Annotated in this window: 48 protein-coding genes and 1 tRNA gene (1 of these 49 cut by a window edge); 22 read left to right on the forward strand and 27 right to left on the reverse strand. The window is 70.5% G+C overall.

The features are described from left to right. Both ACIHIX_RS28515 and ACIHIX_RS28520 read left to right on the forward strand, forming a co-directional pair. A partial coding sequence (locus tag ACIHIX_RS28515) for a D-alanyl-D-alanine carboxypeptidase (RefSeq protein WP_399960994.1) occupies positions 1-2195 on the forward strand: 2195 nt, incomplete at its 5' end. A 182-nt stretch (positions 2196-2377) separates the two neighbouring features. Next, positions 2378-4306, forward strand: coding sequence for an MFS transporter (locus ACIHIX_RS28520; protein WP_399960996.1), 1929 nt, complete (start codon positions 2378-2380; stop codon positions 4304-4306). Positions 4307-4312: 6 nt separating this feature from the next. Here ACIHIX_RS28520 and ACIHIX_RS28525 read toward each other — a convergent pair whose 3' ends face one another. The 3 genes from ACIHIX_RS28525 to ACIHIX_RS28535 form a co-directional block, all read right to left on the reverse strand. After that, on the reverse strand, positions 4313-5179 hold the full coding sequence (locus ACIHIX_RS28525; protein WP_399960998.1) for a MerR family transcriptional regulator: 867 nt from the start codon (positions 5177-5179) through the stop codon (positions 4313-4315). Between the two features lie 80 nt (positions 5180-5259). Continuing rightward, entirely contained in the window at positions 5260-5775 is a 516-nt protein-coding gene (locus ACIHIX_RS28530; RefSeq protein WP_399961000.1) for a glutathione peroxidase, read from the reverse strand. A 9-nt stretch (positions 5776-5784) separates the two neighbouring features. Further along, positions 5785-6768, reverse strand: a complete 984-nt coding sequence (locus tag ACIHIX_RS28535) for a winged helix-turn-helix domain-containing protein (RefSeq protein WP_399961002.1) — start codon at positions 6766-6768, stop codon at positions 5785-5787. A gap of 93 nt (positions 6769-6861) precedes the next feature. Here ACIHIX_RS28535 and ACIHIX_RS28540 point away from each other — a divergent pair, with 93 nt between their 5' ends. Beyond that, entirely contained in the window at positions 6862-8058 is a 1197-nt protein-coding gene (locus tag ACIHIX_RS28540) for an MFS transporter (protein ID WP_399961004.1), read from the forward strand. On the opposite strand, the gene ACIHIX_RS28545 is transcribed toward ACIHIX_RS28540, so the two are convergent. Then, positions 8033-8509 (reverse strand): MarR family winged helix-turn-helix transcriptional regulator, encoded by a 477-nt coding sequence (locus ACIHIX_RS28545; protein WP_399961006.1) that lies wholly within the window; start codon positions 8507-8509, stop codon positions 8033-8035. The two genes, ACIHIX_RS28540 and ACIHIX_RS28545, sit on opposite strands and share 26 nt — an antisense overlap. 9 nt (positions 8510-8518) lie before the next feature. Next, entirely contained in the window at positions 8519-8944 is a 426-nt protein-coding gene (locus ACIHIX_RS28550) for a hypothetical protein (RefSeq protein WP_399961008.1), read from the reverse strand. A 379-nt stretch (positions 8945-9323) separates the two neighbouring features. Between ACIHIX_RS28550 and ACIHIX_RS28555 the strand changes: the two genes are divergently transcribed. Continuing rightward, the gene (locus ACIHIX_RS28555; protein WP_399961009.1) at positions 9324-10346 is read left to right on the forward strand and encodes a GNAT family N-acetyltransferase; all 1023 of its coding nucleotides are present in this window, start codon (positions 9324-9326) and stop codon (positions 10344-10346) included. A 43-nt stretch (positions 10347-10389) separates the two neighbouring features. Beyond that, positions 10390-11622: a DegT/DnrJ/EryC1/StrS family aminotransferase gene (locus tag ACIHIX_RS28560; protein WP_399961011.1), complete on the forward strand. Its 1233-nt coding sequence runs from the start codon at positions 10390-10392 to the stop codon at positions 11620-11622. On the opposite strand, the gene ACIHIX_RS28565 is transcribed toward ACIHIX_RS28560, so the two are convergent. Beyond that, on the reverse strand, positions 11576-11797 hold the full coding sequence (locus ACIHIX_RS28565) for a cold shock domain-containing protein (protein ID WP_399961012.1): 222 nt from the start codon (positions 11795-11797) through the stop codon (positions 11576-11578). The two genes, ACIHIX_RS28560 and ACIHIX_RS28565, sit on opposite strands and share 47 nt — an antisense overlap. A 139-nt stretch (positions 11798-11936) precedes the next feature. On the opposite strand from ACIHIX_RS28565, the gene ACIHIX_RS28570 reads away from it, so the two are divergent. From ACIHIX_RS28570 to ACIHIX_RS28580, 3 genes are all read left to right on the forward strand, one after another. Further along, on the forward strand, positions 11937-12308 hold the full coding sequence (locus tag ACIHIX_RS28570; RefSeq protein WP_399961014.1) for a hypothetical protein: 372 nt from the start codon (positions 11937-11939) through the stop codon (positions 12306-12308). An 80-nt stretch (positions 12309-12388) separates the two neighbouring features. After that, positions 12389-12775: a hypothetical protein gene (locus ACIHIX_RS28575; protein WP_399961016.1), complete on the forward strand. Its 387-nt coding sequence runs from the start codon at positions 12389-12391 to the stop codon at positions 12773-12775. Between the two features lie 22 nt (positions 12776-12797). Further along, positions 12798-13181, forward strand: coding sequence for a peptidase inhibitor family I36 protein (locus ACIHIX_RS28580; protein ID WP_329338037.1), 384 nt, complete (start codon positions 12798-12800; stop codon positions 13179-13181). Positions 13182-13234: 53 nt separating this feature from the next. On the opposite strand, the gene ACIHIX_RS28585 is transcribed toward ACIHIX_RS28580, so the two are convergent. Next, entirely contained in the window at positions 13235-14221 is a 987-nt protein-coding gene (locus ACIHIX_RS28585) for a polysaccharide deacetylase family protein (RefSeq protein ID WP_399961018.1), read from the reverse strand. Between the two features lie 4 nt (positions 14222-14225). Next, positions 14226-14939, reverse strand: a complete 714-nt coding sequence (locus ACIHIX_RS28590; protein WP_399961020.1) for a glycoside hydrolase family 11 protein — start codon at positions 14937-14939, stop codon at positions 14226-14228. A 663-nt stretch (positions 14940-15602) separates the two neighbouring features. Between ACIHIX_RS28590 and chvE the strand changes: the two genes are divergently transcribed. Next, a complete protein-coding gene (gene chvE, locus ACIHIX_RS28595; RefSeq protein ID WP_399961021.1) occupies positions 15603-16691 on the forward strand; it encodes a multiple monosaccharide ABC transporter substrate-binding protein in 1089 nt (362 codons plus the stop codon). Positions 16692-16740: 49 nt separating this feature from the next. On the opposite strand, the gene ACIHIX_RS28600 is transcribed toward chvE, so the two are convergent. The 6 genes from ACIHIX_RS28600 to ACIHIX_RS28625 form a co-directional block, all read right to left on the reverse strand. After that, complete coding sequence (locus tag ACIHIX_RS28600) at positions 16741-19821, reverse strand: type I restriction endonuclease subunit R (protein ID WP_399961023.1); 3081 nt, start codon at positions 19819-19821, stop codon at positions 16741-16743. Then, positions 19818-21044 carry a restriction endonuclease subunit S gene (locus tag ACIHIX_RS28605; protein WP_399961025.1) on the reverse strand — a complete coding sequence of 409 codons (1227 nt, stop codon included), beginning with the start codon at positions 21042-21044 and terminating at the stop codon, positions 19818-19820. The genes ACIHIX_RS28600 and ACIHIX_RS28605 overlap by 4 nt, the downstream gene beginning before the upstream one ends. Further along, positions 21041-23485 (reverse strand): N-6 DNA methylase, encoded by a 2445-nt coding sequence (locus ACIHIX_RS28610; protein ID WP_399961026.1) that lies wholly within the window; start codon positions 23483-23485, stop codon positions 21041-21043. The genes ACIHIX_RS28605 and ACIHIX_RS28610 overlap by 4 nt, the downstream gene beginning before the upstream one ends. Before the next feature lie 177 nt (positions 23486-23662). Next, positions 23663-23735: transfer RNA gene (locus ACIHIX_RS28615), tRNA-Arg, on the reverse strand. Between the two features lie 106 nt (positions 23736-23841). Further along, the gene (locus ACIHIX_RS28620; RefSeq protein ID WP_399961028.1) at positions 23842-25533 is read right to left on the reverse strand and encodes an IclR family transcriptional regulator C-terminal domain-containing protein; all 1692 of its coding nucleotides are present in this window, start codon (positions 25531-25533) and stop codon (positions 23842-23844) included. Positions 25534-26101: 568 nt separating this feature from the next. Further along, positions 26102-27403, reverse strand: a complete 1302-nt coding sequence (locus ACIHIX_RS28625; RefSeq protein WP_399961030.1) for a M6 family metalloprotease domain-containing protein — start codon at positions 27401-27403, stop codon at positions 26102-26104. 257 nt (positions 27404-27660) lie between these two features. Here ACIHIX_RS28625 and ACIHIX_RS28630 point away from each other — a divergent pair, with 257 nt between their 5' ends. Both ACIHIX_RS28630 and ACIHIX_RS28635 read left to right on the forward strand, forming a co-directional pair. Beyond that, positions 27661-28302, forward strand: coding sequence for a TetR/AcrR family transcriptional regulator (locus ACIHIX_RS28630; RefSeq protein WP_399961032.1), 642 nt, complete (start codon positions 27661-27663; stop codon positions 28300-28302). Between the two features lie 146 nt (positions 28303-28448). Further along, a complete protein-coding gene (locus tag ACIHIX_RS28635) occupies positions 28449-29990 on the forward strand; it encodes an MFS transporter (protein WP_399961034.1) in 1542 nt (513 codons plus the stop codon). 106 nt (positions 29991-30096) lie between these two features. Here ACIHIX_RS28635 and ACIHIX_RS28640 read toward each other — a convergent pair whose 3' ends face one another. Next, positions 30097-30588, reverse strand: coding sequence for a MarR family winged helix-turn-helix transcriptional regulator (locus ACIHIX_RS28640; RefSeq protein ID WP_399961036.1), 492 nt, complete (start codon positions 30586-30588; stop codon positions 30097-30099). Positions 30589-30733: 145 nt separating this feature from the next. Here ACIHIX_RS28640 and ACIHIX_RS28645 point away from each other — a divergent pair, with 145 nt between their 5' ends. The 3 genes from ACIHIX_RS28645 to ACIHIX_RS28655 all read left to right on the forward strand — a co-directional run bounded on the left by ACIHIX_RS28645 (position 30734) and on the right by ACIHIX_RS28655 (position 34113). Continuing rightward, positions 30734-31537, forward strand: coding sequence for a dioxygenase (locus ACIHIX_RS28645; RefSeq protein WP_399961038.1), 804 nt, complete (start codon positions 30734-30736; stop codon positions 31535-31537). A 476-nt stretch (positions 31538-32013) separates the two neighbouring features. Continuing rightward, positions 32014-33012 (forward strand): RNA polymerase sigma factor RpoD/SigA, encoded by a 999-nt coding sequence (locus ACIHIX_RS28650; RefSeq protein ID WP_399961040.1) that lies wholly within the window; start codon positions 32014-32016, stop codon positions 33010-33012. 495 nt (positions 33013-33507) lie between these two features. Further along, a complete protein-coding gene (locus tag ACIHIX_RS28655) occupies positions 33508-34113 on the forward strand; it encodes a TetR/AcrR family transcriptional regulator (RefSeq protein ID WP_399961454.1) in 606 nt (201 codons plus the stop codon). 79 nt (positions 34114-34192) lie between these two features. On the opposite strand, the gene ACIHIX_RS28660 is transcribed toward ACIHIX_RS28655, so the two are convergent. Then, complete coding sequence (locus ACIHIX_RS28660) at positions 34193-35158, reverse strand: helix-turn-helix transcriptional regulator (protein ID WP_399961041.1); 966 nt, start codon at positions 35156-35158, stop codon at positions 34193-34195. A 62-nt stretch (positions 35159-35220) separates the two neighbouring features. On the opposite strand from ACIHIX_RS28660, the gene ACIHIX_RS28665 reads away from it, so the two are divergent. The 5 genes from ACIHIX_RS28665 (at position 35221) to ACIHIX_RS28685 (ending at position 41552) form a co-directional block, all read left to right on the forward strand. Further along, the gene (locus tag ACIHIX_RS28665) at positions 35221-36750 is read left to right on the forward strand and encodes an MFS transporter (protein ID WP_399961043.1); all 1530 of its coding nucleotides are present in this window, start codon (positions 35221-35223) and stop codon (positions 36748-36750) included. A 247-nt stretch (positions 36751-36997) separates the two neighbouring features. After that, positions 36998-37759, forward strand: a complete 762-nt coding sequence (locus ACIHIX_RS28670) for a DeoR/GlpR family DNA-binding transcription regulator (RefSeq protein ID WP_399961045.1) — start codon at positions 36998-37000, stop codon at positions 37757-37759. After that, positions 37756-38703, forward strand: coding sequence for a 1-phosphofructokinase (gene pfkB / locus ACIHIX_RS28675; RefSeq protein ID WP_399961047.1), 948 nt, complete (start codon positions 37756-37758; stop codon positions 38701-38703). The genes ACIHIX_RS28670 and pfkB overlap by 4 nt, the downstream gene beginning before the upstream one ends. Positions 38704-39049: 346 nt before the next feature. Beyond that, complete coding sequence (locus ACIHIX_RS28680; protein WP_399961049.1) at positions 39050-41179, forward strand: fructose-specific PTS transporter subunit EIIC; 2130 nt, start codon at positions 39050-39052, stop codon at positions 41177-41179. Between the two features lie 121 nt (positions 41180-41300). Further along, a complete protein-coding gene (locus ACIHIX_RS28685) occupies positions 41301-41552 on the forward strand; it encodes a hypothetical protein (protein WP_399961051.1) in 252 nt (83 codons plus the stop codon). A gap of 37 nt (positions 41553-41589) precedes the next feature. Here the strand turns inward: ACIHIX_RS28685 and ACIHIX_RS28690 are convergent, their stop codons facing one another. The 4 genes from ACIHIX_RS28690 to ACIHIX_RS28705 all read right to left on the reverse strand — a co-directional run bounded on the left by ACIHIX_RS28690 (position 41590) and on the right by ACIHIX_RS28705 (position 46247). After that, a complete protein-coding gene (locus ACIHIX_RS28690) occupies positions 41590-42336 on the reverse strand; it encodes a DUF6227 family protein (RefSeq protein WP_399961053.1) in 747 nt (248 codons plus the stop codon). Between the two features lie 193 nt (positions 42337-42529). Further along, positions 42530-43747, reverse strand: coding sequence for an Ig-like domain-containing protein (locus tag ACIHIX_RS28695; RefSeq protein WP_399961055.1), 1218 nt, complete (start codon positions 43745-43747; stop codon positions 42530-42532). 149 nt (positions 43748-43896) lie between these two features. Beyond that, the gene (locus ACIHIX_RS28700; RefSeq protein WP_399961057.1) at positions 43897-44925 is read right to left on the reverse strand and encodes a P1 family peptidase; all 1029 of its coding nucleotides are present in this window, start codon (positions 44923-44925) and stop codon (positions 43897-43899) included. 83 nt (positions 44926-45008) lie between these two features. Beyond that, complete coding sequence (locus tag ACIHIX_RS28705) at positions 45009-46247, reverse strand: low temperature requirement protein A (protein ID WP_399961059.1); 1239 nt, start codon at positions 46245-46247, stop codon at positions 45009-45011. A gap of 189 nt (positions 46248-46436) precedes the next feature. On the opposite strand from ACIHIX_RS28705, the gene ACIHIX_RS28710 reads away from it, so the two are divergent. Beyond that, positions 46437-46622 carry a hypothetical protein gene (locus ACIHIX_RS28710; RefSeq protein ID WP_399961061.1) on the forward strand — a complete coding sequence of 62 codons (186 nt, stop codon included), beginning with the start codon at positions 46437-46439 and terminating at the stop codon, positions 46620-46622. A 69-nt stretch (positions 46623-46691) separates the two neighbouring features. On the opposite strand, the gene mscL is transcribed toward ACIHIX_RS28710, so the two are convergent. The 6 genes from mscL to ACIHIX_RS28740 all read right to left on the reverse strand — a co-directional run bounded on the left by mscL (position 46692) and on the right by ACIHIX_RS28740 (position 52441). After that, a complete protein-coding gene (gene mscL / locus ACIHIX_RS28715) occupies positions 46692-47165 on the reverse strand; it encodes a large conductance mechanosensitive channel protein MscL (RefSeq protein WP_399961062.1) in 474 nt (157 codons plus the stop codon). Between the two features lie 147 nt (positions 47166-47312). Then, positions 47313-47849 (reverse strand): hypothetical protein, encoded by a 537-nt coding sequence (locus ACIHIX_RS28720; protein ID WP_399961064.1) that lies wholly within the window; start codon positions 47847-47849, stop codon positions 47313-47315. Between the two features lie 154 nt (positions 47850-48003). Further along, positions 48004-48837 (reverse strand): S-methyl-5'-thioadenosine phosphorylase, encoded by an 834-nt coding sequence (locus ACIHIX_RS28725; protein ID WP_399961066.1) that lies wholly within the window; start codon positions 48835-48837, stop codon positions 48004-48006. A gap of 100 nt (positions 48838-48937) precedes the next feature. Further along, a complete protein-coding gene (locus ACIHIX_RS28730) occupies positions 48938-49255 on the reverse strand; it encodes an FmdB family zinc ribbon protein (protein WP_399961068.1) in 318 nt (105 codons plus the stop codon). Between the two features lie 68 nt (positions 49256-49323). Beyond that, complete coding sequence (locus ACIHIX_RS28735) at positions 49324-50616, reverse strand: MFS transporter (RefSeq protein ID WP_399961070.1); 1293 nt, start codon at positions 50614-50616, stop codon at positions 49324-49326. Between the two features lie 286 nt (positions 50617-50902). Beyond that, entirely contained in the window at positions 50903-52441 is a 1539-nt protein-coding gene (locus ACIHIX_RS28740; RefSeq protein WP_399961072.1) for a potassium/proton antiporter, read from the reverse strand. A 239-nt stretch (positions 52442-52680) separates the two neighbouring features. Here ACIHIX_RS28740 and ACIHIX_RS28745 point away from each other — a divergent pair, with 239 nt between their 5' ends. Further along, the gene (locus ACIHIX_RS28745) at positions 52681-55437 is read left to right on the forward strand and encodes a penicillin acylase family protein (protein WP_399961074.1); all 2757 of its coding nucleotides are present in this window, start codon (positions 52681-52683) and stop codon (positions 55435-55437) included. An 82-nt stretch (positions 55438-55519) separates the two neighbouring features. Here the strand turns inward: ACIHIX_RS28745 and ACIHIX_RS28750 are convergent, their stop codons facing one another. Beyond that, on the reverse strand, positions 55520-56119 hold the full coding sequence (locus ACIHIX_RS28750; protein ID WP_399961075.1) for a 5-formyltetrahydrofolate cyclo-ligase: 600 nt from the start codon (positions 56117-56119) through the stop codon (positions 55520-55522). 132 nt (positions 56120-56251) lie between these two features. Between ACIHIX_RS28750 and galU the strand changes: the two genes are divergently transcribed. Beyond that, positions 56252-57000, forward strand: partial view of a UTP--glucose-1-phosphate uridylyltransferase GalU gene (gene galU / locus ACIHIX_RS28755; RefSeq protein ID WP_399961077.1) — the 5' portion only. Its footprint extends 154 nt past the window's final position; 749 of the gene's 903 nt are visible here — the first part of the coding sequence; its start codon is at positions 56252-56254; its stop codon lies off the right edge, out of view.

The following is a 57000-nucleotide window of genomic DNA, read 5'->3' on the forward strand; positions in this document are numbered from 1 at the left end:
CGGGCCCTGACGCAGAGCCCGCCGACAGCCCGGCCGGTAAGCCGGTGCTCACCGGCACGGACCCGTCCGACGAGCCCCGTGACGCGGGCCCTGACGCAGAGCCCGCCGACAGCCCGGCCGGTAAGCCGGTGCTCACCGGCACGGACCCGTCCGACGAGCCCCGTGACGCGGGCCCTGACACAGAGCCCGCCGACAGCCCGGCCCGTAAGCCGGTGGCCACCGGCACCGCCGCCGAGCCCACCGACGAGCCCCGTGACGCGCGTGGTGGCACCGAGCCCGCCGACGGCCCCGTCACCGCCGCCAAGGCCGATGAGCCGGCGGACAAGCCGGTCAGCCCTGCCTCCACCGGCGCTGCCGACAAGGCCCGCGAGCCCGCCGACAAGCCCACGAGCGCGGCCCCGAAGCCCGACCCGCGCGCGGCGTCCGGCACGGCAGCCCCGGCCCCCGCCGACGCCCCTCGGTCCGCCGAAGGCGACAAGGCCCCCCAGGACTCGCCCGCACCCGGAGCCGCGAGCCGCGCCCCGGCCCCCGCCGACGCCCCTCAGGCCGCCGGCGGTGACAAGTCCCCGCAGGACTCGCCCCCGCCCGGCACCGCGAGCCGCGCCGCAACCCCCGCCGACGCGCCTCCGGCCGCCCCAGGCGGCAAGGCCCCACGAAGCGACGTGCCCGCAGCCGCCGACGGCGGCAAGGCCCCGCAAGGGCCACCCGCAGGCGGCGACGAGAGTCGCACGGGTGGTGCGGGTGGGAAGAAAACCGAAGCCGAGGCCGGGCGGCAGGTGGATCAGCCGACCACCATGCTCAAGCTCCCGCCCTCCGCAGAGCGCACCAGCAAGTTCGTCGCGCTCAAGCCCGACGTCACCACCCCCGTCCCCCAGGTCGGCCCCGAGCGCACCACCCAACAGCCCCTCCCGCCGAAGCCCCCGCTGGACCTGCTGGCCGAGCTCACCAACACCCCGCCGCCCCCGGAGACCCCCCTCCGCACCACCGTCCGCCGCGTGAAGATCTGGACGCCCCTCGTCCTCCTCCTCGCGGTCATCTTTGCGGTCGTACAGTCCGTACGCGCGCTGCCCACCCCCACCCTCCAGCTCACCGCCGAGGACAGCTACTCCTTCGACGGCGGCAAGGTGGACATCCCCTGGCCGACCGACGGCCAGGGCGCCCTCGACGTCCAGGGCATCGGTTCCTTCGGCTCGTCCGGCGACCAGAAGCCCGTGCCGATCGCGAGCGTCGCCAAGGTCATGACGGCGTACCTCGTGCTGCGCGACCATCCGCTCAAGAGCGGCGCCAAGGGCCCGAACATCAAGATCGACCAGACCGCCCAGGACGAGGGCGCCGCCAAGAGCGACGAGTCCAAGGTCGCCGTCACCGCCGGTGACGCCATCTCCCAGCGTGAGGCGCTCGAAAGCATCCTCATCGCGTCCGCGAACAACATCGCCCGTCTCCTCGCCCGCTGGGACGCCGGTTCCGAGAAGGCCTTCGTCGAGAAGATGAACGACGCCGCCGACGACCTCGGGATGACGAACACGACGTACACCGACCCCTCCGGGCTGAACAACACCACCGTCTCCACCGCCGTGGACCAGGTGAAGCTCGCCAAGAAGGCGATGGAGTACCCGGCCTTCCGCGAGGTCGCCGCGATGATGTCGTACGACGACTACAAGGGCGAGAACCACCCCAACTGGAACCAGCTCGTCGGCAAGAACGACGTCGTCGGCATCAAGACCGGCACCACCACCTCCGCCCTCGGCAACCTCGTCTTCGCGGCGAAGAAGGAGGTCGACGGGGAGACCCGGACCATCGTCGGCGCCGTGCTGCGGCAGCCGGCCGGCGGCGTGGACAACACCATCCTCAGCGCCGCCCTCACCGCGGGCGACCAGCTGATCCGGGCCGCCCAGGGCGCCCTGGAGTCCGCGACGATCATCAAGAAGGGCGATGTCGTCGGGTACGTCGACGACGGGCTCGGCGGGCACACCCCCGTCGTCGCCACCAAGGACGTCACCGCCGTCGGCTGGTCCGGGCTGACCGTGAAGCTGACGTTCGCCGCCGATGACGTACCGCACACCGCGAAGGCCGGCACCAAGGTCGGCACGCTCACGGTCGGTGACTCCTCGGCCGGTGCCGTGGCGGTCCCGGTCGCGCTCCAGAAGGATCTCGTCGAACCGGGCTTCACGGACAAGCTGACCCGCCTGGGCTGATCGACGGCCGAAGAGCCGGTCCCTGCCCGCCGCCGACGCCCCCGCCCGGGGGCCCGGCGGCGGGCTGCGTGCTAGCGTCACGAATCGGGGCAGGTCGCCGGTCGCCCACAACGCGACCGTGAACGAGGCCGGAACATCACACGGCCGAGAAAAGAAGACGGGACACGGGGAGTTGCCTTCAGGTGGCCACTGCGGAGCCGACACGCGCAGACGACGCCGATCCGGGCTCGGACACGAGCCCGCGAATACGCGTGCCCGCACCGCGCACAGAGAGCACGGGCGACAGCACCGACGAGAGCAGCGGCGAGCGCGGCAGTGGCGGCGACAGCCGTCGTGCCGACACCTCACCCGGGCCTGAGCCCTCGCCTCCGGTGCCCTCCCGCTTCCTCACCGCGTTCCTCGCTCTGCGCGAGCGGATCCTGCGGCACCCCGTTCTCTCCTTCACCGTCCTGTCCGGCGGGCTCCACATCATGTGGTTCTTCGTGTTCGCGAACAGCGGCGGCGACCTCGCCGCCCAGGACGCCTGGGCGGAGTTCGTCGGGCGGCACCCGGACTCGGCGTACAACCTCGCCTGGTACGGCGGCATGCACCCGGTGTCGTACAGCGTGGTCTCGCCGTATCTGATGTCCGTCCTCGGTGTCCGTACGACGATGATGATCGCCGGCACCGTCTCGGCCGGGCTGCTCACGCTGATCCTGCTGCGCAGCCGGTCCGTGAAGAACCCGCTGTGGGCCTCGCTCGCGGGCGTCGTCGCCTTCTTCTGCAACGCCGTCTCGGGGCGGGTGACCTTCGGCCTCGGCACGATGTTCGCGCTCGGCGCGGTCGCGGTCGTGTTCTGCTGGCCGTACCGCTGGCGCTACAAGCGGTGGGCGAAGGCGCTGTGCGCCGCGCCGCTGGCCGCGCTCGCCACGATGGCCTCGCCGGTCGCGGGCCTGTTCGTGGGGCTGGTCGCGGCGGCGCTGTTCCTCCAGAAGCGGCGGCCCGGCGCCTGGGCGCTGGGCATCGCGCCGACCGTGGTGGTCGCGGTGTCGGCGTGGCTGTTCCCGTTCTCCGGCACCCAGCCGATGATCTTCGGTTCGGTGATCCTGCCGTTCACGTACGGCGCCCTGGTCTACTTCCTCGTCCCCAAGGAGTGGAAGACGGTCCGGCTGACGGCCGCGGTGTACGCGCTCGCCGTCGTCCTGGTCTGGCTGATCAGCTCCCAGATCGGCTCCAACATCTCCCGGCTGCCCATGCTGTTCGCCGGGACGGTGCTGTTGGCGGCGCTGCCCTTCACGGTGCCGCGCAGCCGCAAGTGGTACGCGATCGTGCTGGCCATCGCCGGGTTCGGCGGCTGGATCGGCTTCAAGTCGGTCGACGACGTCCTCAACACCACCCCGGCCGCCTCCTGGGCCCGCGAGCTCGCCCCGCTCGTCAACGAGCTCCAGGAGGTCGGCGCCGAGAAGGGCCGCGTCGAGGTCGTGCCGGCCCGTTCCCACCGGGAGGCGTCCGCGCTCGCCCCGTACGTCAACCTCGCCCGCGGCTGGAACCGCCAGGCCGACATGGAGCGCAACCCGCTCTTCTACGACGACACCCTGAACTCGGCGAACTACCACGAGTGGGTCAAGCGCTGGGCCGTGCACTTCGTGGTCGTCCCCAAGGACGAGCCGGACGGGGACGGGGCGAAGCGCGAGCGGGACCTCGTCCAGCGGGGCATGCCCTATCTGAAGCAGGTCTGGGGCGACGCCAACTGGCAGCTGTTCCAGGTCACCGACCCCACCCCGCTCGCCGAGCCCAACGCGGTCGTCGACCGCGCCGAGCAGGGCGAGATGACCCTCCAGGTGAAGAAGGCCGGCCGCATCCTCATCCGGATCCCGTACTCGCCGTGGCTGAGCGTCGTCGACGCCGACGGCAAGAGCCTGGATCCGCCCAAGGAGACCCAGGCGTCCAAGGACCGGGCCGACGGGGAGCCGAAGACGTACGACAACGTCAACGGCTGCCTGATGGAGACGGAGGAGGACGCCCAGGGCGACAAGTGGACGGAGCTCCTCGCGCCGAAGGCCGGGACGTATCGCTTGGCGGCGCCGTATCAGCTGCCGCGCGGGACGCCGTGCCCCGACGAGCTCAAGTAGGGCTGCCTACTTGACCGGGAAGGCGACGTCACAGACGGGGTCCTCGGGCCCCGCCGCCTCCCAGTCCGCGAAGTAGATCTCCCGGCAGGGCCCCGCCTGCTCCAGGCCCTGCCCGGCGATCCACTCCTCCACCGCCTCGAAGGCGGCCATGATCTGCGGATGGGCCACCTGGGCCTTGGTGACACGGGTGTACGCGAACCGCTGGGCGGGCTCCACCCGTACCGCCGTCTCCCAGGCCCGTCCGCGCTCCGCCGCCCACGCCCGGGCCGCGGCCTCGTCGGCGACGGGCACGCAGGACTCGGCGGGGCCGTCGCTCTCCATGGAGACCTCGGCGTGGTAGAGGACGAACGGCGCCGCCGTCCCGCCCCCGCACTCCCGCGAGGCCTCCTCCAGGCGTCCCAGCGACGCCCCGATCCACGCCGGCAGCTCATCGGCCAGCGTGTGGCGCTTCTCGGTGATCACCACCTGCTCCGGCAGCTCCACCGTCTCCACCGCGAACTTCCCGTACATCTCGGAGCTCCTCCCCGACAGTCGTCCACGGAGGTACTCGGCGAGCGTCCGCTGCCCGGCCAGCCGGGTCTCCACCTCGGCCCAGTAGCCGGCCAGCACGTCCGCGCCCGCGACCCCGCCCGTCTCGACCACCTCGGCGATCCGCGCCAGCGGCATGTCGAGCTGTCGCAGCATCGCCACCAGCCGGGCGCGTTCCACCTGACCGGCCCGGTAGTAGCGATAGCCGCTGGCCTCGTCGACATGCGCCGGGGTCAGCAGCCCGAGCCGGTCGTACAGCCGCAGGGCCTTGGCCGAGAGGCGGGCCCGCGCGGCGAACGCGCCGATGCTGAGCAGGTCGTCGTGGATCGGGTCGTGGTCGGTCACGGGATCATCCTCGTCCTCCGTCACCGGACGGGTCTTTCCGCCCGGTGACGAGGAGGCTCTTCCCTGCCCCAGGGGCAAGGTCAACCGGCGAGCTGCGCCTCGAGGGCGGCGACCAGCTCCGCCGCGTCCGGCTCGGTCTGCGGCGAGAAGCGGGCCACGACGGTGCCGTCGCGGCCGATGAGGAACTTCTCGAAGTTCCAGCGGATGTCGCCGGTGTGCCCCTCGCCGTCGGCGAAGTCGACGAGGCGGTCGTAGAGCTCGTGCCGGCCCTCGCCGTTCACCTCGACCTTCTCGGTCAGCGGGAACGTCACGCCGTACGTCGCCGAGCAGAACTCCGCGATCTCCTCGGCGCTGCCGGGCTCCTGGCCGAGGAACTGGTTGCAGGGGACGCCGAGGACGGTGAAGCCCTTGTCGGCGTACTGCTTCTGGAGGTTCTCCAGGCCCGTGTACTGCGGGGTCAGCCCGCACTTGGAGGCCACGTTCACGATCAGCACGGCCTGGCCGGCGTACTGGGAGAGGTCGGCGGCACCGCCCTGGAGGGTGCCGATCTCGACGGAGAGGGGAGAGGTGGGGGAGTTGCTGTCAACAGTGGTCATAAGCGGATGCTAACTCCGGTAAGTGTCGGGCCGACGTGAGGCCTCTACGAGGACGGTCCCGGCCGCCGTCCGCTCGTACAGCACCGACCGCCCCGCCCGCCGCCGCTCCACCAGCCCCGCGTCCAGCAGCACCCGCAGATGGCGGCCGACCGAGCCGAGGCTCTGCCCGGTGACGGCGACCAGCTGGGTCGTGCTCATGGGGGAGCCGAGCAGCATGAGCACGCCGGCGCGCGCGGCGCCGATCAGCGCCCCGAGCCCGGCCGGCACCGGACGGCGGTCGTGGTCCTCGGCGAGCACACCGGAGCACGGGTAGACCACGGCGTACCGCTCCCGCCCCTCCCACGACACCCAGCCGCCGCCCGTCGTCACCGGGACGAAGGCCAGCTCGGCGCCGGAGGCGATCTCCCGCGGCGGATACGCGTGCAGATTGACCTGGAACCGGCTCTCGCCCAGCCAGCGGGTCCAGGGCCGCAGCGAGTCCAGCACGGCCGCCCAGCCGCCATGGCTGACCTGCGCGGTCCGGGCGACCACGTCGGCCTCCAGAATGCGCCGCCGACGCTCCCAGTACGGCCGTACGGTCTCCGCCCACACATGGGTGAGGAGCGCGGTCGCCCGCTCGGGCAGGTCGTCCCGGTCCAGCAGCGCGGGAAGCGGGCCGGCGAGGGAGACACGGAGGTGGGCGCGGGCGGCATCGGGGCCGGCCGCCCGCACCCGGGCCACGGTCGCCTCGAAGCTCTCCCCGGCGACCGGGGTGGGGCAGACGAAGTCGGCGATCCAGGACCTGAGCGCGGCGTCGACGAGCGGTCCCGCCACCGGGTCGGCGGCGAGGAACGCGCGGTAACCCGGCAGATGCGCGCGCAGCCAGGCCTCCTCGCCGGGATGGGCGGCGCTCCCGGCGTGCAGCAGCTTCAGACACGCGAACGTCTCGGCGAAGGGGGAGACCAGGAACCGGCTGCGGGCGAGGGTGTCGGTGCCGATCAGCCACAGGCCCATGCGTCGTAGGCCCCCCTCTCCTGTGCCCGTACGACGTTTCGTGTGTCGGCGAAACAGTAAACACGGCTGCGGGAGGAACGGAGACTCCGACCCATGCGCAGCTACCGAACCCTGTTCCGCACCCCGGAGTTCACCCCCTTCTTCCTCTCCTACGCCGCCTTCAACGCGGCCCTGACGATCGGCGGGCTGTCGCTCGCCACGCTGGTCTACCGGGCCACCGAATCGCCGCTGCTGTCGGCGCTGAGCATGTTCGGGCCGCAGCTGGCGCAGGTACTGGGCGCGACCTTCCTGCTGTCGGGCGCCGACCGGTTGCGTCCGCGGTCGACGCTGGCCGGCACGGGCCTCGCCTACGCGGCCCTCACGGCGCTGCTGGCGCTGCCCGGACTCCCGGTGTGGGGAGTCTTCGCCGTCGTACTGGTCCAGGGTCTGATCGCGTCGCTGGGCGGCGGAGTGACCGGCGGACTGCTCAACGAGATCCTCCCCAAGTCCGGTTTCGTGCTGGGGCGTTCGGTGTTCAACATGGCCTCGGGCCTGATGCAGGTGCTCGGCTTCGCGCTGGGTGGCGGGCTGTTGGCCCTGCTGTCCCCGCGCACGTGCCTGCTCCTCGCCGCGACGCTGTACGCCGTCCAGGCCCTGGGCTACCGCCTGGGCCTGACCGACCGCCCCGCCCGCGCCAAGGGCCGCCTCTCGGTCCGGGCGACCTGGCACACGAACGCCGTCCTGTGGTCCTCCCGCCCGCGCCGCCTCACCTACCTGGGCCTGTGGATCCCCAACGGCCTGGTGGTCGGCTGCGATTCCTTGTACGTCTCCTACGCCCCGGACGCGGCGGGGGTGCTGTTCGCGAGCGGGGCGCTGGGCATGTTCGCCGGGGACGTGATCGTCGGCCGCCTCGTACGCCCCGCCTTGCGCCCCCGGCTGGCCACCCCGCTGCTCCTGCTGCTGGCGACGCCGTACCTGCTCTTCGCCCTCCACCCCGAGGTACCCCTGGCCGCGGTGGCCGTCTGCCTCTCCAACGTCGGGTTCGCCGCGAGCCTCGTCCAGCAGGAGCGGCTGATGTCCCTCACCCCCGACGACATGGCGGGCCATGCCCTGGGCCTGCGGTCCTCCGGGATGCTCACGATGCAGGGCGTGGCGGCGGCGCTCGCGGGCACGGTGGCCCAGGTGACGTCGCCGGCGGCGGCGATGTCGATGACGGCGGGGGTCTCGGTGCTGGTGACGCTGGCGCTGGCCGTGGCGGGTCTTCGTGCGTCGTCCGCCGAGGCGGCTATGGAGCCGAGTCGGGCTCGCTGAAGACCTCGGGGACCTTGTTGTCGAGGACGACACGGGAGAGGAGGGCGGCGAGGCGGTCGCGTTCGGCGGGGGTGAGGTGGGCGGGCAGGGCGTCGATGCGGCGGCAGGTCTCGGCGTAGAATTCCGCGGCGAGCCGCGCCCCCTCGTCGGTCAATCCGACCCGTACGGCACGCCGGTCACGGGGATCGGCTTCCCGCCGCACCAGCCCCCGCTGCACGGTCCGGTCGACCAGCCCGGTCAGACTCGACTTGGCCAGCCCCAACGTCTCACCGAGCTCGCTCATACCCTGCGGGTGCGCCATGAGCACACAGAGGAGCTGACCCTGTTGGGGCGTGAGACGGAAGACACGGCTGGAGTCGGCGTACACGGCGTTGACGAGAAACGCGGAGCGGACCAGGGCGGGGACTATGCCCAGGGGGTGGGGGGCGGGGGTGGTGGGTGGTTTGGGCATTGGGGCAGCTTAATTGCCGGGTTCTTGGCGCCCGTCACCGGTGATCGCCACACCGATGCTGCCCCCGGCGGCGATCGACCGCGTCCCGGACGCGACGACGACCACCGGACCGCCGCCGGCGCTGCTCGGCATCAGTGCTGCCAACTCCTCGGCCAATTCAGGGAACTTGGTCAGCGCCTTGCGGATCACCTGCCGCAGGGCGCCCAACGCATCCTCGCTGTCCGGGGCGGCGACCGCGTCCGCCACGGCCTCCGCCAGTGCCTCCCGCACCCGCTCGTCGGCCCGCTCGTGGGTGGTCCGTAGGAGGCCGCGGCCCACCTCCGCCGGTCCGCTCATGACCGGCACGCCGTCGCTGTCCAGTACCCGTTCCCCGTGCGCCCCCAGCGACTCCCGCAGATAGGGCGTCATCCCGTCCACGAACCCGGCGTCCGCCATCCCAAGGCCCCCGTTCCCTCCGTACATGGTGACTCACTCATACAGGCAGGGGTGCGTGACCGGACAGGAAGGCCCCGATCCGCACGTTTCCGTTACGACAGGCACCCTTGACAGCGTGCGTACTGTTTCGCGACGTTTGAGCCCCACCGCACAATGGGCACGGAGCGGACGGGCACATGGCGGAGGAAGTGGCGGGACGCGGCCGGCGCGTCATGGGGGGAACTGGGGGGAGCGATCGCCCATGCGATCCATGAGCAACTCCATGGACAACCAGAGAAACCAGCGAAACCAGCGAAACCAGAGAAGCCAGCGAAACCGGATAACTATCCACAGAACCGAGGAGCTGAGCAGCACGCTCCGCGCCGCCTGGCACCGGGTGATGGACGAGTCACCGGACTTCGGAAACCCTTTCCTGGCACCCGAGTTCGCGGTCGGGGTGGGCCGCCATCGGGGCGGGGCGCGGGTCGCGGTGTTGCACGAGGGTGCGGAGGCGGTCGGCTTCTTTCCGTACGAGCGGGGTCCGTTCGGGGTCGGGCGGGCGATCGGTCTCGGTCTCTCCGACTGCCAGGCCCTCGTCCACCGTTCCGGAGTCACCTGGGACACCGGGGAGTTGCTGAAGGCCTGCGGCCTCTCCGTGTTCGAGTTCGATCATCTCGTCGACGAGCAGAAGCCCTTCGGGCGGTATGTCACGGGGACGTTCGCCTCGCCGGTCGTCGATCTCAAGGCGGCCGAGGGCAGTTACCCGGAGTGGCTGCGGGCCACCTACCCCGGTCTGGCGAAGACGGTCCTGAAGAAGGAGCGCCGGCTGGCGCGCGACCACGGTGAGCTGCGGTTCGTCTTCGACGAGCGGGACCCGCAGGCGCTGCGGCAGCTGATGCGCTGGAAGTCCGCCCAGTACCGGCGCACGGGGCGCATGGACCGGTTCGCCCGCCCCTGGATCGTCGACCTCACCGAGCATCTCTTCCAGGTCCGCGAGGACCACTTCACCGGCGTCCTGTCCGTCGTCTACGCCGGTGACCGCCCGGTCGCCGCCCACTTCGGCCCGACCTCCCGCACCGTCTTCGCGGCCTGGTTCACGGCGTACGACCCCGAACTGCGCTACTACTCCCCGGGCCTGCTCATGCATCTGCGGATGGCCGAGGCCGCCGGGCGTGAAGGGGTGCGGGTGCTGGACCTGGGGCGGGGTGACAAGGAGTACAAGGACTGGCTCAAGACCCGTGAGCTGCGCGTCGGCGAGGGCTTCGCGGTCCGCCCGCACCCGGTGGCCGCGGCCCACCGCATGTGGCGCAGACCGGTCCGGGGCCTGCGCAACACGGTCCTGGCCCACCCCCGGCTCCGCGATCCGGCCGACCGCCTGCTGAAGACGATCGGCGGCCTGCGCACGTCTCCGCCGGCGAAGTAGCCGACGAGGCAGCCCCCTCCACTGATCTACAGACGAGGTGACGATGCCGTACGGATCGCGGCTCGCCGCGACGATGACGCGGCGGCTCGGCCGGGAGTGCGTCTACACGCCCTCGGCCCGACTGGCCCTGTACCTGGCCCTGCGCCGCTGGTGCCGCCCCGGCGGACGCGTGCTGATGTCCCCGGTGAACGACGACGTGATCCTCTTCGTCGTCCTCGCGGCCGGCCTGCGCCCCGTGACCGCCCCGGTCTCCCCCTGGGACGGCAACATCGACCCGGCGGCCGTACCGGAGTCCACCTGGCGCTCCCTGGACGCTGTGCTGACCACCAACCTCTACGGCATCCCCGACCGCGTCGGCGAACTCCGCAGGCGCTGCGACCAGTTGGGCATCCCGCTCATCGAGGACGCGGCCCACGCGATCGGCACGCACGTGGCCGGACAGCCCGTCGGTACCTTCGGTCAGGCCGCCGCCTTCAGCCTGTCCAAGCATGTGGCGGCCATGGCCGGCGGTTTCCTCGCCGTCGAGGACGCCCGCACCCGGCGGGAGCTGGAGCTGCTGCGGGACGACCTCCTCACCCCGGCCCGGCTCCGCGCCGACCTGGAGGTCACCCTGCGTCCGCTGGCCCGTTCGACGGTCAAGGCCCTGCACCTCGTACGCCCCACCTGGCGGGCCATGCAACGCCTCGGTCTGCTGGAGCGCGACGCCTACCGCATGCCGCTGCACGCGCCGCGGCTGTCGCTGGCCGCTCATGAGGCGCCCGGCCTGCCGCCGTACGATCCCTGGATCCGTGTCGACCTGCACGACTACCGCGTCCGCCACGGGGCGTTCGTGCGCGCCCAGTTGAAACTGCGGCTCGATCGTCTGGACGCCGACCTCGCCTGGCGCCGGGCCGGCGTGACGCTGCTCGCGGGCACCCCCTGGGCATCTCCGGCGGTGCGTGAGCGGGGCGGGGGTGAGGAGCCGCTGCCGCTGTTCCGGGTGCCGTTGCTGGTGGCCGATCGGGACGCTCTGGTGGAGCGCCTGGTGGGGCACGGCGTGGTCTCCGGGTATCTCTACGACCCGCCGCTGGACGACTACGCGGGCGCGGAGTTCGTCGACCCGGCGCCGGACCCGGAGCCCGCCCGCTGGTTCGCCTCGCATGTGCTGCCGGTGGACCCGTTGCTCGCCCGCCCGGTCACCAGGGCGCTGACGAAGGAGCGGGCCGGGACGGTCGAGCCGGGAGCGGCGGTCACGGCACGATGGACACCGCGCGGTAGTCGTATCCGTCCTGTTTGAAGCCCGGTGCCTCCCAGGCGAGTTGTACCCGCTGGCCGGGGGTGAGGTTGCGGAAGGAGCCCTGTCCGGCCTGGATGTCGGAGTAGTGGGCGAAGCAGCCGCCCGGGGTCTCGGGGGAGTCGAGGACGCCCCAGCCTTCCTCGTCGTACCAGTCGCGGACGATCGCAGTCACCATGCTCCGGACCCTACCGGAGCGACACCTGCTATATGACTACTCACTGTTACGGGTGACGTCCGTGCTCGCCGTGCTTGCGCAGGTCGGAGGGCGGGAAGGCAGCGCGTGCACCGTCCAACCGCCGCCCCCCGAGGTTTCCTTGCGACACTCCGTCACCTTCGCCCTGTCCGCCGCGCTCACCGCGCTCACGCTCGCCCCCGCCCCGGAGGCGGCAGCCGTCGCCGTCCAGCCGGGGCACGTCTGCTTCTGGCCCCAGCCCGGCGAGATGGGTGGCGGCTGGTGCTACGACGCCAACCGCGGCGGATACGCCGAACTCGACAACTCGGTGCGCAGAAACGCGAAGTCCTTCAGCTCCCAGGTCAACCGGACCACGTACGTCCTCCACTTCCCGCGCTCGGGCCCCTGTCTGCAACGCACGGTCTACGGGGGCGACTACTCCGAGAACTGGGAGTGGTCGGGCAAGGTCGACGCGATCGACACCACCCCGCACTCCGACTGCCAGCCGGGGTGAACCGCCGCGTCCTGCGCTGTCTCGGGGCGCTGTTTCTGGCCGTGTGCGCGACCGGTTGCGGCGGCCCGAGACAACCGGCCGTGTCCCTGACCCCGGCCGACACCCTCAAGGCGGCCCAGGTCCTGCTCACCGACCGCTGTCTGACCCGCCAGGGCCTCACTCCGCCCCGGCCGGGCGGTCCCGCCGCCTCCGGGGCCGTGGACCGCGCCCTGTTCGGCACCGGCCGGGCCGAACTGACCCTGGAACTGCCCGGCGGACAGGTCGTCGGCCACCACACCGACGGCTGCCTCGCCGCCGCGGAGCGCCGTCTCTACGGCGACCAGCGGCGCTGGTTCCGCGCCGTCACGCTCGTGAACAACCTCAAGTCCCGGGCCCCGCGCGAAGACCGCGCCGCCTACCGGACGCTGCGCGCCCACGGCCTCACCGAGGCACGGGAGTTGCTCAGCGCTTCGTACAACCACCGATAGAACCGAAGGAAAGGCATTACTCGTGAAGCAGTACGTCTCCCTGCTCGTCGCCGCCGTCCTCGCCACCGGCACGGGCCTGGCCACCGCCTCGCCGGCGTCGGCCGCGGAGTGTCCGAGCGGCAACTTCTGCGCCTGGACCGACGCCAACTTCGGCGGGCAGCGGATGAACGCCTCCGGTGACGACGAGTGGTGGGAGAGCTGGATCGCCGACGAGGACTCCTCGTGGGCGAACCACGGCATCTCCGGCCCCGGCGTCAAGGACCACGTCAAGGTCTACGAGTCCGCGATCCAGTTCCCGTCCACGGGCGGTGCCATGACGATCTGCCTCCGTCCGGGCGACGAGGTGGGCTACAACGCGACCGCCAACGACCGCGGCGACGCCCATGTGTGGGCGATGGGCTGCTGACAGCGTGAGGGAAGGCGCGGCGGCCATCGGCGGGGCCGCCGCGCCCTGGTGGGTCAGCCCGTGGTGCAGGAGACCGTGGGCCAGGTGTAGTTGCCGTTGTGCTGGATGGTCACGCCCCAGGTGTTGCCGCTGCCGTTGGGCTTGGCGGTCAGCACCTGTGCGCCGGGATAGCTGACGGTGGCGTTCCAGGTGGAGAGGACCTTCGCGGGCGAGGGCACGTTCATCGTCACGGTCCAGTTGCTGGAGCCCGAGACCGTGACGTTGAGGTTGTACCGGTCGCTCCACGAGGACCCGGCGGAGAGCGTGGCCGTACAGCCGGTGTTGCCGCCTCCGCCTCCGCCTCCGCCACCGGGGGCGACGGCTCGGCCGGTGGTCGGCGAGATCATCCCGGCGCACAGCCCGCGCGCCGCCAGCCCCTGCGCGATCCGTGGGATCGCGGCGAGCGTGTTGGCGGGCCAGTCGTGCATGAGGATGACCTGGCCGTCGGTGAGCCGTCCGGCGGCGGCGACGATGGCGTCCGTACTGGCGCCGTTCCAGTCCTGTGAGTCCACGTTCCACAGGATCTCGGTGAGCCCGTACTTGGCCTCGACCGCCTTCACGGTCGCGTTGGTCTCGCCGTACGGCGGCCGGAACAGCGTCGGTGCGCCACCGCCGGCCGCGGCGATCGCCGCTTGTGTGCGGGAGATCTCCGAGTCGATCTGGGCCTGACCGAGGGTGGTCAGATGGGGGTGGGTGTAGCTGTGGTTGGCGACCCACATACCGGCGCTGACCTGGGCCTTGACCAGGGACGGGTTGGCGGCTGCGTACTGCCCCTGGTTGAACATCGTGGCCCGCAGCCCGTTCTGGGTGAGGGCGTTCAGCAGGGCCGAGGTGGTGCTGGACGGCCCGTCGTCGAAGGTGAGCCCGACGTACCCGGTACAGGTGGCGGCCTGTGCCGGGGCGGCGGCCTGGACGGTCAGGGTGCTCGCTGCTGCCATGGCGAGGACGGCCAATCTGCTGAACAGGGAACGGAGCGGGCGGCGGATCTCGCGGCTGCTCATGCCCTCACCCGCTGACCGTGATGTTCGAGCTGCCGCTGCTCTGGTAGCCCTCCGTCGCCATGATCATGTAGTAGTTGAAGCTGCCGAGCGGCATCCCGACGCGGGACCAGGCGTCGAAGTGGTTGCCGGTGGTGATGGTGCCGCCGGTCCGCTTCGACTGGCGCACGCTCCAGTACTGGTTGAAGGTCCTGGTGCCTTCCACCGACGGGGCGTTGTAGCGGGTGGTCTGGTAGATGTCGTACGTGCCGCCGTCGCTGGTGACCGTGCCCTTGTACGTGCCGGTGGGCCGGTAGGTGCCCCAGTTGTCGACGATGTAGTACTCGACGAGCGGGTTCGAGGTCCAGCCGTACAGCGCGAGGTAGGCGTTGCCGGAGGGGCTGAAGCTGCCCGAGTACGTCACGTTCCTGCGGGAGCCGTTGCTCCAGCCCTTGCCCGCGACGAAGTTGCCGGTGTTGCGCCAGGAAGTGCTGTAGTTCCCACCGGAGTTCAGGGTCATGGAGACGGTGCCCTGGGCGTCGGTCCAGAAGGAGTAGTAGAAGCCGTTGTTGGTCCCGGTCTGGTTGGTGGTGACGACCGTGGCGGCGTGCGCGGTGCCGACGGCGCCGGGGAGGGTCAGCGCGGCACCGGTGCCGAGCAGGAGGGCGCAGACACCGCGGCGGGTGGGGTGGGTGGAGTGGGTGGGGGCGGGGGTGTTGCTGGGTGCGGGTGCGTCGTTCATGGACGTGTTCCTCCTCGTCCTCGGAGAGGGCGGTGGGGGGCCGGAGGGGGGAGCCCCGTCAACGCATGCAGTGTTGGTCTGTCCCCGACAACTGTCAATGGTTTCGGCACAGTTGGCGAAACAGTCGCAGGTGGCTGACGTGCGGGGGTGGTGGACGGATGGCTCTCGATCGAGATCGACTTTCGATCGCGGGCATCGAATGTTTCGAGGAATTACCGGTCGGTGCGGTCCGGTTCCTTCATCCTCCCCACGCGTCCCACACCTTCGCACCTTTCTGTAACCGTTCCAGTTCGCACCGTTGACACCACGCACGCCTCCCCTTACCGTCACGCCAACATTCCGCACGTATGTCGAGATTTCGAACGCTCGGAAGGCGAGTGCTCAGTGCATTGCCGGGATCGGCCCGTAGGCGACCTGAACGCCGTGGCGCGGCCTGACGTATAGGCGGCAAGGCAGTTGAAGGCCTGAGTGGCGCCCCGCACCGTTCCGCCCCAACTCCTGGGCAGGACAAGCAAGTTGCTCACCCCCCGCAGCCCCCCACCCATACCCCGTGAACCTCGCTGAGCCGACCCTCGCGTCGTTCGCGTCACCGTCCCCCTGCTGGATCGCTCCCCTCGCACGCCGTCATCCCCTCAACGACGAGAAGGACAAGGAACCATCACCGTGCTCGATCGAAGAACCGTCCTGGCCGGAGCCGCCTCCCTGGCCCTCACCCTGTCCGCCTGTGGCCTAGAGAGCGACGCCTCCGACAGCGGCTCCGGCAGCTCAGAGGGCGGCACCGTCGGCATCGCCATGCCGACCCGGTCCTCCGATCGCTGGCTCACCGACGGCAAGAGCGTGGTCGCCAACCTGAAGGCCAAGGGGTACAAGACCAAGCTGGTCTACGGCGACGACGACCCGAAGGCCCAGGTCGCGCAGATCGAGAAGCTGGTCAAGGAGGGCGTCGATGCCCTGATCATCGCGGCGATCGACAACAAGTCCCTGAACGGCGTGCTGAAGAAGGCCGCCGACGCCGACATCCTGGTGATCGCCTACGACCGGCTCATCATGGGCACCAAGAACGTCGACTACTACGTCTCGTTCGACAACGAGATGGTCGGCCGGATGCAGGCCCACCACATCATCGAGAAGCTCGGTCTGGACAAGGGCAAGGGCCCGTTCAACATCGAGTTGTTCGCCGGGTCTCCCGACGACAACAACACCAAGTACTTCTTCGACGGTTCGATGGCCCTCCTCCAGCCTTACCTGGACGGCAAGCAGTTGGTCGTCCCGTCCGGCCAGACCGAGCTCGACAAGATCACCACTCTGCGCTGGGACGGCCCCACCGCGGAGAAGCGCATGAACCGCGTCCTCTCCAAGTACGCCGGCCAGAAGCTCGACGCGGTCCTCTCGCCGTACGACGGCATATCGAGGGGCGTCCTGTCCGCCCTGCACACACACGGCTACGGCACCGCCATCAAGCCCCTGCCGATCGTCACCGGCCAGGACGCCGAACTGGAGTCCGTGAAGTCGATCATCGCGGGCCAGCAGTCGGAGACCGTCTACAAGGACGTCCGCAAGCTCGGCGACGCCGCCGCGACCGTCGTCGACGACGTGCTCAACGGCCGCACCCCGTGGGTGGACAACGCCATCGGCTACAAGAACGGCGTCAAGCCCGTCCCCGCCGTCCTGCTCCAGCCGACGAGCGTCGACAAGTCCAACTACGAGATCCTGGTCAAGGACGACTACTTCACCGAGGACGAGCTCAAGTAGCGGCCTCACGAGAAGAGCGTCCGCGGATCTGCGTGGGCGCTCTTCGCGCTCAGTGGTACTCCTCGCGCGCCTTCAGCAGTTCCAGCAGTTCGTCGAGCCGGTCGAAGCCGGCGGGCAGTGCCTGGGCGAGCGCGCGCCTGACCTTCTTCTCCTTCATCGCGTTGCCCACCCACGAGTCCGGCTTGGTGTCCAGGACGGTGGCGTCCACCACCGCGGCCGGCTCCGGTCCCTGGTCGAAGAAGTCGATCAGGGCGCGGCGGGCACCGTTGTCGGCCCACGCCGGGTACGCGGTGTCCGAGTCGCCCTCGCCGAGGCGGGACGCGGTCTCCAGCAGTTTCGCCAGGTACGCCTTGTAGTCCAGAGCGCCCTGCCGTCGCTCCTGGAGCACGGCGTCGAGCAGGTCCGACATCCTGTCGTAGTACTTCGGGTTCGTCGGGCGCTCATCGACGATCACCCTGCGCAGGGTGTTGGTGAGCGTCCCCGCCATCGCCTCGGGGTCCTCCCTGATGCCCGTGGGAAGCCTGTCGAGTGCTCCCGCCCCCTTCTCGGCGATCAACCGGATCAGTCCGGCCTCCTGGAAGTCGGCGACCACCTCGGAGGGACTGGCGCTGATGTACGTGTCGAGCAGGTGCCGCATGCCGGCCTCGTACTGGGTGAAGTCGACCTTCTCGCCGGCGCCGAGTCTGACCTCTTCCCGCACGTCGGCGTAGTGGGCGATCTCCTTTCTGATCGCGGCGGCCTCGGCGTCGCCGTAACGGGCGGCCCGCATGTCGTTGGCGAGGTCGCCGTACGCGCGGGCCACGGCCGCGACGGCCTTGTAGAGCTCGACCCGTTTGGTCTCGTTGGCTCTGAGCTGCTCGGCGTCGCCCTGTTCGGCGGCGCAGAAGTACCGCTGGTACTGGAGGGTGCCCTTCGGCGCCGCGACCGGCCCGCACAGTGTCCGGATGTTCTCCAGGGCCGCGTCGAGATCGGCACGGGCCCTGTCGAGCCGGTCGGAGAGCAGCCCCTCGACGTCCTTGGTCTCATAGCCTTCGAGGGCGCCGCCGGCGTAGTCCGTGATCGCGGACTCCAGGGAGTTGAACAGGTCGCGGTAGTCGACGACGTAGCCGTACTCCTTGTCCTCGCCGTCGAGGCGGTTGACGCGGCAGATCGCCTGGAAGAGGCCGTGGTCCCGCATCTGCTTGTCGATGTACAGGTACGTCGCGCTCGGCGCGTCGAAGCCGGTCAGGAGCTTGTCGACGACGATGAGCAGCCGCATCCGGGCCGGGGCGTTGACGAAGCGTTCCTTGACGTCCCTCTCGAACTGCTCGACCTTGCCCATCGCCTGGTCGGCGGGCTCGTCGAAGTGGTCCGCGAGCATCCGCCGGTAGATCTCGTACTGGCGCAGCCGTTCGGTGGCTCCGTGGCCGGAGTCCTCCTTGGAGATGTCGCTCGCGCGGGGTGTGTACGAGGTGACGACGGCGCACTTGAGCCCGGCGTGGGTGAACAGTTCGTAGAACCTGCACGCCTGGTAGATGCTCGCGCTGACGAGGATGGCGTTGCCCCGGCCGTCCGACAGCCGCGGCTTGGTCTCCATGTCGAGCAGGATGTCGTCGACTATCTGCCGGGCGCGCGGCTCCGAACCGGCGACCTTCCGGACGGTGCTCCAGCGCTTCTTGAGCGCGGCACGGGAGAGGTCGGTCATGCCGCGGGTCCTGGCCTCGAACCACTGGTCGACCTTGGCCTGCGAGGTCAGGTTCTGGTCGATGGTGCGCGCCTCGTACCTCAGGTCGAGCACGACACCGTCCGCGACGCCCTCGTTGAACCGGTAGGTGTGGATGAAGCTGCCGAACCGCTGGACGGTGGTGTCCTTGTCCTCCTGGAGGAGCGGCGTACCGGTGAAGCCGATGAACGTGGCGTCCGGCAGGAGCGCCTTCATGGCGTCGTGCAGTTTGCCGGACTGGGTGCGGTGGGCCTCGTCGACGAAGACGAACAGGGTGCCCTTGGCGCGGAAGCCCTGGGGGACGGTCTCCCTCAGCTCACGCACGAACTCGCTCTCGGCCTCGTCGCGGGCGCTCTCGTCCTCCGGGCCACGGAACTTGTGGACCAGGGAGCAGATCACCCACTCCTGGTTCGCGTTCAACGCGGCGAGGAGGTCGGCGCCGCTCTTCGTGCGGTAGACGGACTCGTCGACTCCCTGGAAGACCTTCGCGATCTGATCGTCCAACTCGGTCCGGTCGGTGATGAGGAGGACACGGGCGTCCGGCTGGTTCTCGCGGATCCACTTGGCGAGCCACACCATCGTCAGGGACTTCCCGGAGCCCTGGGTGTGCCAGATGATCCCGCCCGCGCGCTCGGCGATCCGCTGCTGGGCCGCCCTGACGCCGAAGTACTGGTTGGGCCGGCAGGTCTTCTTCTGCCCCGCGTCGAAGACCATGAAGTCATGCACCAGCTCCAGCAGCCGCTCCTTGGAGCAGAGCTGGGTCAGGGAGCGGTCGAGCGGGCCGGCGATGTCGGAGGGCTCACGCCAGGCGAGCCAGTACTTCTCCGGCGTGCCGACCACGCTGTAGCGCAGTCCCTCCACGTCGTTGCCGGCCATGACGAGCTGGACCGTCGTGAAGAACGACCGGATGAACTCCGGACGCTGGTTCCCGATGCTCTGCCGGATGCCCTCGGAGACGGCGACCTTCGAGCGCTTGAGCTCGATCGTCCCGAAGGCGATGCCGTTGACGTACAGCACGAGGTCCGGACGCTTGGTGTGCTGCCCCAGTACCGTCACTTCCTCGGCCAGGGCGAAGTGGTTGGCCTCGGGACGCGCCCAGTCGACGAGCCAGACCGTCTGCGTCTGCTCGCCGGCACCCGGCTTGACCTTCACCCCGTACCGGAGCAGGCCGTAGACATCCCGGTTCGCCTCGTACAGATCGCGGCCGCCGCCGAGCGAGGCGTCGCTCCTCAGCTTGTCGATCGCCTTGGTGACGAGGTGGTCGGCGTAGCCCCGGGCGCGGAGGTTGCGGGTGAGCAGCTCGACGTCGACGTTGGCGTTCGCCGCACGGTGACCCCAGTCGCCGAGGTACTCGTAGCCCAACGAGTCGCGGAACAGGGCGATGACACGGTCCTGCGTCCTGCGCTCGGGTTGCCCGACGTCGCTCACAGCGCGGTCTCCTCGGCGGGCAGGCGCGTTCGACCGGTCAGGAGTTGCTGCATCATGCCTTGCCTTACCTGCTGTGCCTTCGTGAGTCGCCGGCGCAGGACGGTCAGCTCGCCGTCGGCGTCATCCAGCGCCGCGGCGATCGCCTGCTGTTCTTCGCGGGGGAGAGGGGGAACGCCGGTGTTCCTGACCTGCGCCAGACTGATCTGCGGGTACGCCTGACCGGTCACGATGGACTCGTAGTACTCCCGCATCGAGTGCTGCGACAGGTAGTGGTACACGTAGCCGGAATCGAACCGGCCGTCCTTGATCCGCACTCTGGCGATGTGCTGGTTGATGTTCGCCTCGCCCGTGTTCGCCAGGCGGACGACGCGGCCGACATAGCCGGTGATCGTCATCAGGATGTCTCCGTCGGCGACCCGGCTCCGGCGCAGGGCGTGATGGGCGGCCGGTGAGATGAACATCGACTGCCTCAGGTCCAGGCCGCGCTCGGAGACGCACTCGCTCCGCAGGAACGGGATGCCGCTGGGTTCCCAGGCGAACCCGTATGTCGTGGGGGTCGCGCCCTTGGTGATGGACGCCGAGATCTCCCCCAGGCGCACGTCGGCCCGCGGATCGGTGCCCCCGGTGCGGCGGGTCCCGCCGGTCAGGAGGTGCTGCGTCATGCCCAGCTTGATCGCCTGCTTCTTGGCGAGCATCCGCTCGATGACGGACATCAGGGCGTCCACGTCCCCGAGGCTCTCCGCGATGCGGCGCTGTTCCGGCAGAGGGGGCAACGCGATCTCGAACGCCGCGAACTCCGTCTTGTTCACCAGGGGCACCGCTTGTTCGCCGGCCCGCTCGCGCACGAGGGGCGACAGGACACTGACGGCGTAGTACAGGAATTCGGGGTCGACCTGGCCGGTCGGGACGATCGAGTTGATCTGCTGGTTCGTGGCCAGATCGCGACCGGCGAGCCCGACCTTCCCGATCGTGGAGCCGATGCACACGAAGAGCGTCGAGCCCGCGGGAACCCGTCTCGACCGGGAGTATCCGCGGGCGGACAGCATCTTGGCCGACGCCGTCACATGTTTCGTCCGGCCGAGATCCCCGGGGCTGACGAACAGGAACTCCTGGCCGTAGTTGGAGCGGTCGCCGGTCGAGGGTGTACTGCCCGTCACCACCGTGCCGACCGAGCCGATCCGCGCACGACTCCAGCCGGGCGGAAGCGCCGCCCCCGCGCTCACGGGGCGATCCCCATCGCGGCGAGGTGGCCGGCCACCTTGGCTCCCCAGTGCTCCAGCTCCGCGTCGATGGCCCCGACCGTCTCCGCGTAGCGCTCGCCCAGCTGTCGGACGCGTCCGACGAGCGTGAACGTCAGGGAGTTCGCGACACCGGCCACCCGGTCCGCGATCGTGGCATGCCACTTGTCGTCGAGGACGAGGTGCCTGATCTCGGTCTCGTCGAGCTCTCCGTACTTCCTGAACGTCGCGAGATCGAGGGCGGCTTGGGCTTCGCGCACGGCCTTCTTGGCGCCGGCCTCTTCGTCGTACAGCCGGACCAGCTGCTGGAGCGCCTCGGCCTCCTCCGCGTCGGCTTCCGCGAGCCCCGCGCCGCGAGCCGCCCTGAGGCGGGTCGCGGCGAGGGCCTTGGAGATCTTCCCGTCGTCCATCGCCCCGGCGAGCGGGCCGTCCTCCGTGGCGTGCTCCTCGATGAACTCCTCGACGGCGCGGCTGCTGTCCGCCGCCGCCGCGCGCAGTGCGTCGACCCTCACCTGCTCGTCGGCGAAGTACCGGGCGACGACGAGCGCCGGCGGGACGAGGTCCGTCTTGTGCCTGGTGGCGCCGCGCCCGGAGCCGATGACGAGGTCCGGGGTCTCGGAGAGCTTGCGTTCCTTGTCCTCGATGGTCCTGCGGGGCCTCGCCGCCTGGCACCACCCCTCGTTCATGACGAGGAAGACGTCGTCGTGCAGGACGTCGTGCCAGTACGTCATGAGCTGTTCGTAGACGTCGTACTCGTCGAGCAGAGGGGTGTTCCTGAACCGGGCCAGCAGATCGTCACCGATGCCGGCGATCAGGTCCTTGGGGACCGTGTCCGGGTCGAGCGCGCTCAGGGCCGGTCGGTGCGCGGCGAACCAGTCGTCGACCCGGCCGCGGACCTCCGTGGCGAACTTCTGGAACTCGTCGGAGTCCAGGACCGCCTGCTGTACCTCGGCCACCTCGACCGCCAGGTCGCTGTAGCCCGGGCGGTTCGGCCGGAACAGCGTGGCACGAAGACTCGGGAACGCCTCCCAGTACCCGTTGAGCGCGTCCAGGTCGCGGTCCGGGATGCCGCCGTGCAGGTGGGCGTGCAGGTCCTGGATGTCCTGCGGCTCGGAGGAGTCGATGTACCGCGGGATGTTGAGGTTGTAGTCGTTCTTCGGGCCGGCGATCTCATCGAGCGGCACCATGCGCCCGTAGCGCTCGATCTCGGTCTGCTTGGTGAAGACGTCGACGATCTTGTGGATGTCCCGGCTGCGGAGGCGGTGCTTGTTGCCGTCCTTCATGAAGCCCTGGGAGGCGTCGATCATGAAGACGCCGGTTCGCGTCTCGGCGTCCTCCTTGTCGAGGACGATGACGCAGGCCGGGATGCCGGTGCCGTAGAAGAGGTTCGGGGGCAGGCCGATGACGCCCTTGATGTAGCCATGGTTCAGCAGTTCCCTGCGGATGGCGGCCTCGGCATGGCCGCGGAACAGCACCCCGTGCGGCAGGATGACCGCGGCCTTGCCGTTGTCCTTCAGGGACTTGAGGAGGTGCAGCAGGAAGGCGTAGTCGCCGTTCTTCTGCGGTGGCCGGCCGAACTCGAAGCGGCCGTAGTCGTTCTCCAGGCCGTTGCTCCACGAGTCGGTCGAGAACGGCGGGTTGGCGACGGCGAAGTCGAAGGTCCGCAGGTGGCCGCCCTGGGTGAACTGCGGGCTGGTGAGGGTGTCGCCCTTGCGGATGTCACGGTCCTCGTAGCCGTGGAGGATCATGTTCATCTGGGCCAGCGCCCAGGTGGCGTTGTCCTTCTCCTGGCCGTAGACGGTCAGCCCGCGCGGAGCCTCGTCGGTCACCCTCAGGAGCAGCGAGCCGGAGCCGCACGTGGGGTCGTAGACCGTGTGGTCCTGCCGCGTCTCCGCGTCGATGCCGAGGACCTTGGCGAGTACCTGGGAGACCTCGGCCGGGGTGTAGAACTGCCCCTTCGACCGGCCCGACTCCGTGGCGAAGTGCCGCATCAGGTACTCGTAGGCGCCGCCCAGCAGGTCCTCGCCCCCGGCGCGGCTGCCGCGGAAGTCGAGATCGGCGAAGATCGTCACCAGCTTGGAGAGCCGGTCCTGCATGTCCTTGCCCTTGCCGAGCTTCTCCTCGTCGTTGAAGTCGGCCAGGTCGATGACCTTCTCCAGCCCGTTGGCCTCGGCGAGCCGACGGATGATGTCGTTGGTCTTCCGGCCGATCTCCTTGTCGCCCTTGAGAGCGACCATGTCGTCGAAGGACCCGCCGACGGGGACGTCGATCAAGGAGTGCGGGTCGGACTTCGCCTTGTCCGTCACGTACTTCACGAACAGCAACGTCAGCACGTAGTCCTTGAACTGACCGGCGTCCATGCCGCCGCGCTGCTCGTCGCAACTCCGCCACAGCGAGCGGTACAGATCCGACTTCTTGAGAGCCACTGCCGTCCTTCACGCGACACCGTGTGACGGTCACGTCACGGGGTGATACTCCAAACGAGTGTCTCCACGATAGCGCCGGCCACTGACAGCGCCCCTGACCGTCACCAGGCACGAGAAAGGCCTCCCGTTCGAAGAGAACGGGAGGCCTCTGCTCCTTTGACCTGCTGCGCAAGTCTGTGCCCCCGGCAGGATTCGAACCTGCGACACCCGCTTTAGGAGAGCGGTGCTCTATCCCCTGAGCTACGAAGGCAGGGTGGCGTGGATCTCGGTGAGATCCGGCGACCAGCCTAGCGGATAAGGGGTGGGCGGTGGGAAGGTTCGCTTCCGCGCAGGTCAGGTGGGGAGGGGTGGGGCCGTCAGGCCGTCGGGACGCGGGTGAAGCGGCCAGCCGTGTGGAAGTCCTGTTCGATCGCCGTCGCGGTGGCCCGGAGTTCCGGGAGCAGGTCGCTCACGCATTCCGCGGGGGTGCGGCGGGTGGTGTGCATCGCGGTGTTCAGGGCCGCCACCACCCGGCCCCGGTGATCGCGCACCGGGACCGCGATCGAGCGCAGGCCCGCCTCCAACTCCTCGTCCACCAGGGCGTACCCCCGGATACGGACCTCGGTGAGGAGTCGGTCCAGGGCCGCGCGGTCCGTCAGGGTGTGCGGGGTCAGCGGGCGCAGCTCCCCGGGGGTGCGGCGGGCCGGGGGGAGGTCGGCGAGCAGGACACGGCCCATGGAGGTGGCGTAGGCCGGGAGCCGGGTGCCGACGGTGAGGTTGACGCTCATCACGCGGTTCGTGGCGACGCGGGCGGTGTACTGGATCTCGTCGCCGTGCGCGGTGAGCACCGCCAGTGACGCCGACTCGTGGATGCGGGCGGACAGGTCCGCCAGGTGCGGGGTCGCGATCTCGGAGAGCGTGGTGCGGGCCAGGGGCGGGAAGCCCAGGGACAGCACCCGGGGCGTGAGGGCGAAGGTGCGGTGCCCGGTCGCGGTGACGAGGCCGAGGTGCTCGTAGGTGATCAGGGCGCGGCGGGCCGTGGCGCGCGCGAGGCCCGTCGCCTTCGCCACCTCCGTCAGGGTCAGGGCGGCCCGGCCCTCGCCGAAGGCGGTCAGCACGGTCAGCCCGCGGGCCAGGGATTCCACGAACCCCCTGCCGAGCTCCTGCTTGGACGCCCCGGTCCAGGTCGCCAGGCCCGAAGGGCCCGACCCCGGCTCCGGCGCGGACGTCTGGCGCAGTTCCCGTTCCATGTCCGCCACCGCCGCCCGCAGCCGGGGCAGCAGGGTGTCCCGCAGCCCGGCCGCCGTGTGCCGGCTGGTGTGGCTGACGACGCTCGCCGCGCACGCGATCCGCCCGGTGTGCGGGTCCCGTACCGGTACCGCGACCGCCACCAGGCCCGGTTCGATCAGCTGGTCGTCCAACGCCCACCCGTCGACGGCCGCTTGCGCCGCCCGGCGCTCGAACTCCTCGTCCGGTCGCGGGTGTTCACGGGGCGGTACGGCGGGAAAGCCCCGGTCCCCGGGGTCCGCCGCCCGGCGTTCCCGCCAGGCGCGCCGGTCCGCCTCCGTCCACTCCGTCGCGAACAGGGCTCCCGGCGCGGTGCGTTCGGCCGGCAACAGGTCGCCGATGCGGAAGCTCAGGGACATCGCGCGGCGGCGGGTGGCCTGGTGGATGAAGCGGATGCCGTCACGGTCGGCGACCGCAAGCGACACCGACTCGTCCAGTTCGTCGGCCAGTTCGTCGGCGCGCGCGTCCAACAGCGCGGGCAGCCGCAGGGCGGCCAGATAGGCGTTGCCGAGGTCCATCAGCCGGGGGGTGAGGACCACGTCCCGGCCGTCGAGGCGGACGTATCCCATGCGGGCGAGGGTGGCGGTGATGCGGTCGATCGTGGAACGGGCGAGGCCGGTCGCCCGCTCCAGCGCGCTCGGGGGCAGCGTGCCGCCCGCCTCGGTCAGCTCCCGCAGTACCGCGATCCCGCGGATCAACGGCGTGACCGCCTCGGCCGGCACGGCGGCAGGGGCCGCCGGCGCCACGGCGTCGTCCATGGTCGTGATCGTCTTCGCGGGCATTCGCTCTCCGGTACGGCAGTCGCGGAAGCCCTACGGTAAGCCTGCGCGACCCGCCCGGGTGGTACCGGCCAGCGGGCCCGCCCGGGTGACACCGGTCCGCGCCCCCGCCCGGGTGGTGCCGGTTCGCGCCCGGTCCGGGTGGTACTGGTCCGCGCCCCCGCCCCGAGTCGTACCGGCCTGCGGTCCCGCCCGGGTCCTACTGGTCGGCGGCGGTCCGGGTGGTACCGCTCTGTGCCCGGTCCGGGTCGTGCCGCTCAGCGGCCCTGCCCGCGCGCCGCACCGGTCCGCGCCGCGTCCGGTCCGCACCGCTCAGTGGCGCTGCCCGGGTCGTGCCGGTCCCCGCCCGGTCCGGGTGGTACTGGTCCGCGCCCCCCGCCCCGAGTCGTACCGGCCAGCGGCCTCGCCCGGGTCGTACCGGTCCGCACCCCGCCCCAGCCGTACCCTTCCGCACTCGCCCCAGCCGTACCCTCCCGCACCCCGCCCCAGCCCTACCCTCCCGCACCCCGCCCCAGCCGTCCCCTTCCCCACCCCGCCCGGGCATACCGGCCAGGCCCGGTCCCGTGGCTGCTCAGCCCCGTGTCACCCGTACCCGGTAGTCGCCCGACGGATCGACCCCCGTCACCTCGATGCGGATCCCGTGTCTGCGGTCCTTGAAGACCTGGCCCGGGGTGAAGGGGGCGTCGGAGAGTTCCGCGTGGACGTTGGGGCTGCGGGTGCAGCCGCCGCTGTCCCGGCGGGAGTCGTAGACCGTGACCGGGCCCATCCCGGTGTCGACGTCGGCGTCCACCTTGTAGATCAGCGCCCCGGGCCGGCACACCGTCTCGTCGTTGCCCTCGCGGGTGCGCAGCTCCACGGCGTATCCGGTACGGCCGCTGACCGGCACGAAGAGCAGCTTGGGCCCGCCGGTCCCGGCCATCGGGGTGAGGGTGTACTCGGTGGCGCCGCGGGCGGTCGCGCAGGCCACCTGGGAGGCGTCCAGCCAGCCCAGCTTCCACTTGTGCCAGCCGAGGAGGTCGTTGTTGGCGCCCCAGTCCTCGCTCATGATGTCCCAGTGGCCGACCGAGCCGCCGCCGCCCGCCGTGTAGAGGTCGGGCAGCCCGAAGACATGTCCGTTCTCGTGCGGCAGGACCCGGTAGCCGGTCTGCGCGTAGGAGCCGGAGCCGTCGTCCTGACGGGAGTAGACGAAGGACGCGTTGGCGACCGGCACGCCGTCGGCGACCGGGGCGTCCGGGTTCCCGGCGAAGGTCACCGACAGGACCGTGTCCAGCGCGGGGGGCCCGGCGTTCGGGGTGACCAGCACGTTCAGGAAGTCGTACGACCGGAAGTCCACCTTCGGGTCGGCCGCGGCCACGATGTCCTGGACCAGGTCCCGGTAGCCGGGGTCGAAGGGCGCGCCGCGCTCTATGCCGTACGACGCGAAGGGCTTCGGCATGCGCAGCCAGGTCGGGATCGGCGTCTCGGGGCGGTAGTCGAGGCGGCCGTAGGAACTGGTGCGGAACCAGTCCTGGGTCTGCGGGAAGAACTCGCGGAAACGGTCGAGGGCGGGGCCGCGGCCCCGCGCGTCGGAGAAGTCGATCATCAGGGTGAGGGCGCGGACGGTGCCGGTGGAGCGGGAGTAGCCGCCGGTGGTGGGGACGCCCTCGGACATCTGGATCGCGGAGCCGCCGCGGATCAGACAGGGGCCGTGGGCGGAGGTGCGGGCCAGTGCGGTCGGTCCGGCGCCCGCGGGTGCGGGGGCCGCCGCGAGGTGGCGGGTACCGGCCGAGGTGCTGACCGCGAGGGTCAGCGCGGTCACGGACACGAGGGCGGCGACGCGGCGCGGGCGTATCCGACGGCTGGTCTGCTGTGCTGCCCGGCTGGTCTGCTGCAATGCACGGCCCTCTCCGTCCACGGCAGCCGCAGGTCCACGGGCTGCACCCTTGCGATCACCCTGTGTCGTGGGGTGCGCGGGCGCGCGCTGGAGGGGCCGAACGTGGGTTTCTCGGACGAGAGGATGTGACTCAGGTCACGTCACTTCTTTCCCTCAACCTGAAATAACCGGGGAGCGTCTCCCCGTTTAGACCTGTGTTCGCGCGAAACGGGGAGAGCCTCCCCGGATCGCCAGACCACCCGACCGAGGAGTACGCCGTGACCGTGACCGCTGTGCAGAAGAAGGTGACCCGGCCCCGCGCCGACGCCCTGCGCAACCGGGAGCGCATCGTCACCGCCGCCCGGGAGATGTTCACCGAGTTCGGCCCCGATGTGCCGCTCGACGAGATCGCCCGCCGCGCCGGTGTCGGCAACGCCACGGTGTACCGCAACTTCCCCGACCGCGACGCGCTCGTCCGCGAGGTCGTCTGCTCCGTCATGGACCGGATGACGGAGGCGGCCGAGCTCGCGCTCGCCGAGACCGGGGACGCCTTCGAGGCGCTGGAGCGCTTCGTGCACACCTCCGCCGACGAGCGGGTCAGCGCCCTGTGCCCGATGATCCAGAGCACCTTCGACCAGAACCACCCGGACCTCGAGGCCGCGCGGCTGCGGAGCGAGGAACTCGTCGGGGAGCTCATGGACCGGGCGAAGGCGGCCGGCCAGCTCCGCGGTGACATCGGCGTCGGCGACCTGATGGTCGTCGTGGCACAGCTCAGCCGGCCCCCGGCCGGTGCCATGTGCCTGAGCGCCGACCGGTTCGTCCACCGCCATCTGCAGCTGTTCCTGGACGGTCTGCGGGCCCCGGCCCGCTCCGACCTGCCGGGTACGGCCATGACCATGGAGGACCTGCGCCAGGCCTGACCGATTAGTCCAGCGCCCCACAGCAGTCACAGTCACTACAAGCGCTCGGCAGTCACCACAGCCGACGTTCACCGGCCGTCGCGTATCGGCGGACCGTCCCCTCACGACACTTTTTTCCGTCACGAAGTCCCGAAGTGGGTATCCCCATGTCTCAAACAGCCGCCAAGGCTCCCGACGCACCGGCTCCGTCCGGTGACGCCAACCGCTGGAGGGCGCTCGTCTTCATCGCGCTCGCCCAGCTGATGGTCGTCCTCGACGCCACCATCGTGAACATCGCCCTGCCGTCCGCCCAGGTGGACCTCGGCATATCCGACGGCAACCGGCAGTGGGTCGTCACGGCCTACGCCCTCGCCTTCGGTGGCCTCCTCCTCTTCGGCGGCCGGATCGCCGACCTGTGGGGCCGCAAGAACGCCTTCGTCGTCGGCCTCATCGGCTTCGCCCTCGCCTCCGCGCTCGGCGGCGCGGCCACCAACCAGGCCATGATGTTCGGCGCCCGCGCCCTCCAGGGCGTCTTCGGCGCGCTGCTCGCGCCCGCCGCGCTCTCCCTGCTCGCCGTGATGTTCACGGACGCCAAGGAGCGGGCCAAGGCGTTCGGCATCTACGGTGCCATCGCCGGTGGTGGCGGTGCCGTCGGCTTCATCCTCGGTGGCGTGCTGACCGAGTACATGGACTGGCGCTGGACGTTCTTCGTCAACATCCCGTTCGCCATCGTCGCCGCGCTCGGCGCCTACTTCGTCATCCGTGAGCCCGAGGGCGGCCGCAACCGCAACCCGCTCGACATCCCCGGCGTCCTGCTCTCCACCCTGGGTCTGGTCGCGCTGGTCTACGGCTTCACCCGCGCCGAGTCCGACGGCTGGGGCGACTCCGTGACCGTCGGCATGTTCGTCGCCTCCGCGGTCCTGCTGCTCGCGTTCGTCGTCACCGAGGCCAAGGTCAAGGCCCCGCTGCTGCCGCTGCGCGTGGTCACCGACCGCAACCGCGGCGGTATCTACCTCTCGCTCGGTATCGCGATCATCGCGATGTTCGGCACCTTCCTGTTCCTGACCTACTACCTCCAGGTCGTGAAGGGCTTCTCGCCGATCAAGACCGGCTTCGCGTTCATGCCGATGATCGTCGGCATGATGGTCGGCTCGACCCAGATCGGCACCCGTCTGATGACCCGCCTGCCGGCCCGCCTGCTGATGGGCCCCGGCTTCCTGGTCGCCGCGGTCGGCATGCTCTTCATGACGCAGATGGAGATCGGCTCGTCGTACGCCTCGGTCATCCTGCCCGCGATGGTGCTGCTCGGTCTCGGCATGGGTACGGCGTTCATGCCCGCCATGTCCCTGGCCACCATGGGCGTCGAGCCCCGGGACGCCGGTGTCGCCTCCGCGATGGTCAACACCTCGCAGCAGGTGGGCGGCGCGATCGGTACGGCGCTGCTGAACACGATCGCCGCCTCCGCCACCACGTCCTACATCGCCGACCACATCGGCTCCGCGACCTCCAAGTCGCAGGCGCAGCTGGTGGCGCTGGAGGGCCAGGTGCACGGTTACACCAACGCGATCTGGTTCGCCGTCGGCATGCTGGTCCTGGCCGCGGTCATCGTGGTGACCCTGGTCAACGCCGGCCGTCCCGACACCTCGGTCGTGGCCGGTGCCGGGGAGGGCGCGGAGGACGAGCTGCCGGTCCCGGTCGTCGCCCACTGACGACGACGACCGGACGGTCGTATCCCTTCGGGCCTCGTACGTACGGGGACGGGGACGCTCCGTACGTACGACCACGAGGGCCCCGGCCCTCGGGATCTGCCCTGGTTCAGCGGAGCCAGGGCAGATCCGCACCCGCTTCGTTGGGCTGAAGTCCCTCGGCGACGATCTGCATGATCTCGCCGAGGGACTTCTGCTGTTCCGGGGTGAGCCGGTCGAACATCGCCTGGCGTACGGCGCTGACATGGCCGGGCGCGGTGCGGCTCAGGACGGCGTGCCCCTCGTCGGTGAGGATCGCGAACTGGCCGCGCTTGTCGGAGGGACAGTCCTCGCGGCGGACCCAGCCGTTCTTCTCCAGCCGGGAGATGGCGTGCGAGAGCCGGGACCGGGTGATCTTCGCCTTCATCGCCAGCTCGGTCATCCGCAGCCGGCGCCGCGGCGCCTCGGCGAGGCCGACGAGCAGCCCGTAGTAGATGTGCGGCATGCCCGCGTCCCGCTGCAACTGGCGGTCGAGGTGGTCCTCCAGAAGAGTGGTGGCGTGCATGTAGGAGCGCCAGACGCGCTGTTCCTCGGCGGTGAGCCAGACGGGTTCTTCGGCCATGTCATCCACTGTACGAGAAGGCTCCTTGAAAGTTAAACAAGTTGGGGGTATGTTCGTGGAGGTAGAAGTTTTAGAGTTCAAGTAACAGTTCCAGTGACCCCTGGAAAACTGTGTTCATATAACACCTTTCGAAGGGAGCCGCGCCATGTCCGCCGCAGCTCAGGACGCGACCAGGGAGCGTATGCCCGCGCTCTATCTCAGTCACGGCGCTCCGCCGCTCGCGGACGACCCGATCTGGCCCGGCGAACTCGCCGCCTGGTCCGCGGACCTCCCGCGCCCCAAGGCGATCCTCATGGTCTCCGCCCACTGGGAGGAGGCCCCGCTCGCCCTCGGCGCGGTCGAGACCATCCCCCTCGTCTACGACTTCTGGGGCTTCCCCGAGCACTACTACCAGGTGACGTACGGCGCCCCCGGCGCACCCGCGCTCGCCGAGTCCGTCCGCAAGCTGCTGCGCGCCCCCGGCACCCCCGTCCAGGACATCCCGGACCGCGGCCTCGACCACGGCGCCTACGTGCCCCTCGTCGAGATGTTCCCCGAGGCCGACATCCCGGTCCTGCAGATCTCCATGCCGACCCTCGACCCCGTCAAGCTCATGGAGATCGGCCGCAAGCTGGCCCCCCTGCGCGACGAGGGCGTCCTGATCGTCGGCTCCGGCTTCTTCACCCACAACCTCGCCGCGCTCCGGCACACCGGCGGGGGAGTGCCGAGCTGGTCCTCCGAGTTCGACGACTGGGGCCGCCGGGCCCTGGAGACCCGGGACTGGGACGGACTGCTCGACTTCCTCCACAAGGCCCCGGCCGGCCGCTACGCCCACCCGCGCACCGAGCACTTCGCACCCCTCTTCGTGACGATGGGCGCGGCCGAGGTCTCCGGCGAGCTGGACTCGCAGCGCTCCGTGATCGACGGGTTCTGGATGGGGATGGCGAAGCGGTCGGTGCAGTTCGGCTGAGCCGGTACGCCCCGCGGGACATAAGGGCGGGATGTGGTGTCGCTGTGAATTCCCCGGGAGAGCGCTGACCTGGCAACCATCGAGGGGTGCCGGCCGTCTTCTGGGGCAGAGGACGACCGACGGCGGCTGTTTTCCCGGTCCCTTTCCCGGGCCGGGACGATCCCGCCGAGTGTGACGGGCGTCTCACGGGCGCGGGGGCGGGAGGGGTTCATGAGAAGCCGGGGATCGATCGCGACTCATGGTCTGACCTGCGGCTCCGTGGAACCGGTCAGCACCGTCGCCGACCGTGCGGCCGCGCAGGATACTGCATGATCAGAAAAATAGGGGGACGGGTTGGGAATTCTGTCCTGATTCCAGTCGTTGTTTCCATCGGAAGCAGGGCACCCGAGGAGAGTCCGGACCGGACAGTGCCGGACCGGATCGGGACCAGGCAGCCAAGGACCACCCGCCAGCCCACATCGCAAGGGAGCACACGCATGGCAACCCGTGCCGTCGCCCGTCGTCAGTCCGCCTCCGGCGAGGCCGTCGACAAGGCACGCAGTGTTCGCGCCCACGCCGGCGAGATCGCCGACCGCGACCTGGTCGGCATGTACCTCGACGAGATCGCGCGCACCCCGCTGCTCGACGCCGCCAAGGAAGTCGAGCTGTCCCAGATGATCGAGGCGGGTGTGTTCGCGCGGCAGGTTCTCGACGGGTACGAGGAGTCCAAGGCGGACGCCACCCGCGAGGAGCTCGAGGCGCTGGTCGACGAGGCCGAGCGGGCCAAGGACGTCTTCATCCGTTCCAACCTCCGCCTCGTGGTCGCGGTCGCCCGCCGCTACCCGCGCAGCGGCCTCCCCCTGCTCGACCTGATCCAGGAGGGCAACGCGGGCCTGGTGCGCGCGGTGGAGAAGTTCGACTACCGCAAGGGCTTCAAGTTCTCCACGTACGCCACCTGGTGGATCCGCCAGGCGATCACCCGCTCGATAGCCGACCAGTCGCGCACGATCCGCCTCCCCGTCCACCTCGTCGAGGAGCTCGGCCGCATCCGCCGGGTCCAGCGCGAGTTCAACCGGGAGAACGGCCGCGACCCGGAGCCCGCCGAGATCGCACAGGAGCTCGGCTCCACCCCCGAGCGCGTGACGGACGTCCTGGACTGGGCCCGCGACCCGGTCTCGCTGAACATGTCGATCGACGACGACGGCGACACCCAGTTCGGGGACCTGCTGGAGGACACCTCCGCGGTCTCGCCCGAGCAGTCCGTCCTGACCCTCCTGCGCAGCGAGGAACTGGACGACCTGATCGGCCGCCTCGACCAGCGCACGGCGTCGATCATCAAGATGCGCTACGGCATCGAGGACGGCCGGGAGCGCACCCTGACCGAGGTCGGCAAGGAGCACGGGCTGACGCGCGAGCGCATCCGCCAGATCGAGAAGCACGCCCTGCTGGAGCTGAAGAAGCTGGCCCGGGACACGGGGTTCGACGCGGCGGCGTAGGGCCGACCGCGTCGACGCGGGCGTGCCCGCGCACGCCGGGTGTCGCAACACGGCGCAAACATGGCTGTGTTGGGTCGCTTCAACAGACAGGACCCTGGGAACAAGACTTCAGGGTCCATGAGTTCAGGTACATGAGTTCGAGAACGTGAGCCGTACGAGTCCGGTCCTCTGGCGAGGGCCGGGCCCCCAGAGCCAAGTCCCGACGCACTCCCCCCGGCGCCGGGACTCTCCCTGAGCCGGACTTCGGCGCCCTCCCCCGGGTGCCGGGGTCCGGCTCTGCTTTTTGCTCGGCCGGTGGCAAGGCATGCTGGACGGCAGGTCACCCCGTACCTGAACCACGGGGTGGCCCGCCGGATGGCAGATTGTGTCACATGGGCATAGCCTGCCGATGTGAGCAGCCCCACCCCAGCACCGCGTTCCACCAGTTCTTCCCGTGCGTCGGCATCGGGGCAGGCCTCGGCCTCGCTGACCGAGCGGCGCAAGGCCGAGACGCGGATGGACATCGCCAGAGCGGCGGCCGGGCTCTTCGTCCAGCGCGGGCTGCGTGCCACACGCGCCGAGGACATCGCCCAGGCCGCCGGAATCGCGCCGCGTACGTTCTACCGCTATTTCGCGACCAAGGAGGAGGCCGTCGCCCCGCTCTACGCGGCAGGCGCCCAGCGCTGGGCGGAAGCGGTGCGGGAGGCGCCGGCGGAACTCTCCGTGCCGGAGGCCCTGGAACACGCGGTACGCCGGACCCTCACGCCGGGTGCCGGAGTCTCCGCCGCCTCCTGGGAATGGGTACGCACCCTGATCCGCCTGGCGGAGACCAGCCCGGCGCTGGGCAAGGTGTGGGCGGAGGTGTGCCGGGACGCGGAGCGGATGTTGGCGGAGGTGCTGGGGGAGCGGGGCGGTGGGGCGGCCCAGGTGGCTGACAACGTTGCCGCTCCTGTCGTCACCGCCGAACTCCGTTTCGCGGCGGCGGTCGCGAGCGCGGCGGTGCGGACGGCGGTGGAGGCGTGGGTGGCCACGGACGCAAGGGCGACCGGGCCGACGGGACCGGCGGAGCTGGCGTTGCGGAACCTGGGGGTGTTGGAAGGGTTTCCGTGGGAGCGGACGTAACTCCCCGGCGCGAGCAGTCGTGCCGCAGGACCGGCACCCGCCCAGCCCCCACCCCGGGCAGCTCTGACCGGGGCCCGGTTCACCCACCCGCGGCCCGGACCAACCGCTCCCCCAACCCCCTTACACACTCCACCAGTTCACCGGGCGACTCCACCGTGAACTCCACCCCCGTCATGGCAAGCCGAATCGCCAGCCACTCCACCGCGTCCCCCGACTCCGCCCGGAGCCGGCAGTGCCCCTCGCCCGTCGGTTCCGGCGTCCCGACCCACCCCGGCACCCGCGCCGCGACCACCTCCGCCGAAGCGGCGAACGTGACGGCGAACTCGTACGTCTCCTGCCGTCGGTACATCGACTGCCGCAGATACTCCGCCGCGCTCCCCGTCGGCAACTCCCGCGGAGCGAACCGCGCTCCCGTCGCGAACGGCTCGCTCACCCGGTCGACCCGGAACGTGCGCCAGTCGTCGCGATCGAGGTCGTACGCGACGAGGTACCACCGCCGCCCGGTCGACACCAGCCGGTACGGCTCCGTCACCCGGCGCGACTCGGTCCCGTCCTTCGTGCGGTAGGCGAACCGCAGCCGCTCGTGCCCGGCGACGGTCGAGGCCATGACGGTCAGCGTCTCGGGCGCGATGCTCGCTCCGTCCCCGCTGGTCAGCGGCGTGGTCGCGGCCTGGAGGGTGGAGACACGGTGCCGTAGCCGGGACGGCAGCACCTGCTCCAGCTTGGCCAGCGCCCGTACGGACGCCTCGTCGACCCCCTCGACCGCGTGCCCGGCCCCCGCCCGCAGCCCGACCGCGATGGCGACCGCCTCCTCGTCGTCGAGGACGAGCGGCGGCATCGCCTTGCCCGCGACGAGCCGGTAGCCGCCGTCGGAACCCTTGCTGGCCTGCACCGGGTAGCCCAGTTCGCGCAGCCGGTCGACGTCCCGCCGCACGGTACGGCGGGACACCCCGAGCCGGTCGGCGAGCTCACCGCCGGGCCATTCGCGCGGGGTCTGGAGGAGCGAGAGGAGTTGGAGAAGCCGGGCCGGAGTATCCGTCGTCATGAGTTCGAGGATGCCGTAGATCTAGGACACGATCTGACCTAATCGGGTCGTAGCTTGAGCACATGACCTCCACCGAAACCGTGGTTTCACCGCTCTCTCCGTCTTCGGCGCCCACGCCCGACCGGCGCCGCTGGTTCGCCCTCGCGATCGTGATGACCGCGGCCTTCATGGACCTCGTCGACGTCACGATCGTCAACATCGCCATCCCGTCCATCCAGGCCGAGGCCGGCGCGAGCGTCAGCCAGATCCAGTGGATAACGGCCGGCTACGCGCTCGCCTTCGCCGCCGGTCTCATCACCGGCGGACGTCTCGGCGACATCCACGGCCGCAAGCGGCTCTTCCTCATCGGCATCGGCGGCTTCACCCTCGCCTCCGCGCTGTGCGGCCTCGCCGCGAACCCGGAGATGCTGGTCGCCTCGCGGATCCTCCAGGGCGGTATGGCGGCGCTGATGGTGCCGCAGGTGCTGTCGATCGTGCACGCGACGTTCCCGGCGGAGGAGCGTGGCAAGGTCTTCGGGCTGTTCGGCGCGATCGTCGGCCTGGGCGCGGTGTCGGGTCCGCTGCTCGGCGCCCTGCTGACGGAGTGGAACATCCTCGGCCTGGAATGGCGCCCGATCTTCCTCATCAACCTTCCGGTCGGCATCGCGGGCCTGATCCTCGGCAGCCGCTACATCACCGAGTCGAAGGCGCCGCGTGCCCTGCGGCTCGACCTGGTGGGCGTCGCCCTGGTGACCCTGGGCCTGCTCATGCTGCTCTACCCGCTGACCCGGGGCCGTGAGCTGGGCTGGCCGCTGTGGGGGTACGGGTCGATGGCCGGCGCGCTCGTCGTCTTCGCCGCGCTCGTGACGTACGAGAAGCGCAAGGCGGCCCGTGACGGCTCCCCGCTCATCGAACTCTCCCTGTTCCGCGTGAAGAGCTTCGCCGCCGGTGTAGCCGTCCAGACGGTCTTCGGTATCGGCCTCGGCATCTTCTTCCTGGTGTGGACGCTGTACATGCAGGTCGGACTGGGCTGGCGGCCGCTGAAGGCGGGCCTGACCGGGGTGCCGTTCTCGATCGCGGTCTCCCTGGCCGCCGGGCTGTCGGTGCAGAAGCTGGTACCGCGTGTCGGAGGCCGTGCGGTCCTTCAGTGCGGCGCGCTGACCATGGCCGCGGGCGTTCTGCTCTACCTCTGGGAGGCCGGCCGGTACGGCACCGCCATCGCCCCCTGGCAGATGGCGCTCCCGCTGATCGTGATGGGCCTCGGCATGGGCCTGATCTTCGCCCCGCTGACCGACATGGTGCTGTCCGGCGTACCGCGCGAGCACGCCGGATCGGCGTCCGGCCTCATCAACACCGTGCAGCAGATGGGCAACGCGCTCGGGCTCGGCCTGGTGTCGGTGGTCTTCTTCAGCGAGATCCCGGACGCGCTGCGTCGCGAGCAGGTGGGACCGGTCTTCGTCGACGCCTTCCAGCACGCGCTGGGCTGGGTCGCGGCGGTCATGGCCCTGATCTTCCTGCTGATGTTCGCGCTGCCGAAGCGCGGGGCGCAGCATCTGGAGGGGGCGGGGGAGGAGCCGGTGAGCACGGGCGAGAAGGAGCTGGAGCTCGTCTGACCTGAGCGCGTGGCTATTTGAGCGCGTGGATATCTGAGCCCGTGGATATCTGAGCCCGTGGAGAAAGGCCCGGCGCCCCGTGCGCGCCGGGCCTTCGGCATGCTCCCACCAGGCCGAAAGTCCGTTCATGCCCGAATCAGGCCCGAACCTGTTTACTTTCCGGAAATCCGGGCGTAGCCTCCAGGCGAAACCACAAGTTCGGGCACACGTCGGAAACGGTCGGACATCGAGTCGGAGGCGAGCGGACATGTACGCACCGGAGCGGCAGCAGGAGATCCTCCGGCTCGCGCGTGACGGCGGGCGGGTGGACGTGCTCTCACTGGCCGAGGAGTTCCAGGTCACCGCGGAGACGATCCGCCGGGACCTGAAGGCCCTGGACCGCGCGGGCCTGCTGCGCCGCGTGCACGGCGGAGCCATCCCCGCCGGGCGCCTCGACTTCGAGCCGGACCTCGCCGAGCGCGAGACGACGGCGGCCGACGAGAAGGACCACATCGCCAAGGCGGCCGTCGCCGAACTCCCGACCGAGGGCACCCTGATCCTCGACGCCGGCACCACGGTCGCCCGGCTGGCCGGCGCCATCCCGTTGGAGGCCGCGCTCACCGTCGTCACGCACAGCCTGCCGATCGCGGCCCGCCTCGCGGACCACCCCGGCATCCAGCTCCACCTCGTCGGAGGGCGCGTGCGACACCGTACGCGCGCCGCCGTCGATGCCTGGGCGCTTCGCGCGTACGGCGAGATCCGGGCAGATGTCCTGTTCGTGGCGGCCAACGGCTTCTCCGCCGACCATGGCCTGACCACCCCCGACCTCGCCGAGGCCGCGGTCAAGCGCGCGGCGATCGCCGCCGCCCGCCGTGTGGTGCTGCTCGCCGACTCCTCCAAGCACGGCCAGGAGCACTTCGCCCGCTTCGGCGACCTGAGCGACGTGGACCTGCTGATCACCGACAGCGGGCTGAGCCCCGAAGACGCCACCGCCATCGAGCGCGGCGGCACGGAAGTAGTGCGCGCATGATCCTCACCGTCACCCCGAACCCGTCCCTGGACCGCACCTACGAGGTTCCCTCGCTGGAGCGCGGCGAGGTCATCCGCGCCACCGGCGAGCGCATGGACCCGGGCGGCAAGGGCGTGAACGTCTCGCGCGCCGTGGCGGCCGCGGGCCGGCGTACGGTCGCGGTGCTGCCCCTGGGCGGTGCGCCGGGTGCACTCGTGGCGGATCTGCTCGACGCGCAGGGCATCGAGGTCGCGCCGGTCCCGGTCGCGGGCGCCACCCGCTCGAACATCGCGCTGGCCGAGTCCGACGGCGTACTGACGAAGATCAACGCGCCGGGCCCCGAGCTGTCGGCGGAGGAGCAGGAACTGCTCCTGGAGACGGTACGGGCGCAGTCGCGTGACGCGGACTGGATCGCGTGCTGCGGGAGCCTGCCCCGGGGGCTCGCACCGTCGTGGTACGCCGACGTGGTCGCGCGGGCGCACGCCGGGGGCGCGCGTATCGCGCTGGACACCTCGGGGCGGGCGCTCCTGGAGGCGCTGCGCGAACGTCCCGACGTGGTGAAGCCGAACGCCGAGGAGCTCGCGGAGGCCGTCGGGCGCCCCCTGGCCACGGTGGGCGACGCGGTGAAGGCGGCCGAGGAGTTGCGCGAGATGGGCGCACGCGCCGTGCTCGCGAGTCTGGGCGCCGACGGCCAACTCCTCGTGGACGGCGCGGGCACCTGGTACGCCGGCGCGCGCGTCGACGCCGTACGCAGCAACGTGGGTGCCGGCGACTCCTCCCTCGCCGGCTTCCTCATCGCGGGCGGCAGCGGCCCGGAGGCCCTCGCCTCCGCCGTCGCCCACGGCGCCGCCGCCGTACAACTGCCCGGCAGCGTGATGCCGACCCCGTCCGACCTGGACCCGGCCGCGGTCACGGTGACGGCGGAGGTACCGGTTGACCGCGCACTGAAGGAGCCGGTGTCATGACGAACCGTTTCGCTCCTGGGGCGCTGACGCCGAAGGCCCCCGGCTCTGCTCGCGGGGCGTTCCCCACGCGCTCGGCACTCCCCAGTGGACCGGCCATGAAGCGGCGAGACTCCCCGTTACTCGTCGCGGCCCGCGGGAGGCAGGGCCACCTGAGCCGCCCTGCCGCCCGGTGGGGGCGGGACTTCCCCGGCCTCGCCCCCACCACCCCGGAGCTCACTCCCGAGCTCACCCTCGGGTTCGCTCCTGAGCTCACCCCCAAGACCCCCCACCGCACCCCCGTCCCCACCCTCGTCCCCGCCCCCGCCCACTCCACTCCCCGGGCGATACGCGTGCGAAGGAGCCCGCGATGAGCGACATGATCACCGCGGACCTGGTCGATCTCGACCTGTCCGCCGACACCAAGGAAGCGGCGGCACGCGCCCTCGCCGAACGGATGGTCACCCTGGGCCGGGTGACCGACCTGGAGGGCTTCCTCGGCGACGTGGCCGCTCGCGAGGCCCAGATGCCGACCGGCCTGGACGGTGGCATCGGCATCCCGCACTGCCGCAGCGCGCACGTCACCGAGCCGACGCTCGCCTTCGGGCGCAGCGCCGCCGGCATCGACTTCGGCGCGGCGGACGGCCCCGCCGACCTGATCTTCCTGATCGCCGCGCCCGCCGGCGCGGACGACGCCCATCTGACGATCCTGTCGTCGCTGGCGCGGCAGCTGATGAACGCGGAGTTCACCGACGCGCTGCGCGCGGTGGACGACGCGGCGGCAGCGGCGGCGCTCATCCGCGGGGACGCGCCGGAGGCGGACGCGGCGGGCTCGTCCGCGGGCGCTCCCGCGGGCGCCTCTTCGGACTCCGTGGCGGTGTCGGGGGCGGCCTCCGCCGACACCGCCACGGGTACCGCGGCCCCGGCGCCGGGCGGCACGACCGCTCCGGCGCCGGGCGCCACGGACGCGAACGGGGCGGACACCGCCGACGCGCGCCCCTTCCGCATCGTCGCCGTCACCTCCTGCCCGACCGGCATCGCCCACACCTACATGGCGGCCGAGTCCCTGGAGAACGCGGGCCGCGAGGCGGGCGTCGAACTCGTCGTCGAGACCCAGGGCTCGGCCGGCTTCACGCGGCTCGACCCGGCCGTCATCGAGGCGGCGGACGGCGTGATCTTCGCCCACGACGTCCCCGTACGCGACAAGGACCGCTTCGCCGGCAAGCCGACCGTCGACGTCGGAGTGAAGGCGGGCATCAACCGTCCCACCGAGCTCATCACCGAGGTGCGCGGGAAGGCGGCACGCGGTGAGGTGACAGGCGCCCCCGGGGCCGGTTCCACGCCGGTCGAGCGGGGCGGTGACGCGGGCGACAGCTATGGCACCAAGCTCCGCAAGTGGCTGATGACCGGCGTGAGCTACATGGTTCCGTTCGTCGCGGCGGGCGGTCTGCTGATCGCCCTCGGCTTCGCGATCGGCGGCTACCAGATCAACGAGGCCAAGCCGGTCATGGAGCACTTCGACTGGGGCCAGGTCGACAGCTGGGGCGCGCTCCTCTTCCAGATCGGTGGCGTCGCCTTCGGCTTCCTGATCCCCGTCCTCGCGGGCTACATCGCCTACGGCATGGCGGACCGGCCCGGCCTCGTGCCCGGCTTCGTCGGCGGCATGATCTCCGTCAACATCGCCGCGGGCTTCCTCGGCGGCCTGGTCGCCGGTCTGCTGGCGGGCGCGGTCGTCCTCGGCATCCAGAAGATCAAGATCCCACCGGTGCTGCGCGGCATCATGCCGGTGGTGGTGATCCCACTGGTCTCGTCGATCGTCGTCGGCTTCCTGATGTTCATCGTGATCGGCAAGCCGATCGCCGAGGCCCAGAAGGCGATGACGGACTGGCTGAACGGCCTCTCCGGCACCAACGCCATCCTCCTCGGCATCCTCCTCGGCCTGATGATGTGCTTCGACCTGGGCGGCCCGGTCAACAAGGTCGCCTACGCCTTCGCCACCGCAGGCATCGCCGTGCAGGACCCGAGCGACTCGGCGATGAAGGTCATGGCAGCCGTGATGGCGGCCGGCATGGTGCCGCCGCTGGGCATGGCTCTCGCGACGACCGTGCGCAAGAAGCTGTTCACCGAGACCGAGCGGGAGAACGGCAAGGCGGCCTGGATCCTCGGCGCCTCCTTCATCTCCGAGGGCGCCATCCCGTTCGCCGCGGCCGACCCGCTGCGCGTCATCCCCGCCTCCATGGCCGGCGGCGCGGTCACCGGTGCGCTGACCATGGCCTTCGGTTCCACCCTGCGCGCTCCGCACGGCGGCATCTGGGTCACCTTCCTGATCGGCAGCCCGTTCCTCTACCTGCTGGCCATCGCCATCGGCACGGCGGTCACGGCGGCCCTGGTGATCCTCCTCAAGGGCCTGCGCAAGACGGCCCCGGGAGAGGCGGCCACCGCCTCCGACGACCCCGCGTCCGCCCCGACGACGGAGGCGAAGCAGCCGGTCGCCGCGTAGCGGACCGACTGGATCCCGTCACCGCCACGCCCCTTTGGGCAGCTGTGAGTTGTTCACGGCACCTGCGAGATACGTCACGGTCCGGGGCCAAAGTCCTGGACTGTGGTGTCTACTGGGGCGCATGCCTGAGCACGTCTCGATCTTCCAGATGGCGGGAATGGCCGTCCTCGCCCTGGCGACCGTCGTCTGGGCGATCGGCCTGACCCGCGTCCTGCGCCGCGGCCGAGAGGCCGCCCTGTGGGGAGCCGCCCCCGCTCTCGGGGGCCTTCCGTACCAGCGGCAGGCGGGCCCCGACCTGGAGTCCGTCCAGCTCACCCCGGCGGAACGGGACGCCTTCGCGGGCCTGGTACGACAGCTCAGCGACGGCCGCTGAGACCCAAGAGGTCACCCGCTCGTCATGCGGGCGCGCGTCAGGAAACGCGTGCCGCCCGCCGCTCCATCGCATCCCGGGCGGCGTCCTCGGAGACGTACACCTCGCACATGTGCCGCCCGTCGGGCGTGGCCGTGTGCTCGACCTCCCACAGGGAGATCTCCTCGCCGTCACGCAGCAGGAACGCGTGCTCGTAGAGCGAGAAGCACAGTCCGATACGCCCCGCGCGGCACGGGCGTCCGAACGCCTGCGTGATCTGGTGCGCGAACGCGTCCGTGAGCAGCGCCGCCGTCTCCGCACCCGGCCGGTCCGGATTCTCCGCGCGGCGCAGGAGCCGACGCGCGTGATCGGCGGAGTCGTCGGGCACGTACGCGTGCCGGGGCGCGGGGATCGGCGACAACTGCACCGTCACCGGCAGCTCGAAGTCGGGGGTGTCCGCGGGCAGCGGCAGCCGGGCGGTGGCCGCGCGCAGCTCCTCCTCGTCGACGTACACCTCGTGCTGCGGGTCGCTGCCCGGCACGGTGTTGTGGACCAACTCCCAGAACGTGAGCGCGGAGCCGTCGGCGAGCAGCCAGGTGTGGCGGTACGTCTCGCGGTGCAGCCCCGCGCTGTGGTGCGCGGAGTGCAGCGAGCTGTCGTGCGCCAGCGCGCAGTCGAGTCGCTGTATCGCCTCGTCGGGCAGCTCGAAGGAGTTCAGCGCACGGCCGAGGAGTCGCGCGAGGTGCTCCTCCGGAGACTCGGGCGACTCGCGTGGCTCGTACGCTGCTGTCTCGTACGGAACGCTCAAGGTTTCTCCCGGCGTTGCTGCATGTCACCTTGTGGGTGCATACCGTAGCCCCTCGGTCGGACATCATGTCCGGGAACCGAGAAAACGTACGCACGGAAAACTCCCGGGCCGCGTGAGAAGTTCCCACGCGGCCCGAAGATCCGTCAAAAACAGCCGGTCAGAAGCCACTTGGCGCACGACGCCGCGCGCGAACTCACACGGCGCTTCCGGCGGTCCACTGGCTCCACGACATGTTCCAGCCGTTGAGCCCGTTGTCCGGTGCCACCGTCTTGTCGGGCGAGTTCTTGACGATCACGACGTCCCCGAGGATGGAGTTGTCGTAGAACCACTTGGCGTTCGTCGCCCCCGAGCCGCCCTGCACGTCCTGAAGTCCCACGCACCCGTGACTGGTGCCCGTCTGCCCGAAGGGCGGATTGGCCTTGTTGTACCAGTAGTTGCCGTGGATGAACGTCCCCGACTGGGTCAGCCGCATCGCGTGCGGCACGTCCGGGATGTCGTAGGCGTTGTCGAGCCCGACCGTCCGGCTGTCCATCCGCAGCTTCGGGAACTTCTCGGAGATCACCATCTGTCCGTTGTAGGTGGTGAACTCCGCGCTGCCCGCCGAGATCGGCACCGACTTGAAGGTCCTGCCGTCCCGCACGACCGTCATCGTCTGCGTGTTCACGTCGACCGTGGAGACCTGGGACCGCCCGATCGTGAAGCTGACGGTCTTCTTCTGTACGCCGACGACGCCGTTCGCGCCCTTCACGCCGTCCAGGTCGATCTTCATCGTGACCTTGGAGCCGGCCTTCCAGTACTCCTGCGGCCGGAAGTCGAGCCGCTGCGACCCGAACCAGTGCCCGACCACCTGCTGCCCACTGCTGGAGGAGACCGTGATGTGCGACTGCACGGCCTTCTTGTCGCTGATCGCCTTGTCGAAGGTGAACGACACCGGCATCCCGACCCCCACCGTCGTACCGCCGTCCGGCGTGTACGTCCCGATGAAGCTGTTCGCCTTGCTGACCGTGGTGAAGGTCGAGTCGTCGGAGACGGCACGACCGTCGGCGTCCTTCGCGCTCGCCGATATCTCGTACTTCGTCTCCCGCTCCAACTGCTCCTTCGGCTTCCAACTGCCCCCGTCCGCGGAGAGCGTGCCCGGCACGTCCTGCCCCGTGCCCGCCACCGTCATCTTCACGACGGTCAGCTCGCCCCCGCTGACCTTGACCCCCGTCGTGTTGATCGACGCGCCCGTCGAACCGTTCTTCGCCGAGATGACGATCTTCGCCGCCGACGTCTTCGGGGAGTTCCCGGCGCTCTTGCCGTCGTCCTTGCCGTCGGCGCCGCCGCCACAGGCGGTGAGGGTGAGGGCGCCGACCGCCAGGACGGCACAGGCCCCCAGTGCGCGCCTCGTTGCTATGTCCGGCGTTGTCACGAGCTGCTCCCGGTTCGTGTGATGTGCGTGATCCGCTCCAGTGCGTGGAGAAAGAGCGCATCCAGGGCCGGTCGGGTTCCCTCCCTTGGCGGTGAACGCCATCACGTGACAGAACCGGGACAATCCCCACACGAAACGCGCCACTCGTGTCAGCCGCCCCCGTACAACTCCCCGTACGACGGCCACTCCCCACCCGGCCCGCGCACCGACTCGGCCGCGCGCACGGCGCGCACGATCGCGCGGGTCACCATGTCGGCGCCCGCCGCGAGGAGTTCGTTGAGCGCCAGGGGGTGCTCGGCGTCCAGCGCGCGCCGTCCCGTGGCCAGAGTGAACACGGTGTCGCCGTCGTTCAGAAGGTGCACCGGCCGCACGGCACGCGCGATGCCGTCGTGCGCCGTGCCGGCGAGCTTCTGCGCCTGCGCCTTCGACAGATCCGCGTCGGTGGCGACGACCGCGAGCGTGGTGTTCAGAAGGGGAGCGGCGTTCTTCGCCGCGGCCTCGGCGAGACGCCGGCACGCGGCGTCGTGGACGTGCGCCTGCGGATGGTCCACCCGCCCCTGGAACAACTCCCCGTACAGAACCCCCGTCTCCGGATCCAGTACGGCGCCCGCCGCGTTGGCCACCACCAGCGCGGCGACCGTGATCCCCGACCCGAGCACGACGCTCGCGCTGCCGACCCCGCCCTTCAGCGCTCCGACAGCGGCGCCCGTACCCGCGCCCACGCCCCCTTCCCGCACCCGCTCGCCGGGTGCGCTCGCCGCGGCCGCCTCGACGGCCGCACGGCCGACGGCGGCATCCGGCCTGGCCCGGAAGTCGCCGCCCCGCCCGAGGTCGAAGACGCAGGCGGCGGGTACGACGGGGACGACATGGGTCGGATCCGCCCCGACGCGCACTCCGCGACCCTGCTCCTCCAGCCACGCCATCACGCCGGTCGCGGCGTCGAGCCCGTAGGCGCTGCCTCCGGTCAGCACGATCGCCTCGACCTTCTGCACGACGTTGCGCGGGTCGAGGGCGTCGGTCTCCTTGGTGCCGGGACCGCCGCCGCGCACGTCCACGGCGGCGACGGCACCGCCCTTTGGGGCGAGCACCACGGTGGTACCGGTGAGCCAACCGTCGCCGGTGCGCGTCGCGTGCCCCACGCGCACACCGGCGACGTCCGTCAGAGCGTCAACTGTCATGGCCCCAGTCTCGTCCAGGCCACTCCGGCACCGGCCCAGCGGCGCGGAACCGGCACCGACCGCCGCAACCGCGCCGGCGTGCGTCACCCGACCGGCGCCGGTGCCGCCTCCCCGCGCTGCCGGGCCACCATGCGTGCCGTCAGCGTCGTCCCCGTCACCACGGCGAGCGCCGAGACGATGCCGGCCGCGAGTACGGCCCAGTCGCCCAGGAACGTGCAGGCGATCACCAGCAGCGCCGTGACCGGCAGCACCAGCTGCTGCGCGGTACCCACCTTGAAGTAGCGCGAGTGCAGGGCCCAGACGGTGAGGAGATAGAGCGCCGTCGGCAGCGTCACGGCGGCCGACGCGGACAGGGTGGAGATGTGCGCCTTGCCGACCGCCTGCTCGACCGCCACCTCCAGCCCGGCGCCGATCGCGGCGGCGGAGGCGAAGATCAGGTAGTGGCCGTAGCCCCACAGGAACGCCTGCTTGCTGGTGCGCAGCCTGCCGTGGATGGGCACGACGAAGTAGATCCACCACGCCGCGAACACGATCAGCAGCCCGCCCGCGGCGATCGGCAGCAGTTCCCCGAGGGCGTCGTTCTCGTCGACGGCGGACTTCACGGCGACCGTGGCCGCGGCGATCGTCTCGCCGAGGACGATGATGGTGAACAGGCCGTACCGCTCGGCGATGTGGTGCGGATGCCAGGAGGAGGTGAAGTCCTTCTCCGCGTACGCCGGCACGCACATCTCGACCACCGCCATCACGAGGAACACCCAGGGCCTCGCCCCCACGGGCAGCACCACAAGTCCCAGCCAGCCGACCATGCAGAGCAGCACGCCACCGGCGTAGCGCAGAGCCATCGTCCGCTCCGCGCCCTCGCTGGAGAGCGCCACGCGTATCCACTGCGCGGACATGGCGAGCCGCATGATCACGTAACCCAGCCAGACGGTCAGGAACTCGTGGTCCTCGAAGGCCCGCGACACCCCGGCCGCGAGCACCAGCACACCGGCGATCTGGATCAGGGTGACGACCCGGTAGAGGACGTCGTCGTTGTCGTACGCCGAGGCGAACCAGGAGAAGTTCATCCAGGCCCACCAGATGGCGAAGAAGACCATCGCGTAGTTGAGGATGCCTTCGCCGGCGTGCCCCTCGGCGACGGAGTGCACCAACTGCACGCCCGCCTGAGCGATGGCCACGACGAAGCACAGGTCGAAGAAGAGCTCCAGGGGCGAGGCGACCCGATGGGCCTCGTCGCGCCCGCGGGCGCTGAGCCGCCGCAAGGGGCTACGGGTGGCGTGCGCGTCGGAGGGCGCCGGGGACGGAGTCGAACTGGACGTCATGCGTCCAAGCAGAGCAGATACCGGCCAGAAATTCTTGTGAGCGCTTCCACAGCGGACGGGAGACCCGAGGACCGGAAGAAACCCCAGGTCAGTGACCCCTTCCCCAGCGGCGCTCGACGCCCGGTGGCCGGCTCGGTCCATGCTCGGCCACGTCAGCCGCGTCGTCGTCCTGGGCCGTACCCTGGACCCATGAGTACCGCCCCCGACCCCGAGCCCCGCACCCCCAAGCCGTCGCTGGTCTTCGACGACCCGCTGGACCAGCAGTCCTCGGACGACACGGACCGCGGCTGGGGCGAGCGCGCGGGCGCGGACGGCGCCGACAGTGCGGCGGATCTGAAGCGCTTCCTCGACGAGAAGCCGCCCCACCACCTCTGAACCGTCCGCCGCACCACCTCCGAACCGTCCGCCGCACGGCCCGCCGGACCCGGCAGGCCGTGGCGGTCGCTACCGCTCGTCGTGGCCCGAGCCGCGCTGTGCGACCAGTGCGTCGCGGATCTCCTTGAGGACCTCCAGCTCGGTGACCTCGATGATCTCGTGCGTCCCCTCCTTCGCCTTCCTGCGGGCCTCCTGTCGCGCCAGGTACTTCGACATCGGCAGCACCATCAGGAAGTACACGACCGCCGCGGTGATCACGAAGCTCAGCGTCGCGCCGAGCACGGTGCCCCACATGATCGGGATGCCGCTCTGCACCGTGCCGTCCGCCGCGACCTTGCACGGGTCCTTCAGGCACGAGCTGTAGCTGTCGAGGTTCTTGGTCCCGATCGCCCCGACCAGCGGGTTGATCACGCCCTTCACCACCGAGTTGACGATGTTGGTGAAGGCGGCGCCGATGACCACGGCCACAGCCAGGTCGACGACGTTCCCGCGCATCAGGAAGGCTTTGAAGCCATCCAAGACGTTCGGCTTCTTCTTGCTCACCTAGGGGACTCTCCTCGCAGGCACAGGTTGTGGAACAAACAGCTCCGCAACCTACGTCAACGCGAGGTGACCCTGTCCAATTGGGTAGCTCGAACGAAGGACTTGACACAAGGTCGCGCAACAAGCGGAACACGCGGAGGACACGGCTCAGCACAGCGTCACCGCCAGGCGGGCCGTGGCGCTCGCACCCGCGAGGCGCGCCGCGACGGAGCGTGGCGCCGAGAGCACCACCAACGCGCCGCTCTCGGCAGCGCCCTCCAGCGGCTCGGGCACCTTCTTCACCCGCACCCCGCGCGCGATCACCTGGGCGTCGCCGCCCGCCGCCGCTGAATCGGCGGCGATCACGTCGACCCGGTCGCCGGGCCGCAGCAGCAGCACCGTGGCCCCGTCGGCGATGCGCACCGGTGCCGTCACCATCTCGACGGCACGGTGCTCCCGTACCGGCGCGGCCGCCGGATGCCCGCGGGCTCCGTCCGCCCCGTCCGGACCGACGGCCAACAGCGTCGCGGCCGTCACGGCGAGGCCCGCCGCGAGGGCCCGCCCGCGATGCCGTACGAGCCGGGCCAGTTGACGACGACCGCCCCGCACCCGCACGGGAGCGAAGTGCGGCACCTCGCACGTGGCGGGGGCGTCGCTGCCCGGCGGGCGCGGAACGAGAGGAGAGGGAGAAGGAGCGAACGACACGGGACCACCACCTGTGACGAGGAATCGGCCGGCAAGGCCACGATGAGGCCTCGCGCCGAATCCCGCAGAGACAGGTGGACGACCGACCGGTTGTGGAAAACTCCCGCACCCGAACGGGGAGTTCCGCACTCCAGCCGCGGAATACGGCCCCGCGTCAGGGCAGTTCGAAGCCCGGATCCATCCCGCCGAGCGCCGTTGTGCACAGGCAGTCCCGCTCGTCGTCGGCCGGCAGCGCGGCCACCGCGTCGAACAGGACGCCTCGCAGCCGGTCCACGTTCGCCGCGAACACCCGCAGCACCTCGTCGTGCGAGACGCCCTCACCGGTCTCGGCGCCCGCGTCGAGGTCCGTGACCAGGGTCAACGACGTGTAGCAGAGCTCCAGTTCACGAGCGAGCGCCGCCTCGGGATGGCCGGTCATGCCCACCACCGACCAGCCCTGCGCCTGGTGCCACAACGATTCGGCACGCGTCGAGAAGCGCGGCCCCTCGATCACGACCAGCGTTCCGCCGTCCACCGCCTCCCAGTCCCGACCGCGCGCCGCCTTCAACGCCGCCGTCCTGCCGACCGGGCAGTAGGGGTCGGCCAGCGACACATGTACGACGTGGGGCACCTCGCCGCCGGGCAGCGGGAGCCCGTCGAAGTACGTTCCCGCACGGGACTTCGTGCGGTCGACCAGCTGATCCGGCACCAGCAGCGTGCCCGGGCCGTACTCGGGACGCAGCCCGCCCACCGCGCAGGGACCGAGGATCTGACGCGCGCCCACCGACCGCAGGGCCCACAGATTGGCGCGGTAGTTGATCCGGTGCGGCGGAAGATGGTGACCGCGCCCGTGCCGGGGCAGGAACGCGACCCGTCGGCCCGCCACGTCACCGAGGAAGAGGGAGTCGCTGGGCGGACCGTAGGGGGTGTCCACCTGGATCTCGGTCACGTCGTCGAGGAACGAGTAGAAGCCCGAGCCGCCGATTACGCCGATCTCTGCGTTCGCCATGACCAGCACAGTAGCTGGCCCCGGCGGCGGGCCGGATCGGGCTTTACGAAAAGGCCGAGGACCCCGCCGTCGTACGACGACAGGGTCCGCGTGTGAGTACTCAAGCGGCGGAGGTGCTGCTGGAGGAGCCGCTGCTCGACGGCTTCGAGTCCGAGGACGAGGACGTCGAGGTGGACGAGGACGACGTCGTCGTGGCGGGCGTCGACTTCGACGACGAAGCGGGCGAGCTGCTCGACGAGGAGCCGCGGCTGTCGTTGCGGTAGAAGCCGGAGCCCTTGAAGACAATGCCGACCGCGGAGAACACCTTCTTCAGGCGGCCACCGCAGTTGGGGCACTCGGTCAGAGCGTCGTCGGTGAACTTCTGCACCGCCTCGAGGCCCTCGCCGCACTCGGTGCACTGGTACTGGTAGGTCGGCACTTGTCTTCCTCCTGGCACTCTCACTCAATGAGTGCTAACGACGGTCCATAGTGACGTATTCCCGAGGATCAGTCCACCGTCACCGGCACGCGGTGACCGACGCCACGTGCGACCGTACGACTCCGGGGGCGCGCCACGAGCCGTGAACGCAGGGCCAGGAGGGTCGCCAGGGCGAGCAGTGTGCCGACCATCGGGACCAGGAATCCTGCACCGTCCCGGAAGCGGTCCTCCAACTGTCCGGCGACCGTGACGGCGCCGGCCTGGCCGAGTGCCACGGCACCGGTCAGCCAGGTGAAGGCCTCGGTCCGGGCGCCGGCCGGCACCAGGTCCTCGACCAGCGTGTAGCCGGTGATCAGCGCGGGCGCGATGGACATGCCGACCAGGAGGCCGAGCCCGGCCAGCGCGAGCACGGACTGGGCGGCCCACAGGCCGGAGGCGGTCAGCGCGAGCGCGGCGTACCCGACCACGAGGCGCCGCTGCGGAGCGACCTTCCACGCGATGGCGCCGCAGGCGATGCCGGAGATCATGTTGCCCGCGGCGAAGACGCCGTACAGGACACCGTTCAGCCCGGGCTCGCCGATCGACTCGGTGAACGCGGCCAGCGAGACCTGCATGCCGCCGAAGACGGAACCGATGCCCAGGAACGTCACGATCAGCACGCGCACGCCGGGGACGCGCAGCGCCGAGGCGTGCTCCACGCGCGCGTGCCCCTTCGCCGCGACCTGGGGCTGTGTGCCCTTCTGCGCGGCGAACAGCAGACCGCCGATCAGGGTCAGCGCGGCCTCCGTCATCAGACCGGCGGCCGGGTCGACCGCGGTGCACAGGGCGGTGGCCAGGAGCGGGCCGACGACGAAGGTCAGCTCGTCCGTGACCGACTCGAAGGCCGCCGCGGTGCTCATGAGGGGGGAGCCCTGGAGCTTCACGCCCCAGCGGGCGCGCACCATGGGGCCGATCTGGGGTACCGAGGCGCCCGTGGGCACGGCGGCGATGAACAGCGCCCACAAGGGTGCGTGGGAGAGCGCGAGCGCCGTCAGGGTCAGTCCCGACAGTGAGTGCACCAGCACACCGGGGATCAACACGGTCCGCTGGCCGTAACGGTCGGCGAGGCGGCCGCTGTAGGGCGCGAACACCGCCATGGAGACACCGGTGACCGCGGCCGCGGCGCCCGCCGCTCCGTACGAGCCGGTGGTGTGCTGCACGAGCAGCACGATGGAGATCGTCAGCATCGCGAACGGCTGCCGCGCCGCGAAACCGGGGAGCAGGAACGTCCAGGCGCCGCGCGTGCGCAGCAGTTGCCCGTATCCGGGGCGGGAGGAGGCCGGCGAGTCCTTCGACGGCTCGGTGGTGACCGTGGATGCCACGGCCCGTGCCTTTCTGCCGCCTGGTAGCGCGCCCGTGCGGGGGCGCCGAGAGCTGTCCTCGTGCGCGGAACTGCGGTAGATACCGGCGCCCACTGCGAGGGTGTTCCGGCCGCCATACGGTCGCGCCAGCTCTGCGTCAGGCAGAGTTGGTTCGATCAAAGTGCGCCTTCATCGTACAGGGATCTACCGCTGATGCGCCTGTGAAAACGAGCACCATAGAGGCTGTTCACCTGCGATTGGTGAAGGTGTGAACCGTACGAAACATGCCTTTAACCGGCGGTGGCCGTCAGCGGCCCGGCGACTCGCCGTTGCCGCCCAGCCAACCGGCCAGCTTGCCCCCGTGCCCCACCGCGCGCAGCCGCTTCTCCGCCGCGTCCCGGACCGGGTCCGTGGCGACCACGAGCAGTTCGTCGCCGCGGCGCAGCACCGTCGTGGGCAAGGGAACGAACGATTTTCCATCGCGGACGACGAGGGTGACCGCGGCCCCGGCCGGCAGGCGCAGTTCGTTGACCTCGACGCCGTGCATCTTCGAGGCGTCGGGGATCGCGACGGACAGCAGGTGTCCGCGCAGTCGCTCCAGGGGCGCCGACTCGATGCCGAGGTCGGCGGCCTCGGCGTCCTGGCCCAGCCGGAGCTTGCGGGCGAGCCAGGGGAGCGTCGGCCCCTGGACCAGGGTGTAGACGACGACCAGGACGAAGACGATGTTGAAGACACGGCGGCTGCCGTCGACGCCGTTCACCATGGGGATCGTCGCCAGGATGATGGGCACGGCGCCGCGCAGCCCGGCCCAGGACATGAGGGTCTGCTCCTGCCAGGGCACCCGGAACGGGGTCAGGCACAGCACGACGCTCAGGGGGCGCGCGACCATGGTCAGCACCAGCCCGATGACGAGCGCGGGCCACACGTCGTCGCCCAGTTCGTGCGGGGTGACGAGCAGGCCGAGCAGGACGAACATGCCGATCTGGGCGATCCAGCCGAGCCCGTCGGCGAACCCGCGCGTGGCGGGCCAGTGCGGGAGCTTGGCGTTGCCCATGACCATGGAGGCGAGGTAGACGCCGAGGAAGCCGCTGCCGTGCGCCAGCGCGCCCGCCGCGTACGCCGTCACGGCGATCGCCATGACGGCGATCGGGTAGAGGCCGGAGGCGGGCAGGGCGACGTGCCGGAGCCCCCAGGAGCCCAGCCAGCCGACCGCGAGGCCGACGGCGGCGCCGATGGCCAGGTCCAGGGTTATCTCGCCGATCAGCAGATACCAGTGCTCGACGGGGCCCGCCGTGGAGAAGGCGACGACCAGGATGACGACAGGGGCGTCGTTGAAGCCGGACTCGGCCTCCAGCGTGCCCGTCACGCGCGTGGGGAGGGGGATCTTCCGCAGGACCGAGAAGACCGCCGCCGCGTCCGTGGAGGAGACCACCGCTCCGATGATGAGCGCCTGCCGCCACTCGAGGCCGATCAGGTAGTGGGCGGCCGTCGCCGTGACCCCGACGCTCACCGCGACGCCGGCCAGGGCCAGGGCGGTGGCGGCCGGCAGGGCCGGCTCGATCTCCTTCCACTTCGTGCCCAGGCCACCCTCGGCCAGGATCACGACCAGGGCCGCGTATCCGATGACCTGGGTCAGTTCGGCGTTGTCGAACTTGATGTCACCGAGGCCGTCCTGGCCCATGGCGATCCCGATGCCCAGGTAGACGAGCAGGCTGGGGAGCCCGCTGCGCGAGGAGATCCGGACCGCTGCGACGGCGACGAGCAGGACGAGCGAGCAGACGAGCAGGAGCTGGTTGAGGTCGTGGACGGTCAGCGGCTGTTCCCTTCCCTGGCCCGCGGGCGGCACGCGCGCGTGGGCTCACGTACATAGGACACGAAGTGGCGGGTCTTCGCACCCAAGTACTTCGTTACCTTACCTAACTCTTGACGATTTCTTGACACTCCTCAAGGCAAGATCGAACGCTCGCCCGTTCGGGTTCCCCACTCCGCGTCAAGTGGCGTCGGGCCCTGCGCCTATGGTTGCTCCAGCGCTCATTCAAAAGGACAGCCCGCCCTGCCGCTCGCGTTAGGACAGCAAGGACAGCGATGCCCCCCAACACCACCGCCTCATCGGGTCAGCAGCCCGGCAAGTCCGGCAGGAAAAAGGGGCGCAAAGCCCGACTCATCGTCCTCGTCCTGGTATTGGCCATCATTGGCGGCATCGCCTACGGGGCGTACTGGTCCATCAGCACCGTCCGCGCCTCCCTCCCGCAGACCAAGGGCTCGATCACACTCGAGGGCCTGTCGGGACCGGTCGACGTGAAGCGCGACGGCTACGGCATCCCGCAGATCTACGCCTCCACCGACGAGGACCTGTTCATGGCGCAGGGCTACGTCCAGGCGCAGGACCGGTTCTACGAGATGGACGTGCGCCGTCACATGACCTCCGGGCGCCTGTCGGAGATGTTCGGCAAGGGCCAGGTCAAGAACGACGAGTTCCTGCGCACCCTCGGCTGGGACCGGGTCGCGAAGAAGGAGTACGACACCAAGCTGTCGGCCTCCACCAAGAAGTACCTCCAGGCGTACGCCAAGGGAGTCAACGCCTACCTGGACGGCAAGGACGGCAAGGAGATCTCCCTCGAGTACGCCGCCCTGGGCTTCACCAACGACTACAAGCCCGAGCAGTGGACCCCCGTCGACTCGGTCTCCTGGCTGAAGGCGATGGCCTGGGACCTGCGCGGCAACATGCAGGACGAGATCGACCGCGCCCTGATGACCAGTCGTCTCGGCCCCAAGCAGATCGCCGACCTGTACCCGGAGTACCCGTACAGCCGCAACAAGGCGATCGTCCAGGAGGGCCAGTACAACGAGCTCACCCAGACGTTCGAGCAGGGCGGCTCCACGTCCGCCGCAGGCTCCGCCGGCGGCACGACGGGCACCACCGGCACCTCCACGGCCTCCACGTCCCTCCAGAGCCAGCTGGCGGGCCTCCAGGACGTCCTGGACGACGTCCCCACGGCCGTCGGCGTGAACGGCAACGGCATCGGCTCCAACGCCTGGGTCGTCTCCGGCCAGTACACGATCACCGGCAGCCCGCTGCTGGCCAACGACCCGCACCTGTCGGCCTCGCTGCCGTCCGTCTGGTACCAGATGGGCCTGCACTGCCGCACCGTCTCCAGCAAGTGCCAGTACGACGTCACCGGTTACACCTTCGCGGGCATGCCCGGCGTCGTCATCGGCCACAACGCGAACATCGCCTGGGGCATGACCAACTCCGGCGTGGACGTCACCGACCTGTACCTGGAGAAGCTCAGCGGCAGCGGCTACCTGTACGACGGCAAGACCGTGCCGTTCACCACGCGCGAGGAGACCATCAAGGTCGCCGGCGGCAAGTCCAAGACGATCGTCGTCCGCGAGACCAACAACGGCCCCCTGCTGTCCGACCGCGACGACGAACTCGTCAAGGTCGGCAAGAAGGCCACCGTGGACACCGCCGCACCCGACCGCGGCGACGGCTACGGCATCGCCCTGCGCTGGACGGCCCTCCAGGCGGGCACCACCATGGACGCCGTCTTCGCCATGGACAAGGCGGCGAACTGGAGCGACTTCCGCGCCGCGGCCACCCTGTTCGAGGTGCCGTCGCAGAACCTCGTCTACGCCGACAGCAAGAACATCGGCTACACGCTGCCCGGCAGGATCCCCACGCGCGCGAAGGGCGTCGACGGCTCGATCCCGCAGCCGGGATGGGACTCCAAGTACCGCTGGACCGGCTGGATCCAGCAGGACGAACTGCCCTACGAGTACAACCCGTCGCGCGGCTACATCGTCACCGCCAACCAGGCCGTGGTCGACCAGGACAAGTACCCCTACACGCTCACCACGGACTGGGGCTACGGCACCCGCAGCCAGCGGATCACCGACCTGATCCAGTCGAAGATCGACGACGGCGGCAAGATCTCGACCGACGACATGCGGCAGATGCAGGTCGACAACAGCAGCGAGATCGCCAAGCTGCTCGTGCCCAAGCTGCTGAAGATCGACATCGAGGACAAGGACGTCCGCGAGGCGCAGAAGCTGCTGGAGGGCTGGGACTACACCCAGGACGCCGACTCCGCGGCGGCCGCCTACTTCAACTCGGTCTGGCGCAACATCCTCAAGCTCGCCTTCGGCAACAAGCTGCCCAAGGAACTCCGCGTCGAGGGCCAGTGCCTGTGGGTCGAGAAGGCCGACAGCACCGGTCCGGTCGACGAGGAGACCGAGGTGCGCGAGTGCGGTCAGCGCGACCCCGACCAGGCGCAGCCGGACGGTGGCGACCGCTGGTTCGAGGTCGTGCGCAACCTCATGGACGACGAGAAGAGCGACTGGTGGAAGACGCCGGCCGGCGTCGGTGACCGTCCCAAGGCCGAGAACCGCGACCAGTTGTTCAAGCGCGCCATGATCGACGCCCGCTGGGAGCTGACCGCCAAGCTCGGCAAGGACATCGACACCTGGAGCTGGGGCCGGCTGCACCGCCTGTTCCTCAAGAACCAGACGCTCGGCACCGAGGGCCCCGGCATCATCCAGTACATCCTCAACCGCGGCCCCTGGAAGCTCAGCGGCGGCGAGGCCACGGTCAACGCGACCGGCTGGAACGCCGCCGGCGGCTACGGCGTCATCTGGGTGCCCTCGATGCGGATGGTGGTCAACCTCGGCGACCTCGACAAGTCGAAGTGGATCAACCTCACCGGAGCCTCCGGGCACGCCTACAGCGCCCACTACACCGACCAGACGGGCAAGTGGGTCAAGGGCGAACTCCTGGACTGGTCCTTCTCGAAGGACGCGGTCGACAAGAGCACGAGCGACACCCTGGTGCTCAAGCCGTGAGCCGCTGAAGCCTGCTGAACCCGAGCAACCGAAGGGCCCCTCCACGCGCGTGGAGGGGCCCTTCGCGTACGCCGGGCGGCGTTCAGTGATCCGTCGCCCGCGCCCCGTCCCGGAAACGGCGCACGCCCGACGGCGTCACCACCGCGTCCACCGGCCGGTCGTGGGCCTCCTCCGGGACGCGCTCGACGACCTCGCAGTCGTAGAGCAGCACCACCAGCGCGGGATGCGCACCCGCCCGTTCCAGGCGCGCCAGCACACGGTCGTACGACCCCCCGCCGCGCCCCAGACGCATGCCGCGCGAGTCGACCGCGAGGCCTGGCAGCAGCACCACGTCGGCGGCGGTCACCGCGTCCGGGCCCAGGCGCTCGCCCGCGGGCTCGAAGAGGGCCATCTTTCCGCCGTGTTGGACGCGCCCGAGCGAGCCCTCGCCGGTGTACGCGCCCCAGTCCAGGTCGTTGTCGGGCAGGAGCGCGGGGAGCAGGACGCGCACGCCCCGCGCGCGCAGCGCGTCCAACAGCGCGAGCGTGCCGGGCTCGCCCCCCACCGAGACGTACGCCGCCACCGTGCGCGCCCGCACCAGCTCGGGCAGCCCAAGTGCCCGCTCTGCCAGGGCGGCCGCGGATTCCCGCACGTCATCGGCCGTCAACCTGCTCCTCACCGCGAGGAACTCTCGCCGCAACATTCGCTTGTCAGGCTCGTCAGGACGTCCGCTGTGACTCAAGGGTCGCTCCCGTATCCATTCAATACGCTCATATCAGAGCTAATTAACCGGAGCCTCAGATTCCTTGCAAAGGCACCGGATAAGGTTGCGGACATGACTCAGTCGCACCCTCGGATCAGCAAGGCTGTCATCCCGGCAGCAGGCCTCGGCACCCGGTTCCTGCCGGCCACCAAAGCCACTCCCAAGGAGATGCTGCCGGTCGTGGACAAGCCGGCGATCCAGTACGTGGTCGAGGAGGCCGTCTCCGCGGGCCTCGACGACGTCCTCATGGTGACGGGCCGCAACAAGCGCCCTCTCGAGGACCACTTCGACCGCAACTACGAGCTGGAGTCCGCCCTTCAGAAGAAGGGTGACGCCGACCGGCTCGCGAAGGTGCAGCAGTCCAGCGACCTCGCGACGATGCACTACGTCCGTCAGGGCGACCCCAGGGGCCTCGGTCACGCCGTGCTGTGCGCCGCGCCGCACGTGGGACACGAACCCTTCGCGGTCCTCCTCGGCGACGACCTGATCGACCCGCGCGACCCCCTGCTCCAGCGGATGGTCGAGGTCCAGGAGCAGCACGGCGGCAGCGTCATCGCCCTCATGGAGGTCGCCCCCGAGCAGATCCACCTCTACGGCTGCGCGGCCGTGGACCCGACCGACGACGGTGACGTGGTCAAGGTCCACGACCTGGTCGAGAAGCCCGCCCCCGCCGACGCGCCCTCCAACTACGCGATCATCGGCCGCTACGTCCTCGACCCGCACATCTTCGAGATATTGCGCAAGACCGAGCCCGGCCGCGGCGGTGAGATCCAGCTCACCGACGCCCTCCAGCAGCTCGCCGCGGACGAGAAGGTCGGCGG

Origin of the sequence: Streptomyces sp. NPDC051913, assembly GCF_044593635.1 — a bacterium.
Classification (GTDB): domain Bacteria; phylum Actinomycetota; class Actinomycetes; order Streptomycetales; family Streptomycetaceae; genus Streptomyces.

Coding starts and splice junctions, on each gene's coding strand:
- ACIHIX_RS28530 (WP_399961000.1), bottom strand. CDS start 5,775: ATGACCACTGTTGACAGCAACTCCCCCACCTCTCCCCTCTCCGTCGAG.
- ACIHIX_RS28535 (WP_399961002.1), bottom strand. CDS start 6,768: ATGGGCCTGTGGCTGATCGGCACCGACACCCTCGCCCGCAGCCGGTTC.
- ACIHIX_RS28540 (WP_399961004.1), top strand. CDS start 6,862: ATGCGCAGCTACCGAACCCTGTTCCGCACCCCGGAGTTCACCCCCTTC.
- ACIHIX_RS28545 (WP_399961006.1), bottom strand. CDS start 8,509: ATGCCCAAACCACCCACCACCCCCGCCCCCCACCCCCTGGGCATAGTC.
- ACIHIX_RS28550 (WP_399961008.1), bottom strand. CDS start 8,944: ATGGCGGACGCCGGGTTCGTGGACGGGATGACGCCCTATCTGCGGGAG.
- ACIHIX_RS28555 (WP_399961009.1), top strand. CDS start 9,324: ATGGACGAGTCACCGGACTTCGGAAACCCTTTCCTGGCACCCGAGTTC.
- ACIHIX_RS28560 (WP_399961011.1), top strand. CDS start 10,390: ATGCCGTACGGATCGCGGCTCGCCGCGACGATGACGCGGCGGCTCGGC.
- ACIHIX_RS28565 (WP_399961012.1), bottom strand. CDS start 11,797: ATGGTGACTGCGATCGTCCGCGACTGGTACGACGAGGAAGGCTGGGGC.
- ACIHIX_RS28585 (WP_399961018.1), bottom strand. CDS start 14,221: ATGAGCAGCCGCGAGATCCGCCGCCCGCTCCGTTCCCTGTTCAGCAGA.
- ACIHIX_RS28590 (WP_399961020.1), bottom strand. CDS start 14,939: ATGAACGACGCACCCGCACCCAGCAACACCCCCGCCCCCACCCACTCC.
- ACIHIX_RS28620 (WP_399961028.1), bottom strand. CDS start 25,533: ATGCCCGCGAAGACGATCACGACCATGGACGACGCCGTGGCGCCGGCG.
- ACIHIX_RS28635 (WP_399961034.1), top strand. CDS start 28,449: ATGTCTCAAACAGCCGCCAAGGCTCCCGACGCACCGGCTCCGTCCGGT.
- ACIHIX_RS28640 (WP_399961036.1), bottom strand. CDS start 30,588: ATGGCCGAAGAACCCGTCTGGCTCACCGCCGAGGAACAGCGCGTCTGG.
- ACIHIX_RS28645 (WP_399961038.1), top strand. CDS start 30,734: ATGTCCGCCGCAGCTCAGGACGCGACCAGGGAGCGTATGCCCGCGCTC.
- ACIHIX_RS28650 (WP_399961040.1), top strand. CDS start 32,014: ATGGCAACCCGTGCCGTCGCCCGTCGTCAGTCCGCCTCCGGCGAGGCC.
- ACIHIX_RS28655 (WP_399961454.1), top strand. CDS start 33,508: ATGGACATCGCCAGAGCGGCGGCCGGGCTCTTCGTCCAGCGCGGGCTG.
- ACIHIX_RS28660 (WP_399961041.1), bottom strand. CDS start 35,158: ATGACGACGGATACTCCGGCCCGGCTTCTCCAACTCCTCTCGCTCCTC.
- ACIHIX_RS28665 (WP_399961043.1), top strand. CDS start 35,221: ATGACCTCCACCGAAACCGTGGTTTCACCGCTCTCTCCGTCTTCGGCG.
- ACIHIX_RS28670 (WP_399961045.1), top strand. CDS start 36,998: ATGTACGCACCGGAGCGGCAGCAGGAGATCCTCCGGCTCGCGCGTGAC.
- pfkB (WP_399961047.1), top strand. CDS start 37,756: ATGATCCTCACCGTCACCCCGAACCCGTCCCTGGACCGCACCTACGAG.
- ACIHIX_RS28680 (WP_399961049.1), top strand. CDS start 39,050: ATGAGCGACATGATCACCGCGGACCTGGTCGATCTCGACCTGTCCGCC.
- ACIHIX_RS28685 (WP_399961051.1), top strand. CDS start 41,301: ATGCCTGAGCACGTCTCGATCTTCCAGATGGCGGGAATGGCCGTCCTC.
- ACIHIX_RS28700 (WP_399961057.1), bottom strand. CDS start 44,925: ATGACAGTTGACGCTCTGACGGACGTCGCCGGTGTGCGCGTGGGGCAC.
- ACIHIX_RS28705 (WP_399961059.1), bottom strand. CDS start 46,247: ATGACGTCCAGTTCGACTCCGTCCCCGGCGCCCTCCGACGCGCACGCC.
- ACIHIX_RS28710 (WP_399961061.1), top strand. CDS start 46,437: ATGAGTACCGCCCCCGACCCCGAGCCCCGCACCCCCAAGCCGTCGCTG.
- ACIHIX_RS28725 (WP_399961066.1), bottom strand. CDS start 48,837: ATGGCGAACGCAGAGATCGGCGTAATCGGCGGCTCGGGCTTCTACTCG.
- ACIHIX_RS28745 (WP_399961074.1), top strand. CDS start 52,681: ATGCCCCCCAACACCACCGCCTCATCGGGTCAGCAGCCCGGCAAGTCC.
- ACIHIX_RS28750 (WP_399961075.1), bottom strand. CDS start 56,119: ATGTTGCGGCGAGAGTTCCTCGCGGTGAGGAGCAGGTTGACGGCCGAT.